This window comes from Nocardia vinacea NBRC 16497 (genome assembly GCF_000308835.1).
In the GTDB taxonomy this organism is placed as follows: domain Bacteria; phylum Actinomycetota; class Actinomycetes; order Mycobacteriales; family Mycobacteriaceae; genus Nocardia; species Nocardia vinacea.
The window spans coordinates 1-57671 of the sequence record NZ_BAGN01000064.1; the positions used below are offsets into that span (position 1 = coordinate 1).

General features: G+C 67.1%; 29 protein-coding genes and 1 tRNA gene (1 of these 30 running past the window's edge). 18 read left to right on the forward strand and 12 right to left on the reverse strand.

Annotated elements, in window-relative coordinates:
• Positions 1-193 precede the first annotated feature (193 nt).
• The 3 genes from ON44_RS07155 (at position 194) to ON44_RS07165 (ending at position 2993) form a co-directional block, all read left to right on the forward strand.
• Positions 194-1276, forward strand: coding sequence for a calcium:cation antiporter (locus ON44_RS07155; RefSeq protein WP_040687256.1), 1083 nt, complete (start codon positions 194-196; stop codon positions 1274-1276).
• Positions 1277-1432: 156 nt separating this feature from the next.
• Positions 1433-2065 carry a hypothetical protein gene (locus ON44_RS46565; RefSeq protein WP_051181669.1) on the forward strand — a complete coding sequence of 211 codons (633 nt, stop codon included), beginning with the start codon at positions 1433-1435 and terminating at the stop codon, positions 2063-2065.
• Positions 2066-2111: 46 nt separating this feature from the next.
• A complete protein-coding gene (locus tag ON44_RS07165; RefSeq protein WP_218007533.1) occupies positions 2112-2993 on the forward strand; it encodes an aminoglycoside phosphotransferase family protein in 882 nt (293 codons plus the stop codon).
• 133 nt (positions 2994-3126) lie between these two features.
• Here the strand turns inward: ON44_RS07165 and ON44_RS07170 are convergent, their stop codons facing one another.
• Positions 3127-3684, reverse strand: coding sequence for a TetR/AcrR family transcriptional regulator (locus tag ON44_RS07170; protein ID WP_040687259.1), 558 nt, complete (start codon positions 3682-3684; stop codon positions 3127-3129).
• A gap of 216 nt (positions 3685-3900) precedes the next feature.
• Between ON44_RS07170 and ON44_RS07175 the strand changes: the two genes are divergently transcribed.
• A complete protein-coding gene (locus ON44_RS07175) occupies positions 3901-5118 on the forward strand; it encodes a cytochrome P450 (protein ID WP_040687261.1) in 1218 nt (405 codons plus the stop codon).
• A 72-nt stretch (positions 5119-5190) separates the two neighbouring features.
• Here the strand turns inward: ON44_RS07175 and ON44_RS07180 are convergent, their stop codons facing one another.
• Entirely contained in the window at positions 5191-5559 is a 369-nt protein-coding gene (locus ON44_RS07180) for a DUF5313 family protein (RefSeq protein WP_083897696.1), read from the reverse strand.
• Between the two features lie 11 nt (positions 5560-5570).
• Positions 5571-6026: a MarR family winged helix-turn-helix transcriptional regulator gene (locus ON44_RS07185; RefSeq protein WP_040687265.1), complete on the reverse strand. Its 456-nt coding sequence runs from the start codon at positions 6024-6026 to the stop codon at positions 5571-5573.
• A gap of 213 nt (positions 6027-6239) precedes the next feature.
• On the opposite strand from ON44_RS07185, the gene ON44_RS07190 reads away from it, so the two are divergent.
• Together ON44_RS07190 and ON44_RS07195 are read left to right on the forward strand one after the other, a co-directional pair.
• Positions 6240-7265 (forward strand): DUF418 domain-containing protein, encoded by a 1026-nt coding sequence (locus ON44_RS07190; protein WP_040687267.1) that lies wholly within the window; start codon positions 6240-6242, stop codon positions 7263-7265.
• Positions 7266-7300: 35 nt separating this feature from the next.
• Positions 7301-8878 (forward strand): Na+/H+ antiporter, encoded by a 1578-nt coding sequence (locus tag ON44_RS07195; protein ID WP_040687269.1) that lies wholly within the window; start codon positions 7301-7303, stop codon positions 8876-8878.
• Positions 8879-8883: 5 nt separating this feature from the next.
• Here the strand turns inward: ON44_RS07195 and ON44_RS07200 are convergent, their stop codons facing one another.
• A complete protein-coding gene (locus ON44_RS07200; RefSeq protein ID WP_040687296.1) occupies positions 8884-9690 on the reverse strand; it encodes an NAD(P)H-binding protein in 807 nt (268 codons plus the stop codon).
• A gap of 89 nt (positions 9691-9779) precedes the next feature.
• Between ON44_RS07200 and ON44_RS07205 the strand changes: the two genes are divergently transcribed.
• From ON44_RS07205 to ON44_RS51260, 3 genes are all read left to right on the forward strand, one after another.
• A complete protein-coding gene (locus ON44_RS07205) occupies positions 9780-10688 on the forward strand; it encodes an AraC family transcriptional regulator (RefSeq protein WP_040687300.1) in 909 nt (302 codons plus the stop codon).
• A gap of 102 nt (positions 10689-10790) precedes the next feature.
• A complete protein-coding gene (locus tag ON44_RS46570; RefSeq protein WP_051181671.1) occupies positions 10791-11270 on the forward strand; it encodes a hypothetical protein in 480 nt (159 codons plus the stop codon).
• Positions 11271-11281: 11 nt separating this feature from the next.
• Positions 11282-11440, forward strand: a complete 159-nt coding sequence (locus ON44_RS51260; RefSeq protein WP_085998492.1) for a hypothetical protein — start codon at positions 11282-11284, stop codon at positions 11438-11440.
• A gap of 51 nt (positions 11441-11491) precedes the next feature.
• Here ON44_RS51260 and ON44_RS07215 read toward each other — a convergent pair whose 3' ends face one another.
• The 5 genes from ON44_RS07215 to ON44_RS07235 form a co-directional block, all read right to left on the reverse strand.
• Positions 11492-12214 (reverse strand): VIT1/CCC1 transporter family protein, encoded by a 723-nt coding sequence (locus ON44_RS07215; RefSeq protein WP_040687271.1) that lies wholly within the window; start codon positions 12212-12214, stop codon positions 11492-11494.
• Between the two features lie 10 nt (positions 12215-12224).
• Complete coding sequence (locus tag ON44_RS07220) at positions 12225-13817, reverse strand: GMC oxidoreductase (protein WP_051181677.1); 1593 nt, start codon at positions 13815-13817, stop codon at positions 12225-12227.
• 62 nt (positions 13818-13879) lie between these two features.
• Positions 13880-14452, reverse strand: a complete 573-nt coding sequence (locus ON44_RS07225; protein WP_083897699.1) for a YdcF family protein — start codon at positions 14450-14452, stop codon at positions 13880-13882.
• Positions 14453-14552: 100 nt separating this feature from the next.
• On the reverse strand, positions 14553-15257 hold the full coding sequence (locus tag ON44_RS07230) for a flavodoxin family protein (RefSeq protein WP_040687273.1): 705 nt from the start codon (positions 15255-15257) through the stop codon (positions 14553-14555).
• A 390-nt stretch (positions 15258-15647) separates the two neighbouring features.
• Positions 15648-18533, reverse strand: coding sequence for an AfsR/SARP family transcriptional regulator (locus ON44_RS07235; protein WP_063721518.1), 2886 nt, complete (start codon positions 18531-18533; stop codon positions 15648-15650).
• 156 nt (positions 18534-18689) lie between these two features.
• Between ON44_RS07235 and ON44_RS07240 the strand changes: the two genes are divergently transcribed.
• Together ON44_RS07240 and bla are read left to right on the forward strand one after the other, a co-directional pair.
• Positions 18690-19625 carry a zinc-binding dehydrogenase gene (locus tag ON44_RS07240; RefSeq protein WP_040687275.1) on the forward strand — a complete coding sequence of 312 codons (936 nt, stop codon included), beginning with the start codon at positions 18690-18692 and terminating at the stop codon, positions 19623-19625.
• An 83-nt stretch (positions 19626-19708) separates the two neighbouring features.
• Positions 19709-20617: a class A beta-lactamase gene (gene bla, locus ON44_RS07245; RefSeq protein ID WP_040687277.1), complete on the forward strand. Its 909-nt coding sequence runs from the start codon at positions 19709-19711 to the stop codon at positions 20615-20617.
• Here bla and ON44_RS07250 read toward each other — a convergent pair.
• Positions 20606-21628, reverse strand: coding sequence for an AraC family transcriptional regulator (locus ON44_RS07250; RefSeq protein ID WP_040687307.1), 1023 nt, complete (start codon positions 21626-21628; stop codon positions 20606-20608). The two genes, bla and ON44_RS07250, sit on opposite strands and share 12 nt — an antisense overlap.
• A 96-nt stretch (positions 21629-21724) precedes the next feature.
• On the opposite strand from ON44_RS07250, the gene ON44_RS07255 reads away from it, so the two are divergent.
• Positions 21725-23263: a flavin-containing monooxygenase gene (locus ON44_RS07255; protein ID WP_051181680.1), complete on the forward strand. Its 1539-nt coding sequence runs from the start codon at positions 21725-21727 to the stop codon at positions 23261-23263.
• 54 nt (positions 23264-23317) lie between these two features.
• On the opposite strand, the gene ON44_RS07260 is transcribed toward ON44_RS07255, so the two are convergent.
• Complete coding sequence (locus tag ON44_RS07260) at positions 23318-24526, reverse strand: FAD-dependent oxidoreductase (protein ID WP_040687280.1); 1209 nt, start codon at positions 24524-24526, stop codon at positions 23318-23320.
• Between the two features lie 80 nt (positions 24527-24606).
• Here ON44_RS07260 and ON44_RS07265 point away from each other — a divergent pair, with 80 nt between their 5' ends.
• Together ON44_RS07265 and ON44_RS07270 are read left to right on the forward strand one after the other, a co-directional pair.
• Positions 24607-25074 carry a MarR family winged helix-turn-helix transcriptional regulator gene (locus ON44_RS07265; RefSeq protein ID WP_040687285.1) on the forward strand — a complete coding sequence of 156 codons (468 nt, stop codon included), beginning with the start codon at positions 24607-24609 and terminating at the stop codon, positions 25072-25074.
• 24 nt (positions 25075-25098) lie between these two features.
• Entirely contained in the window at positions 25099-25842 is a 744-nt protein-coding gene (locus ON44_RS07270; protein ID WP_157187069.1) for a hypothetical protein, read from the forward strand.
• A gap of 1 nt (position 25843) precedes the next feature.
• Here ON44_RS07270 and ON44_RS07275 read toward each other — a convergent pair whose 3' ends face one another.
• Entirely contained in the window at positions 25844-26257 is a 414-nt protein-coding gene (locus ON44_RS07275; RefSeq protein WP_040687290.1) for a VOC family protein, read from the reverse strand.
• Positions 26258-26357: 100 nt separating this feature from the next.
• Here ON44_RS07275 and ON44_RS07280 point away from each other — a divergent pair.
• From ON44_RS07280 to ON44_RS07295, 4 genes are all read left to right on the forward strand, one after another.
• A tRNA-Met gene (locus ON44_RS07280) sits at positions 26358-26431 on the forward strand.
• Between the two features lie 884 nt (positions 26432-27315).
• Complete coding sequence (locus ON44_RS07285) at positions 27316-41157, forward strand: type I polyketide synthase (protein ID WP_040687292.1); 13842 nt, start codon at positions 27316-27318, stop codon at positions 41155-41157.
• Entirely contained in the window at positions 41154-46688 is a 5535-nt protein-coding gene (locus ON44_RS07290) for a type I polyketide synthase (RefSeq protein ID WP_051181674.1), read from the forward strand. The genes ON44_RS07285 and ON44_RS07290 overlap by 4 nt, the downstream gene beginning before the upstream one ends.
• Before the next feature lie 52 nt (positions 46689-46740).
• Positions 46741-57671: part of a type I polyketide synthase coding region (locus tag ON44_RS07295; RefSeq protein WP_040687293.1), annotated on the forward strand (this coding region is incomplete at its 3' end). 6232 nt of the annotated region lie beyond the right edge of the window; the window shows 10931 of its 17163 annotated nt.

Genomic DNA, 57671 nt, shown 5'->3' on the forward strand with positions numbered 1-57671 from the left:
GCGCGGCCGTTCGCCTGGTCGGCACCGACTTGCTTACCGTCCGCATCGATCTCGACGACTGAAATAGCAGATCGCCTGTCACGGCCTCGCCTCGTTCGCATGGCTCCGGCGATAAAGCCCTGACGTGCGCCAATCCGCATGCCCCTGATCACACGCGATCGGATGCGGACAATTCGCTGACACGATGGAAGTTATGCTCCGTGCGTCGACTTCCCGCTGGACCGTATTCATCCCACTCCTAGCCGCGATCACCCTGGCCGCCACCTGGGGACGATCGCTACCTGGAATCGGCGTAGTCGTGGTGGTCGCCGCGCTGGTCGGTGCGGTGCTGGCGGCGGTGCAGCACGCCGAGGTCATCGCGCATCGGGTCGGTGAGCCGTTCGGGTCCCTGGTGCTCGCGGTCGCGGTGACGGTCATCGAGGTCGGGCTCATCGTCACGATGATGGTGACCAGTGGGGAGAAGTCCGCGGCACTGGCCCGCGACACCGTTTTCGCGGCGGTCATGATCACCTGCAACGGTATTTTCGGTCTGGCACTGCTGGTCGGTGCGGTGCGCAGGCGGGTTGCGGTATTCAATGCCGAGGGCACCGGCGCGGCGCTCGGCACGGTTGCGACCCTGTCCACCCTCAGTCTGGTCCTGCCGACCTTCACCACCAGTAAGCCCGGGCCGGAATTTTCCCCAGCGCAGTTGGCCTTCGCCGCGGCGGCCTCGCTGCTGCTGTACGCCCTGTTCGTAATGGTGCAGACGGTGCGGCATCGCGATGACTTTCTGCCCGTCGAGGAGTCCGATAGTGCCCATGAGCGTGGCGAGCGGCCCACGGTGCGCGCGACGCTGCTCAGCCTGGCCATGTTGATGGTCGCCTTGGTCGCGGTCGTCGGTCTGGCCAAGGTGGTATCGCCGTCGATCGAATCGACCGTCGCGTCGGCGGGTCTGCCGCAGTCCGCGGTCGGCGTGGTCATCGCACTGCTCGTCCTACTGCCGGAAACTCTCGCGGCTGTGCGTGCCGCTCGCCGCGATCAGGTGCAGATCAGCCTCAATCTCGCGCTCGGCTCCGCGATGGCGAGCATCGGCCTGACTATTCCGGCGATCGCCGTAGCAACCATCTGGCTAGACGGTCCGCTGATCCTCGGGCTCGGTGCGACGCAGATGGTGCTGCTCGCGTTGACGGTTGTCGTCGGCGTGCTGACGGTGGTGCCGGGTCGCGCGACGCTGCTGCATGGCGGTGTACATATGGCTGTGTTCTCGGCTTTTGTATTCCTTGCCGCTAGTCCGTAGCCGGTGTGACCGGATCCATGAATAGTTGATCTTTCCCGCCGCGTCTTCGGTAGCCTGCCTGGAGAGCTTTTCGTGAAGGTAGTCCCTACTCGGCACGAAGGCGGTGGCATGGTGGAACCCGGCGGCGCTAGGACACCAACCGACAATGGGCGCGTCATGACCATAGCGGCCGTTATCACCGCCGCGCTCGCACTGGTCGTCGCGATCGCGCTGCTGCTGCGCGCGAATCAGGATTCGAAGCACGACGCACCGACATCGATCTCGTCGCCCGCTAAATCAAGGCCCGCCTCCGCGCCCCCGCTCGCGCCGCCGTCGAATCGCTCACCGGCGCAACCGGCACGCAAGCGTGGCGACGACTGCTCGCACGAAGGGATCGTCGCCCAATGGGATATGCGCAACGGCCTGTGGGTCTGTGCGCCGCGGGAACAGGCGCGCAATCAGCACCAGGTCGGCGACGATTGCTCGCACGACGGGACCCTCGCGCAATGGGGCCTGTCGTCGGATGGCGGCTGGATCTGCATACCGCAAGGTCAGGGTGTTGCGGAACCGCAGCCGGTGCCGCAGAACCCGGTGCCGCAAAATCCGGTGCCGCAGAACCCGGTGCCGCAGCCGGTGCCGCAGAATCCGGTGCCGCAGAACCCGGTGCCGGTCCCGGAGAACCCGAACCCCAACCCGGCCCCGGAGAACCCGAACCCGGCCCCGCAGAACCCGAACCCCAACCCGGTTCCGCCGAATCCGATCATCATCCCGGGCCTGCCTCCGCTGCCCCCGCTGCCCGGATTCCCGTAGCCGACCGCCGCTGAAATTCGTTCGACACGGCTGAGATGCTCGATTGGTGATCGTTGTCCCCGAATTCTTCGCCGATCGTCTCGTCAAGATGGAGCCCGCTGCTCGGGCTTGGCTGGATGGTCTGCCTGAACTCGCGGCTCGGTTCGCCGAGCGCTGGGAGCTTCGGTTCGAGGGCGCGCCCATGTATGGCTACGGCGGCTTGGTGCTGCCCGCCGTGTGCGCGGATGGCAGTCGGGTGGTGCTCAAACTCGGCCATCTCACTCCCGAGACTCGCGACGAACCGGTCGCATTGACCGCGTGGGCGGGCGCTGGCGCGGTGCGGTTGCTCGACAGCGACGCCGAGCACGGCGCGCTCCTGCTGGAACGACTCGATCCCACTCGGTCATTGGACTTCGAGCCAATCGACGACGCGGTCCGGATCATCTCCGTCCTGCTGCGCAGGCTCGCCATCCCCGCTCCGCTCGGAATCTCTCGCGACCTGCGCACCGAGGCCGAGCGCCTGGTCGAGGAACTGCCGAAGGAGTGGCAGCGCCTCGGCGGACCCTTCCCACGGAAGATGCTCGACGCGGCCGTCGACGTCTGCGCTCAGCTCGGTCCGAGCGCGGACCGACTCCTGGTGAATGAGGATCTGCACTACGAGAATGTCCTCGGCGGCACCCGCGAACCATGGCTCGTCATCGATCCGCAGCCCCTGGCCGGCGATCTCGAATTCACCACACTGTCGCTGCTGTGGAACCGGCGCACCGAATCCACGCTCGACGATCGATTCGCCGCCGTCGTCGATATCGCCGGACTCGATCCGGATCGTGCCCGCGCCTGGACGCTGGTCCGCGCCGTGCAGAACTGGCTGTGGTTCGTCGAAGACGAGGACACCGAAGACTTCGGCTGGCCAGCCGTCCAGGCCATTGCCCCGTGGGCCATGGGCTGACGCTCCCGGCTATGCGAAAGAAACGACTCCACGCCACCCGCCCAGCAGACGCCCCTTGGCGAAACCGTCGGCGTGCCAGGCCGACCGAGACCAAACCGCCCAATTTCACCGCTCGCCGGTCCGCGCGTCGTCGCTACTGGTGAATCGTGAAGGCCGGCAGGACGTAGCGTTCCACGAGAGCTCGCTCGGCGCTGGGATCGCTTGCGGGCCAGAACAATAGCGAGAGGACCACGCGGACGATCCACTGTCCCGCAAGCGGATCTTCGCCGGTTCCGGTGAGTTCCGTTGCGGCATCGGCCAATCGGGGATTGCTCGCGAGATAGGTGTCGACCTCGTTCGGGGTGGTCGTTGTCAGGAAGGCCGTGGCGACCGGGTCGGCGCGGACCGCTGCGAGTGCGGCGAGGATCGCGTGAGTGATGCGGTCGGGGCCGGTGTGGGCGGCGACGGCCTGCCCGATGGTCTCGGCGATGCGGGCGGTGGCCCCGGTCAACACGGCATCGCGCAATGCCGACTTTCCACCGACGTAGCGGTAGACCGTGGCGCGCGAGCATCCGGCCGCGGCGGCGACGTGGTCGATATTCAGTCCGACCATGCCCTTGCCGGCGATGAGGTCAGCCGCGGCGGCGTGGATGCGTTCGATCGCGAGGTCACGGCGGTGGCCGCCGGCGAGCCAGTCGGGGTGTCCGGTCATCGCGACCTCCAGATACGGTTTCAGAAATTTGTCTCAGATTGAGACATTCTAGGCACAGATTCGCAGTGCATCGGCAGGTGGGCGGCAGGCTCCGAGACATGGTCCGACCTGCGGATTCGGTACCGAAATCTCAGTTTTCCGTGGCTATTGACGAGGACGGTCGGCACCGCGAAATCTGGTGTGCGGAAAACGAAACCGTGCCGGAGAGGCGAGCGAATGACCCAAGTTGATATCGACCTTTTCGACCCCGGGGTACTCGACGATCCGTATCCGATCTACGACCGGCTGCGTACCGAATCGCCGGTGCACCGCATTGCCGACACCGATTTCTACCTGGTCAGCCGCTGGGATCTGGTCATGGCGGCGACCACCCGCCCCGCCGATTTCTCCTCCAACCTCACCGCCGCCCTGGTGCGCCAACCCGATGGTTCGGCGGCGGTCTTCGATTTGGATGGCGGGGGACAGGCCATCCACGTCCTGGCCACCGGTGACGACCCGATCCACCATGCGCACCGCAAACTGGTGCTGCCCGCGCTTGTCGCGAAACGCATTCGCGCTCTGGAACCCACCATTACCGCTGCGGCGCATCGACTATGGGAGGAGGGTCTTCGTGACGGACACATCGAGTGGATGTCGGCCATGGGCGACCGATTACCGATGACCTTGGTGGCCGAGCTGATCGGCTTGCCCGATGCGGACATTTCCCAGTTGCTGGCCTGGGGCTATACGAGTAATGAACTGCTCGACGGCGTGGTCACCACCGACCGGCTGGTTGTCGTCGTCACCGCCGCAACCGAACTCGCCGGCTATCTGCGTCACCAACTCGTCCGAGCCTGCGACCATCCGGGCGACAACCTTCTCGGTGATCTGACAAAAGCCTGTGCCGCAGGTGAACTCACCCTGGACGTCGCCGTCCTGATCCTCATCCAACTCGTCGGCGCGGGCGGCGAATCCACGGCGGGACTCATCGGTAATGCGACCCGCATCCTCGCCACCGATCCCGCGCTCCAGACCCGGCTCCGCGCCGACCCCGATCTGCTCGGCACATTCCTCGAAGAAGCCCTGCGACTGGAGTCCCCGTTCCGCGCCCACCACCGCCACGTCGTCCGCGATACGGCCCTCGGCGACACCGATCTCCCCGCGGGTAGCCACCTGCTCCTACTGTGGTCTGCCGCCAATCGCGATCCCGCAATCTTCCCCGCCCCCAACGAAATCCGCCTCGATCGCCCGGCTCAACGTAATCACATGGCGTTCGGCAAGGGCATCCACTTCTGCGTCGGCGCGGCCTTGGCCCGGCTGGAGGCCCGCGTTGCTCTGCAAACCCTCCTGAGCCACAGCACGTCATTCGACATTTCGTCGAACCCCGATGCAGCCCAATGGGTTCCGAGCATTTTCGTGCGCCGCCACCGTCGTCTGGACCTCACCATCCACTGACACCGCGTCGACGACCAGTGCCACCAACCGTGTTCGGCTCGCGGGTGCTCGGCGCGAGCCGTCACCGAGTTCTCAATGCGGATGCTGCGCCGCGTAGGTCGCCCGCTCCAGCGCCCGCCGCCGCGCCCGCTCCGGATTCTCCAAATCCGCCGGCAGTCCGTGTTCGGCCAGGCGGTGCGCGCGATTCATCGGCATGAAGGCCGTTGTGTAGAACAGCGCGAGTAGTAACGCCAACAACACCATCGACCCGCGCAACCACAATTCGCCTGGGAACAAAAGGAATACGGCGAACAGCGGCATGAACGGCACCAGCCCGCGCACGATATGACGTGGCGTCGCGTACTTGCCGGTGAGGTCATTGCGCACCCACTCGCGCAACGAATCCGGCAGGGGCCGCCCGAAGGCGTAGCCGATCCACTGGATGGGATTGGGTCTGGTCATACGTGCACTCCTCATGCGGTGGCAGGGTCACCAACGCGGCGCGCGGCCTCGTTGACCCGGGTCAGTACTTCGCGCAGTTCCTCGAGATCCGCCAATGTCACGCCGAGTCGTTCCACCACGGCGGGCGGGATCTGCTCGGCCTGCTTGCGCAGCGCCCGCCCGGCCGGGGTCAGATCCACCACGAGATTGCGCTCGTCACGACTATCGCGACCTCGCGTAAGCAACCCGGCCGACTCCAGCCGCTTGAGCAGCGGCGACAGTGTCGGCGAATCCAACTGGATCGCCTCGGCGATCGCCTTCACCGACATCGGCGCCTCACCCCACAGCGCCAACATCACCAAATACTGCGGATGCGTGAGCCCGAGCGGTTCCAGCAGCGGCCGATACACCCCGAGCACCGCCCGATTGGCCACGGCCAGCGCAAAGCACACCTGCCGATCCAGCCGCAACGGATCGTCGATCTCCATGGAACCTCCTAGGTCGCCACCAACCTTAGTGCATTAATAGTTAATGCACGAAGCATTAGTGCTCGAGCTCACCGGCATGCATAAGAACCGGATGTGGCAGGCGAGAGAGATTCTCGATGTGCTGGACGCGTTCGCCGCAACCTGGGTTGAGCTGCGAACGCGACATGCATGTCCCAGGCCGGGATTCGAGGTCGGTCTCGATAGCGTACGAGTATGAATCCCGCCGGTGCGCGCCCGCGCATCCACGAGCTCGACGCCGTGCGTGGTTTCGCGCTGTGCGGGATTCTGGTGGTGAATATCTGGCAGATCACCGATATGCGCGCGATGGTCGGGCCCGGAACCGTGGATCCGATCCGGCATGTGTTGTCCGTGCTGTTCGAGGGACGGTTCTTTCCGATCTTCTCGTTCCTGTTCGGGCTCAGCTTTTCGCTGTTCCTGGATCGCGCGGCCGAGCACAGCGACCGTCCGCGGCTGGTACTTGCGCGGCGGCTCGTCGCGCTCGGTGTGTTCGGTCTGATCCACCATGGGTTCCAGCCGGGTGAGGCGTTGCTGCCGTATGCGATCGTCGGGTTGGTGGTTTTGCTGCCCGCCGCAGGGCTACCGCGCTGGGGGATATTGCTCGGCGGGTTGGTCGCGACGATCGGGGTTCCGGTCACGCTCGGCGGTGGGCTCGGCCTGGTGCCCGGCCTGTTCCTGCTAGGTCTGGCCGCCGACCGCTTCGGCCTCGCGGATAGCCTGCGCGATCGCGGTTGGCGGATCGCGGTGGTCTTCGCGCTGGCAGTGCCCGCGGCGGTGGCCGCGGGGGTGTGGGAGTACCGCACGCCGTATATCGCGCTGTGGACCGGCAGTGCGGCTCCGGTCGCTGGACTGCTCGGCGCGCTCGCCTATCTCACCGGATTCCTGCTACTCCTGCGCACCGAGAGCGGTGAGGTTTTCGCGGAGGTGCTCGAGCCGATGGGACGGATGGCGCTGACCAATTACGTCTCTGCAACCGGACTTGTTCTGGCCGCTGATCCGTGGCTCGGCCTATCCGATTCCAATCGCTACGGCGCACTGCTCGCCTTGGCCGCGGCCATTATTGCGGTGCAGGCGCTGTGGAGTTACTACTGGTTGCGCTGGTTCCACTACGGCCCGCTGGAATGGGTGTGGCGGTGTGTGACCTGGTGGCATTTGATGCCCAACCGTCTGACACGACAGGAACGCCGGAAACTCACAGTGCCGTATGGGCGAGGTCGCTAGGGAAATCTCAGCAACCCACCGCAGACTGGGGCGTCATGGACCAGTTGGTGCTGATGTTCGTCTTGCTATTCGCCACGATCCTGGCCGAACCGCTCGCTCGGCGGCTCGGAATCGCGTCAGCGGTCCTGATGACCGTATTCGGATGTGTACTCGCGCTGATACCCGCGGTTCCTCGGGTCGATGTGCCGCCCGACCTGATATTGCCGCTGGTACTGCCGCCGCTGTTGTATGCCGCGGCGCGGCGGACCTCGTGGCGGCAGTTCGCGGAGAATTGGGGGCCGATCGCGTTGCGCGCGGTCGGGTTGGTGTTCGCGACGGCCGCTGCGGTGACGGCGGTCTTCCACGCCTGGTATCCGGCGCTGCCGTTGGCGGCTTGCCTGGCGCTCGGCGCTGTTGTCGCCCCGCCCGATCCGGTGGCCGCGACGGCCATGGCGGGCAAGCTGGGCCTGCCGCGCCGCTTGGTGGTGACGCTCGGTGGCGAGGGTCTGTTCAACGATGTGACCGCGATCGTCATCTACTCCGTCGCGGTGCAGGCCGTGCTCACCGGCAAGTTCTCGGCATGGCATGCGGTCGGTGAGTTCGTGATCTCGGCGGTGGTCGCGATCGTTGTCGGGATGGCGCTCGGCTATGCGGGCAGCAAGTTGACCAGCAAACTGGAGGAGGCGTCCTGGCAGGTGGCGCTGAGCCTGCTGCTGCCGTTCGCCGCTTACGGTGTGGCCGAGGCATTTTCGGGTTCCGCCGTGCTGGCCGTGCTGGTGTGCGCGCTGTATCTGACCGATGCGGGCACCAATTTCGGCGATCGCGATTACCGCCTGGTCGGCGATGCCTTCTGGGAGATCACCGAAATGCTGATCAGCGGTTTCGCTTTCGGGTTGATCGGCCTGGAACTCGGTGTCGTACTCGACGATACGGGCGACGGCTGGCCGCGACTGCTCGGCGTAGCCGGCGTCGTTATCGCCGTGGTGGTCGGACTGCGGCTGGTGTGGCTGTTGACCACCCTTTCCCTGCGTAGGTGGTGGTGGCGCGACGAGGACGCCGACGAGCCCTACACCTGGAAGGAAACGGTCGTCACCTGGTGGGCGGGCATGCGGGGTGTCGCGACCATCGCACTGGCACTGGCCATTCCGCTGCTCACCGATGCCCGCGAACCGTTTCCGGGCCGCACCCAGATCCTTTTCACGGCCTTCGCTGTCGTCCTGTTCACCCTGCTGATACAAGGCCCGACATTGCCACTTATCGTGCGGCTCACCGGTGTTCAAGCCGACTTCCAGAAGGAACGGCTGCTCGAACAGACCCTTTGGGAGCGTGTCGTCCGCGCGGAACTCGACCGCCTCAAGCAGATCGCCGAAACCGAAGGCCTCCCCGACGACGTCTACGAACGCCTGCGCAACCAACTCCGCCAACGCCTGGCCCGAGCGGATCCGGAGGCCGCCGACGAGGACGCCAAGGCGCACGCGGCCCGAGATCTGAAGCTGATGATGAAGATTCGCGATATCCAGGGCGATGTCCTGGAAGCGGGCCGCCGCGAAGCCATGGCCGCCCGCCGCGACCCCGGCATGCCTCCGGACCTGGTCGACCGGGTGACACGACGCCTGGACCTCGGACGGCGTTAGACCGGTCAGGCGGACCAGACGCGCTCGACGTACTCGGCGAAATCGGTGGCCGGTCGGCCCAGTACCGTGTGCACGCCGTCCGTCGGTTCGGCGATGTGCCCAGTGCGCATCAGCTCGAACATCGCGTTCAGCGCTGTCGCGACCTCCTCGGGAAGGCCCTGGGCGAGCAATTCCGTGTGGTAGGCGACCGGCGTCAATTCCTCGTACTCGATCGGATGCCCTGCCGCCGTGGCGATCTCCGATACGGCCTGCGTGAATGTCAGCGCACGCGGGCCCGACAACTCGTAGACCCGCCCCGCGTGGCCGTCCCGTGTGAGCACCGCCGCGGCCACCTCGGCCACATCCTCGACATCCACGAACGGCTCACCGACCTCGCCGATCGGCAGGCCGAGCCGACCGGCGCGCAGCGGAGCGAACCACAGGTCTTCGTCGAAATTCTGATCGAAGTTATTGGCGCGCAATATGGTCCACTCGGCACCGCTCGCCCGGACCGCCGCCTCCGCGGCGCGAATGCCCTCCCCGAACTCCTTGGCGACGTGCTCGATTCCGCGCCCCGACAAAACGACGAAGCGGCGCACGCCGCTCGATACCGCCTCGGCGACAAAGGCGGCAACCGGATCCGGATCATCGGGTGCGATCAGATAGACCGCATCCGCGGTGTCCAGCGCATTCGTCCAGGTGGTGGGTTCGGACCAGTCGAAACGCACCTCGCCGGAACGCGATGCCGCGCGGACCTTTTCGCCTGCCGCGCGTAAGCGGGCGACCACCCTGCGTCCGGTCTTACCGGTACTGCCGAGAACCAGAATCGTCATGATTCGAGTCAACCCGGCGCCGCCGCGGACGACCATGGGTGAGCGTCCGCCGTCCATGTCCGATCATCCGCGGTGGATATCGTTGGGATGTGGACCCGTTCGACGATCTGCTGCGCGGTGTGCGCGCGTCCGGCGCGATATTCGGTACATCGGTGCTGACCGCGCCGTTCGCGCTGCGTTTCACCGACGCCGCCGCCCTGACCCTGCTCGTTCCGTTGCGTGGCGAGGGCTGGTTGGTGGTCGACGGCGCGGCGCACCGTATCGGGGTGGGGGAGACCGCCATCGTGCGCGGTCCGGAGCCGTTCGTGTTCACCGATGATCCGGTGGATACCGGCATCCCGGTCGACGTATGCTGCACCGCGGTCGAGGAACCGGTCGGCGACACCGTCCTGCTCGCGGGCACCTATCAGCTCAGCGGCGCGGTGCCCGATCGGCTGCTGCGTGTGCTGTCGCGGGTGGCCGTCGTGAGCGATGACCACGATTGCGGCCCGATGCGCGACTATCTGGAGATGCAGCTGTCCGGGCCGCGGCCAGGACGTCAAGTCGTACTGGACCGGCTACTGGACTGGCTACTGGTGTGCACCCTGCGCGACTGGTTCGACCGGGAATCCCCGCCCTGGTACCGGGCCGCGAGCGATGATGTGGTCGGTCCGGTATTGCGGGCGATGCACGAAACACCCGGCGCGCCATGGACACTCACCACTTTGGCCGCCGTCGCCGGGGTCTCGCGCACCACGCTCGCCAAGCGGTTCGCCGAACTGGTCGGTGAACCGCCGCTGGCCTATTTGACGGATTGGCGGATGACAATCGCCGCGGACCTGCTGACCGAACCCGGCGCCACCGTGAGTGCGGTGGCCCGCCGGGTCGGCTACGCGGATGCCTTCGGATTCAGCACGGCATTCAAACGCGTGCGCGGGACAAGCCCGAGCGAATACACCAGGTCCGCCTACTTCGCGCCGACGCCCGCGGAGCGGATCGCGTCGAGTACTTCACCGTAGGAAAGGGTGGAATTTACGGTGATGGTTTCCGAGGTAGGTGTTTGATGTCGGAATTACCGGGCATAGCCAGAAGGTAATATCAACCAGCGCAACGGGATTGTCATGATCATTATCATCGGGCTCGTCGTTCTCATCGGCGCGGTAATTATCGGCGTTGCCGGAGTGGCGGCCAATACGGGCGAAGTTCGTACGTCACCCAGCGATTTCGGGGTATTCGACTATCACTTCACCGCTTCCGCGGGGGAACTCTTCCTCTACGGGATCGCGATCGGAGCGATCGGGATGCTCGGCCTGAGCCTGCTACTCGCGGGCGTCTGGCGTAGTTCCCGCCGTAGCAGCGCCGCACGGCGCGATCTGCGGAAGTCGCGCCGGGAGTTGGCGGCCCAGGAAAAGGCCAAGGCAAAGCCACCGGCAGCGGCACCACCGTCCGCCGCGACACCACCCGCGACCAAACCCGCCGCGCGGGTCACCCCGCCACAGGAGGGTAAGCCGGTGTGGAGCTGGAATCGGTTCATGCGCCAGTCCGGCGGGTCGGCACCGGTCGAAACATCCGGCCGCACAACGGTCAAGACGACCAAGTAAAGGAAAGAACGATGATCATCCTCGGCTTGATACTTCTCATTGTCGGATATCTACTCGGCATCGGTCTGCTCACCACGGCCGGAATCATATTGCTGATCATCGGTGCGGTACTGGCCCTCGTCGGGTCGGTGGGGCGGCGCCCGGTCGGCGGTCGGCGGCACTACTACTGACGCCGACGCGCTGAACACACGACGGGCCGAGGGGTTTTCTTCGGCCCGTCCTCATATGCCGGCGACATCCGCCAACTGTCCGATCCCATAGGTGACCGCCATAGCCAGCGCACCACCGATCACCACCCGCAATACCGCGCGTGCGCGATTACTACCGCCGAGCCGCGCGCTGACCGACCCGGTGATCGCCAGCGCGATCAGCACCGCCGCGAATGTCACCGGAATGCGCGCCGTGGTCGGCGGCAGGATGATCGCCAACAACGGCAGCAGCGCACCCAGGGTGAACGCGACCGCAGAGGAAACGGCCGCGGCCCACGGATTGGTCAACTCCTGTGGATCCAGACCCAGTTCGGCCTCGGCGTGGGCGAGGAAGGCGTCGTGCGCGGTCAGCTCCTCGGCCACTTTGCGCGCCGTCTCCGGTGTCAGACCCTTCGACTGATAGATATCGGCCAGTTCGGCCAGTTCGAAGTCCGGTTCTTCCTTGAGTTCCGTGCGTTCCTTGGCCAGTAGCGCCCGCTCGGAATCCCGCTGTGTGCTCACCGAAACGTATTCGCCGACGGCCATGGAAATCGCACCAGCGGTGAGTCCGGCGATGCCCGCTGTGAAAATGGCCGCGGCGCTGGTCGTCGCCGCGGCGACGCCGACAACCAGGCCCGCGGTCGAAACAATGCCGTCGTTCGCCCCGAGTACGCCCGCGCGCAACCAGTTCAGCCTCGATGCCAGACCCTCACGATGCGGTTCGTGCGGGTGCGGTGAACCGGGCGTCTTGTCCATAAGCCGCAGACTATGCGAAAGTCCGCAAAGTATCAGCTAGCCGAACCGCCAGCGCCACGATCGTCAGGGTCGGATTCGCATGGCCGGTGGTCGGGAAAACCGAACTGCCCGCGATGAATAGATTCGTCACTCCGTGCACCCGGCAATCGGTGTCGACCACGCCGTCGCACGGGTCCGTCGACATGCGGGTGGTGCCGGTCGGATGTGCCCAATCGGTGAGCACCAGCGGCGACTTGCTGTCCATCCGCGCCCAGTCGTACAGCGTCGGTGCCGGCAATCCGAGTCGCGCGAACTCCTCGACCAGCAAGGCCGCCGCCCGGCGCACGGTTGTGTCTTCCTGCGGATTCACCCGCCAATCGATCCGGGACAGCGGTACACCGAGCCGATCGGTGCGGTCGGTCAGTGTCACGCGGCTGTCCGGGGTCGGCAGCTGTTCGACCATGCAGCGCAATTCGATTCGATCGAGTTTGTGCGGCAGTCCGGCGTGTTTGATGAGCCTGGCCCGCACGCCCGCTAGCAGTAATCCAGCGTGGCTCACCGCGATTCGCGCATCGTGCCGATCGCCGCGTCCGCGCAGCAACTGCTTGACCGACTCCCATGGATCGTCCTCGGCGGGCACCTCCTGCAGCCACAGTGCGCAATTGAGCAGGCCCTCGGCCTCCTGGATCTTCGGCGAGAGCGCGACACCGTGCAGGAAAGTGTGCTTACCGTGCGGCGTCTTCACCACGTACTTGCCGAAACGTTCCAGCGCGCTGCCCGCCAGGGCCGGATCCAGCGCGCCGACCGCACCGCAGCGGTGATCCATCAGATAACGCCCGACCATGTCGTGCCGGTTGCCGACGCCACCGGGCACGGTTCGCCGAGATGCCAACAGCAGCCGCGCATTTCCGATGCCGCCGGTGGCTAAGACGAAGGCATGTGCGTGCACAGACCGCGGCTGCGGATCCGCACCGGCGACCTGGACTGAAACCACCCGGGTGCCTTCGGGATCGGTGTCGATGTGGGTAACCGTCGCATCGACGAGCACCCGGACATTCGGCGCGACAAGATCTTTCACGTGCGCACCGAAGCGCTTGCAGTCGAATGGATCCACTGGATCCCGGCTGATCTGCCAGAAGTACGGACGTAAGCGCGTCGGATCGAGGGCGTCGGCGGGTCGGGGCCGTCCGGCCAACTGCCAGAACGCGTCATCGGTGAAGCCGATGCCGTAGCCGATGCCGATATGTTCGGCCGCGCGCACCAGATACGATTCGAGGTCGGTCCCGCCGATCGGCCAGCCCGAGCCGGAAACCCAAGGGCGGCAACTGAAATCGAGGTCGTCGAGCAGACCGCAGCGACCGCTCCAGGTATGGGAGGCGCCACCGAGGATTCGATCGCCCGCGACCCGATCCGACTGCGCCCGGCGCGCGCCCACATTCTCGATATCGGCTAGTGCGTCGACCTCTTCGGTCGCGGTCAGCCCGCCGCTTTCCAGCACCAGGACGCGTAGTGGTGTTCCAGCCAGTTCGGTCGCGATGGTCAGCCCGGCGGGCCCGGATCCGATAATGACGATATCGGCGGTCAGCTCGTCGTCACCGACCGTTCGCAGCTCATCGATTCGCAACGGCGGTCCTCTCCCCACAACCGTATCCAGCGTATGGGACCCGACATCGGTACGTTCGCGGTTCAACAACCTCGGCTGAAGAATGCCCGTACATAGCCCGCGGACTGCCGGATGTACATCCAGGTCCAGAACTTCAGGCCGTCGTCGCTGGGACTGGCCACCATGGTCAACTCGCCGTGGAAGCATTTGCCGACGATGTACCTGGCCCGCGACACATGCGGGGTATAGGTCACCACGATGATGTGGCGCCAGCCGTAAAGGCTTGCCCGTCGGGCGATCTCGCGCGCCTCGCCGTCGGTCGTCCACGGATCGGGTACGAAACAGCTGACGGTGAACTCGAATCGGGGCGCGCAATACCGATCCATCACCGAATCGTCTTCGCCGGTCGATCGGGAGATCAGCAGTTGCGGCGCGTATCCGCGTTCGGCGAGAGCGAGGCCGACGTCGAAACGTTCATAGGCGGTGCCACCCAACACCACGATCGCATCGGCGTGGCGCAACGGGTCGGTTTGCGGATGCACATACACCGGCAGACCCGCCACACCGAGGACGGCGACCAGGGCGAGCAGTGCACCGAAAAACAAACCAGCTCGTCGTAGGCCGGGCACCGTTCCGACGATACCCGTGTCTGACATCGGCGCAGTTCACACCCGAATCCCGGTGTGGCACAGAATGTCCGACGATCCGGATGGCGGAAAGGCGTAGACCAGCGACCATGCCCGAACCCGCTGCGCCCTAACGATAGTCGGGGTTTTCGAAATCGAACCGGCAGCCCGCATCCCATTCGGAGCGCTGATTTCCGTGGGCGGGGATGCCGTTGTTGTTCTTCAGCATCCGGGCCAGATGCAGCAGGTTCCACGTCATGAAGGTCGTATTGCGGTTGGTGAAGTCGTTTTCCGGCCCGCCGGAACCCGGATCCAGGTACGACGGTCCGGGTCCGGCCTCGCCGATCCAGCCGGCGTCGGCCTGCGGCGGAATCGTGTAGCCGAGGTGCTGGAGGCTGTAGAGGATATTCATTGCGCAGTGTTTGACGCCATCCTCGTTGCCGGTGATCAGACAGCCGCCGACTCGGCCGTAGTAGGCGTACTGGCCGCGCTCATTGAGGATCGACGAATTGCCGTACAGTCGCTCGATCACCCGTTTGGTGACCGAACTGTTGTCGCCGAGCCAGATCGGTCCGGCCAACACCAGGATGTCGGCGTCCATCACCTGGCGCTGCAGCACAGGCCATTCATCGGTGGCCCAGCCGTGTTCGGTCATATCCGGCCAGACGCCGGTCGCGATGTCGTGATCGACGGCGCGGATATGCGAAACCTGAACGCCGTTCTTCTCCATGATGTGGGCACTGACATCGATCAGCCCCTGCGTATTACTCGGCTCGGGGGAGCGCTTGAGCGTGCAGTTGATGAACAGCGCCCGAAGGTCGTCGAAGGTTGCCATCTCCGTAGTGTGTGCTGGTCCGGGGGCCGCGACAAGGAGTTCGTCCGGCATGTCACGGACTCGTCAGACCTCGCGATTGCGACTCGGAGTTCTTTCAGATAGTCGATGGACCGGGCGCACCGGCAACCGGTGCTGCCGGGGCGACCACGGCGTGCGCGGACTGCGTGGACCGGACCCGGCGGGCCCGCAGCCGCTGTCGATGCGACGTCCGCGCTCGGGTGAACCTGTCGATCAGAAACCGCGGTTGGACATGTCGATACGCCTTGCGTACCCCTCGCACACAAGTCGGTATATAGCGCGTCCGCACGGTGACACTCAGAACGGCGATCGCATCGACCCAGAGAATTCCAGGCAACCATCAGTGCCCGATAAACGTTGAATAAACGCCGCCTAATCCGCCACGTCAGCGGTCGGCGCGGCACTGAACAGCCGGTCGATGGTGGGCGGCGCCAGCCCCGCGCGCCGGAAGATCTCGGCGGCCTCGCCGAACTCCGCCGCGGCCGGACCGGTGCGTCCCTGTGCGGCCAACGCGCTCGCGTGCAGAGCCAGGGCACGCGCTCGATCGATCGGATCGGCGGCCTTGGTGAGCAGCCGAACTGCTTCTGCGGCTTGGTTTTCCGCATCCGCCACACTGCCGGCGCGCAGCTGGATCTGCGCCAATCTGGTTCGCGCCCAACCCTCCCAGAGTCGCACACCATTGCGCTGCGCGATCCGTACGGCATCGCGGCCGAGTTCGAGTGCGCGCTCGTGCTCGTCGCGCATCGATAGCGTGGCCGCCAATTCGTGGGTTGCCCAACCGAGTGCGACCGGATTCGAGGACGCCTGCGCCAGCGCGATGGCGCGGTCCGCGATATCGACCGCCTCGTCGTATCGCCCTGCCTCGCAATAGGTTCGGGTGACCAGGGCCAGACACCAGGCCTGCATCGACCGGTCACCGAGTTCACGGGCGAAGCGCATCGCATTCTCGAAATGCCGACGCGATGTTTCGATATCGCCGAGTCGTCGATCGGCAATGCCGAGCAGGACCTCCGAGAGCACCGAGATCCGGCGATCGGCGTCGTCCGTGGGTGGCCCGGCCGCCGCATCGAGATATTTCAGACTCGCCTCGACCTCGCCGAGTCCGACCTGCAGCAGCGCGCCGAGCGCGACCCTGATGCGGCGCTCGCTCGGGTGCGATTCTCGAATTGCGATGTCCAGCAAGGCCGTCAGCGCCTCGGACAGTTCCCTGGCACGGGTGCCCGCGTCCATCAGTTCGGCCATCACCCAGGCCAGATCCGCCGCCACCTGCAGTGCGCGGCCACCGACCCTGGCGGCCTGCCGGTGCAGCGCGATCACCACCGGTCGTTCGACGTCGTTCCAGACCTGTCCCTCGGCGCCGCTGGCGAACTGTCGCCCGGGCACCGTGGTCGGGATCAACAGGCGCGTGGTGTTGCTGTAGTCGATGGCGCTCAACAGGTTCTTCGCACCCGCGAGGTAGTAATCGAGCAGCCGGACCAGCACCGCCGACTCCTCCTCGTCGGCGACGCTCTGGGCGAAAAGACGCAGCAGATCGTGGAATCGGTAGCGGCCGGGCACCGTCGTCTCGAGCAGGCTCAGATCGACCAGCGATTCGCATATTCGCTCAGCCTCGGACTCCGCGATGCCGAGCACCGCGGCCACGCCGTCGACCGGGAGATCCGGGAAATCGACGAGCGCGAGCGTGCGAAAAGCTTTGGCCTGCTGCTCGTTCAGCTGCCTGTAGCCGAGCCGGAATGCGGCCTCGACCCCGAGCTCACCGGTCTCCAGCACCGCGAGCCGACCCTTCTCGTCGGCCAGTCGCGCAGCGAACGATCCGATCGTCCATTGCGGTCGCACCGCAAGTCGGGCACCCACGATGCGGACCGCCAACGGCAGGCAGCCGCACAGCGCGACGACCTGCCGTGCCGCGCTTTCCTCGGCCGCAACGCGTTCCGGGCCGAGGATGCGGATCAGCAATGCCATGGCCTCGTCGCGCTCCAGTACATCGAGGCGGGTCCGGCGCACGGCGGCCATCTCGGTCAGCGCCGAACGACTGGTGATCAGCACCGCGGTGCCGGGTGTGCCCGCGAGCAGCGGTGTCAATTGCGCACTGCCACGGGCATTGTCGAGCACGATCAGCATGCGCTTACCCGACAGGCGGGTGCGCAGTTCGGCCGCGCGATCGTCGACGGTGCCCGGAATCCGGCCCTCCGCGATGCCGAGCGCACGCAGGAATCCGCCGAGTGCGTCACCGGGTGAGGTCGGCACCGGATCGACGCCGCGCAGGTTCACATACAGCTGTCCGTCCGGGAAGCGATCGCGCACGTGATGGGCCACATGCAGGGCCAATGTGGTCTTGCCGACGCCGCCCATGCCGCCGACCGCGGAGATGGCGACCGCGCTGCCGCCGCCGGTCAACTGCTCGGCAATGTGCTCGACCAGTTGCTCGCGGCCGGTGAAATCGGCGATATCCGGCGGCAGTTGCGCGGGCACGACCGGCTCCGGACCGTAGCCGTTCGGTCGTGGTGTCGGCATTTCGGCGCGCAGGATGCGTTCGTGCATCGCGGTCAGCTCCGGACCGGGTTCGACGCCGATCCCGTCCACCAGATCGCGGCGCGCCCGGGCGAACACCTCGAGCGCCTCGGCTTGGCGGCCGCAGTGATACAGCGCGGCCATGAGCAGTGCGCGGAACCGTTCGCGCAACGGATGCTCATCGATAAGTGGACCCAATTCGGCGACCGCGTCGGCGGCGCGGCCGACCTCGATATCGAGGGCGAGCCGATCTTCGAGAATCGCCAAGTGCCACTGCTCGAGCCGGGTGCGGTGTCGCTCGGCGAAAGGCCCGGCCAATCCGCTCAGTGCCGGCCCACGCCAGCGGGCGAGTGCGTCGATCAACGCCTCGCGCGCCGCGTCCGGCGTTTCGCCGCGCACCCGTTCGGCCGTGGCCACCAGGGCCTCGACCTCCTCGATATCGGTCGAGCCCGGCGGGATGCGCAAGGCGTAACCGTCACCGACCGAGACCAACACCGTCGACGGCGCTCGCGAAATCCGATCCGGTTCCAGCACCCGGCGCAATTGCGCGACATGGGTGCGCAGCGCGGCAATGGCGCGTGGCACCGGATCCTCGCCCCAGATCCCCTCCACCAATTCCGCTGCGGTGACCGACTTTCCGGCACGCAGCAATAGCGCGGCCAGTACCGCGCGACGTTGCGGCGGTCCCAATTCGAGCGGCGTCTCCCCACGCCACCCGCAGACCTCACCCAATACTGAAAACTGCACTGACCCGACCTCCCGGACCCGGGAGCTTACGCGCGCATCCGGCGAACGGCTCGTTCATTCCTTGACTATTCGACGTTCATCGATCCTTGCTAATGCGTCGATCGGTCGATACGGCCGCGGTTACACCTCGACCGCCGGCCGATAGGGTGGCCGAACATGCGAGGTTTCATCACAGATCCGGTGGCACGTGGCGGCTTGCGGCTGACCGATGATCTGCCGGAGCCGGATCCGGCGGCCGATGAGGCTGTCGTCGCGGTGCGCGCCTATGCCGTCAATCACGACGAGGCCAATCTGATCGCCCGCCGCTCCGATGGTTGGCGACCTGGTCAGGATGTCGCGGGCGTGGTCGTGCGGGCGGCTGCGAACGGCAAAGGTCCAGCCGTCGGTGACCGGGTGGTCTGCTATCTGGACTGGGAAGGCTGGGCCGAGCGCGTTGCGGTGCCGGTGCATTGCACGGCGGTGCTCGACGATCGCGTGTCCTTCGAAACGGCGGCGGCCCTACCCATTGCGGGGCTGACCGCATTGCGCGCGCTCCGGGTCGGCGGCGCCGTGCTCGGCAGGCAGGTGTTGATCACCGGTGCGACCGGCGGTGTCGGCCAGTACGCGGTGCAACTCGCCGTCGCGGCGGGCGCTCGGGTGACGGCGCTGGTCAGCGGTCCGGGGCGCGAGGGCGAGGCGCGTGCCCTCGGTGCGCAGCACGTCGTAACTTCCCTTGCCGACGAAGGATTGGGCCCGTTCCATCTGGTCCTGGACGGCATCGGCGGCCCCATCACGGCTCAGGCCGTTCGCCGCATCGCGCCCGGCGGACATCTCGCCTGGTACGGAAATATCGGCGGCGCAGCCGAATTGAACCTCGCCGACTTCTACGCCCAAGGCTGGAACGCACATATCGTCGGCTTCATCAGTCCGGTTCCGGAGGACACCAAGGGCGAAGATCTCGGCATCCTCGTGGATCTGGTCGCCGATGGTCGGCTCACACCACTGATCGGCCTGACCCTCGACTGGGAGCAGACCGCCGATGCCTTCCAGGCGCTGGCCGAACGGACACTGCGCGGTAAGGCGGTACTGCGGGTGCCCGGTTCGGACGGCTGAGCTGCGGCGATATCGATTTCGATATCGGCTTTCGGCCATGTCGGTCTTGGACAGACCGATCGGCACTGTGTTGTCGTGTGGCCATGACAAAGATCGGCAGACGCGGGCGGGGCTCGGCTCGCATGGGGTTCGTCCTGGTGACGACGGTGCTACTCGGCGCATGTGGAACCGACTCGAAGGACCCGGACCCAGCGCCGGCCTCGGTGGGCCAGTTGGCCGGTATCGAACAGCAGCATCAGGCCAGGCTCGGGGTCTTCGCCGTCGATACCGGTTCGGGGAGGACCGTCGGCTTCCGTCAGGACGAGCGGTTCGCGATGATGTCGACATTCAAGACCCTCGCATGTGCCGCGCTATTGCACGAACATCCGCTTGCCACAGGGTATTTCGATCAAATCATCCATTTCACCGCGGCGGATGCGGCAGCCGCGGGCGGTTCGGCGGTCACCGGCACCCGGATCGACAGCGGTATGTCGGTGTCGCAACTGTGCGATGCGGCGATTACCCGCAGCGATAATGCCGCGGGCAATGAGCTGCTGAAACTGCTCGGCGGCCCGCAGGCGCTGACGCGGTTCCTGCGGTCCATCGGCGATCAGGTCTCCCGACTGGACCGCACGGAGCCCACGCTCAATACCGCCATCCCCGGCGACGAGCGCGACACCACCACGCCCGCTGCAATCGCGGCCGACTATCGGGCACTGACAGTCGGCGACGCACTCGCCGCACCTGAGCGCGAGCAGTTGACGGCCTGGCTGATCGCCACCACCACCGGCGCCGCTCGCATTCGCGCCGGCCTGCCCAATGAGTGGAAGACCGGCGACAAGACCGGAACCGGCGACTACGGCTCGGCCAACGATGTCGCCGTCACATGGCCCGCCGGAAGTGCCGCGCCGATCGTGATTGCGGTACTGACCACCCACTCCAGCCCAGATGCTCAGGTGGACAACGCATTGGTCGCTGAGGCGACCAAAGAGACGGTCGGTCTACTGCGGTAGCCGGTGCTGCGCGCCCTCGCGCCGAACAGCGGTAGGCGTTGTGCCCCACCATCTTCGGGAACATCGGGTGAAGGTGGCCTGTTCGGACAGTCCGATCAGCGAGGCGACCTGGCTCATCGGCATATCGGTGGTGGTCAGGTAGCGGCGGGCTGCGTCGCGGCGGACCGTATCGAGGATGGTGGCGAAGGAGGTGTCCTCGGCGGCGAGGCGACGCTGCAGGGTGCGTGGATGGATCGTCAAAAGTCTTGACACGGCGGTGATTTCCGGCGGCGTAGTACCCAGTAGTTGTTGTACGGCGGCACGGACCTTCGGTGCGATGGCGGCATCCGCGCCGCCGGACTGTTCGGCAAGGAATGCCATGGCCAAGCGATGCAGATTCTCATCGCCGCCGCTCAGCGGCCGGGTCGCCAGGCTGATCGGCACTCGCAATGCCGCCGCGGGACGCTCGACGCGCACGGGTGCGCCGAAGAAATCCTCATAGACACCGATCGGCGCGGCGGGCCGGTACGGCAGTTCGACCGAGCGCAGCCCGTAGCGTTCGTCCACCAGCCGTTGAAATGTGCGGTGCACGAAGGCGAGTCCGAGATCGGTGCCCTGGATGGGTGTGGGCCCGCCGGGTTGGACGCCATAGCGCAGGGCGGTCACGCTGCGGTCGCCATAGGGGTCGGGCTCGAGCGTCAGGCTGAGCGACCGCGCGTGCAGGAACAGATAGCGCGAACAGCATTCGAGGGCATCGGCGAGCGTCGGCGAATTCCGGATGGCCAAGGCCAGCGGGCCGAGCATATCCAGATCCTGTCGACGCGAAATGCGCAGTCCGAGGTCGGGACAGTCGAGCCGCTGCGCGGCCAGCTCCAGCGCCGCAGCGACCGCCTGATCCGGTACCAGCAGATCATCGGCATCGAGAGCGGCGAAAGGCAGCCCGACGGCGGTGGCGAACTCCTCGGCGTTTCCGCCCAGCTCCGCTACCGTCGCGCGAAATCCGCGCAACCCCGCGGACCGAATCACCGACATGTCGCCCAGAATCAAATACTTGTCGCGCAAAGTCAAGAAATCGGTCGACTGTCCTTCCAGACTGGAACAATGAGACCAGCATCGCGCAGCGATTCGATGAGGGGCGGTGGTCGGGTGGCGGGTGGGCCGGAAACCGCCGTAGTTCCGGACCACCTCGATGTCGTGATCGTCGGCGCCGGGCTATCCGGCATCGGCGCGGCGTATCGGCTGCAGACCGAATGCCCGGGCAAAACCTATGCAGTGCTGGAGGCGCGCGAATCGCTGGGTGGGACGTGGGATCTGTTCCGCTATCCCGGAATTCGCTCGGATTCGGATATGTTCACTCTCGGCTATCCGTTCAAGCCGTGGCGGAATGCGAAGTCGATCGCCGACGGTCGGTCCATCCTGCGCTACGTCGAGGAGACGGCCGCGGAATTCGGCATCGACCGGCACATCCGCTACGGCACCAAGGTGGTCGGGGCCGACTGGTCCACCGCATCGGCGTGCTGGACCCTCACCCTCGAGCAGCGCGATGCTGCAGGCGACACCACGCAGCGGACGCTGACCTGCAATTTCCTCTACGCCTGCGCCGGGTACTACAACTACGACCAGGGCCACTCCCCGGATTTCCCTGGCATCGACTCCTTCGCCGGGCAGGTCGTGCATCCGCAGTTCTGGCCCGAGGATCTCGACTACGCCGGCAAGCGCGTCGTGGTCATCGGCAGTGGTGCGACGGCGGTCACGCTGGTGCCCGCGATGGCCGATCAGGCCGAATCCGTGACGATGCTGCAGCGCTCGCCGACCTGGATCAGCGCCGTTCCCGGCCGGGACAAACAGGCCGACAAGATCCGCGAGCTGTTGCCGCCACAGTTGGCGCACCGCGTGATACGCACCAAGAACATCCTGTTCAGCATCGGTTTCTATCAGTACTGCCGTCGCCGTCCGGAGGCCGCGCGCAAACTGCTCACCGGTCTGACGGCACGAATCCTCAAGGATGAGAAGGCCGTCGCCGAACACTTCACGCCGAAGTACGACCCCTGGGATCAGCGGCTGTGTGCTGTACCGGATGCCGATTTCTTCAAGGCGATGAAGAAGGGGAAGGCGCAGGTCGTCACCGACCATATCGAATCCTTTGTGCCCGAGGGAATTCGGCTGAAGTCAGGTCGAATCCTGGAGGCGGACATCGTGGTCACCGCGACCGGGCTGCAATTGCTGGCCTTCGGTGGCATCGCGCCGCAGGTCGACGGAGCGGCGGTGAACCTGTCGGAACAATTCGTCTGGCAGGGTGCGATGCTCACCGGTGTACCGAATTTCGCGGTCTGCATCGGGTACACGAATGCCTCATGGACTTTGCGCGCCGACCTGACCTCGCGGTTGGTCTGCAAGGTCATCAATCACCTGGATCGCAACGACTATGCGGCCGTGGTGCCGAAGCCGGAAGGCAAGCTCGACGAGCGCCCGCTGCTCGATCTGGCGTCGGGCTATATTCAGCGCTCGATCGGCGACTTCCCACGTCAGGGTGACCGGCATCCGTGGAAGGTGCGGCAGAACTATCTGCTCGACTCGGCCACGACCATGCGCACCAGTTTGCACAAGACGCTTTCGCCCACGCCCCGCTCGGCTGTCCGCCAGACCGATCTCTCGGTTACCTACTGAGCTGTCACATATCCAAATGATGACTTCACGCGGGTTGTGTCATCGAGGAAGCCGTCAGCGGTGCGCCGCCGGTGCTGTCCAATCGATCCGGTAGTCGAACATCCAGTTCAGCGGGGCGACACCGGCTTTGGCGGCCTTCTTCAGGAAGTATGGCGTGAGCAGCCGGACCAGCATCCTGGCGAATCCGTTGGATGCCTTGTCGCTACTGGTTTCCGCGCCGTAGGCGACCACCTTCTCGACGCGTTCTCGGCGGCGGTTCTCGAAGGCGGCCAAGGCCGCGGCGGTATCCGGGATGTCGCGCAGGCAGATCGCCAGTGTCAGGGCATCTTCCACCGCCATGGATACGCCCTGGCCGGAGGACGAGGCCACGGCATGGGCGGCATCGCCGACAATGACCATATTGTCGTTGTGCCACCTGGTGACCGTCGGCATGTCGTACTGGTTGAAAGCGGGTACGAAGGTGTCATCCGTTGTGGCGGCGACGATCCGGGCGGCCGGGCCGCGATCCACCGACAGCAATCCGACGAGTTGCGCTCGCCAGTCCGCCGACTGCGCCGATGAAAGCTCACGTGTCCGAGGCATATTGGCGAACCACCAGATCTCGCCGTCCGGTGCGACGAAATAGCCGAAGAACGCCTTCTTCCCGAAGATCATGCTGTACACACCGGGCCGCAGCCCGAGTTCGCGATGCAGCACCCGATCGGTGACGAATCCGCCGAGCCCGTAGATGCCGAGGAAGTGCGCCTCCGGGGCGGACGGATCGATGATTTCCCTTGTGCGAGACCGTATTCCATCGGCACCGATCAGGACATCGGCGTCCATCGTGGTGCCGTCGGCGAAAATCGCACGCACACCGTTCTCGGTCGACGCCGCATCCACCAGCCGCTTGTTGTACTCGAACCGCACGCCGCGCCGCGCCGCTTCGGTATTCAGCGCTCGATACATATCGCGCCGCTTGATGCTGTGCGTGACGGTGCCGTCGGGCAGTGTGCCGCCGATCGGCATATCGGTGATGTGCTTGCCGCCGCTGGTCGCGAACGACAGTGTGGCGGTCGGGTGCCCGATCTCGGTGACCACGTGATGCGCGTCCAACAGCGCCAGCGCCGACAGTCCGTTCACCGCCACCGTCAGATATGCGCCGATCTGCTCGGCCGCGGCCTCCGCGTATGCCTCGCACACAATCGGCTCCAGTCCGGCCTGCTGCAATGCCATCGCGGTGACCGGCCCGGCGATCCCGCCCCCGATGATCAGCGCCTTCTTCATGGTGTGCCTCCGAAATCTCTCTTGGCTCTGCTGTATCTTGATTATCAAGACATCAGTAGTTTGACGATCAAGAGGCTTGAATGTCAAGAGAAAAGTTGGAGCTGACAGAACTGCGCGCCGAGCTCGGCCGCGAAGCGCAGGCGCTGCAGGCCGCGGTCGACGCCGTCGACCAGGCTGCCGCGACGAATCTCGGCGTCAACCGCACCGACCTACGCTGTCTGGAAATCTTGTGGCACGGCGAATCCACCCCCGGTGCTCTCGCCGCCGAACTCGGTCTGACCAGCGGTAGCGTGACCACCATGCTGGACCGTCTCGCCAAACTCGACTACGTGGTCCGGCATCCGGAACCGGGGGACCGCCGCAAGGTCGTCATCCGCATTACCGACGCCGCGATGGCCGAGGTCATGCGGATCTACGGGCCGATTGCCGAGGAGGGTGCGGGCGAGGTCTCGCGCTACAGCGCAGCGGAACTGCGCCTCATCCTCGACTATCTACGTCGCTCGCGTGAGCTGCAGGAGCGCCACCGCACTCGGATCACGGAGCTCTGAAATACCTTCCGCAAGTGGGTGCTCATGGCAACAGCTGACATGATCACCACCATGATCGAATTGCGTAACGCACGGTGGGCAGTGGCAATGGCGGCGGGTGTGGTACTCGTCGCGGGCTGTAGCGGCAAGGACGACTCGGCGAATCACTCGAATTCCGCTACGCCGACCACGCCTCGCGAACAGTTGGTGCTGACCCCGGAGGAATTCCCCGCGGGCACAAAGAAGCTCGATCTGCCGCCGGAGCAGCTGCAGTCGACGGTCGGCGATCTCACCGCAACCCAGCAGAACGCCACCTTCACACCGGCGGAATGCGGTTCCACGCAGCAGGATCTCGCAGCGGCGACCAAGGAACTGCTCACGCAGTCGGCCATCTCCGCGGCAACCGGCAAGTCGGGCCAGATCTTTGTCGAATTCGTCTCCGGGCGGACCGGAGATCTGCAACGGATCGCCGACGGCAATAAGCGCTGCGGTTCGGTCGAGGTGGTCGCGACCTACGATGGCCATCAGGTCACCGCATCGCAGCGCGTCACGAGTCAGCCTGCGCCCCAGGAACTGAATGGCGCGAACGCTATCGCCTACCACGCGACCAGCACCGCGACGACGGATGTCAGCGGTACTCCACTGACACAGAACGCGTACCTGGGTTACGCCGAGGTCCGGGGCATCACGGTCGCGGTTCGCGTTGCCGCGCTGGACGATTCGCTCGACCAGGCGGCCTTCGATCAGTTCTTCGTCGCGGCGGTGCAGAAGGTGGTGAAGGCGGCCTAGCCTACTTGCGAACGATCAGTTCCAACGCGATATTGTCCGGATCCCGGAATTCGAGGATATAGCTGAACCCGATGTCCTTGATGTCTTCGCGCGCGACCCCGCAGGCATCGAGATGCGCTGCGGCAGCCTCCAATTCGGCCAGTGAATTCAGCGGGAACGCGAGATGATCGAGCCCGACCCGGTCTTCGTCGAAGGTATCGGTGCCGACCGGCCGCAACCCGAGCATCCCGTGCTCCATCCGATAGATCACCCCGCCGAACAAGAACCCGAGCTGCTGCCGCGTCGCCTCATCCGCATCGGCGGGCACCTCCAGCGCGACCGGCCATCCGAACACCGTCTCGTAGAACGCCCGCGACCGATCGATATCGCAAACCGTCAGTCGCACATGGGCAATGGCACTAGTGGCAATCGGCATACCCCCATGCTCGCACCCGCCACCGATTACCCGCTGGTTAACCCCTCCCACCTGCCGTTTAGGTAAGCGCCGACCCATGCTGTAGCGTTATCTCCACCGACGCGGGGTGGAGCAGCTCGGTAGCTCGCTGGGCTCATAACCCAGAGGTCGCAGGTTCAAATCCTGTCCCCGCTACAAAGGGAATGGCCCGGAACGCATTGTTCCGGGCCATTTTCCATTCTTGCTTCGGAGTGGGTTCGGGTCGGCATCGCGCAGTGGATAATCCGCGCGCTGATCGTTTGCGTCGTGGCACATGTCCATGTGGGCGGTGGTGCCTGCAAACCCTGGGCGTCTTCAATCTTGTATATGTTTTCGACTGAGCGACCAGCATCGTTGGTGGAGGTCCGGTCGTAGCAAACGGTCAGGAAGCGACCGGTTCGCCTTCCCATATTTGGAAACATCACTCGGGCGAGGTCTGCTATCCCTGATGCAGCGATGCGATGAGGAGACCAATGCTTTACCTGCACAACCACGCCGGGAGTCGACTGGTGATCCCGCCCCGATCGAGCCCGTGGTACGTCTGCGGCCGGGGTAACCGTCGGGAAGCTACTGGCCGGTTGACAAGGTCAAGATCGTCAAATTACTGTTCGGTACGATGAATCGTGTTCTACTGTTCGAAGAACTGAGGGATCATTGTGCCGATTCCACATCGCTGTAGCGTGGGCGCTTTATGCATTTCGCGTCGTGCGTTTCGGGCACAACCCCTCCGGCGCGCGCCTCAATCCGCTGGCATACACCACGTAGCGTTCCAGTCTTCAGCGTCGTTTGCTGATCATTTGCACTACTGAGCCAGCGGCACACCGAGGTCCAGTCCGGGCCTAGTCTGCGCCATCTCCTCGGGGCCCCAGATCGCTTGCGGAAGACGCTCCGCATCATGGGCTCTTCGCTGAGTCTCGACTGCGTCGAAATCCGTTATGTCCGATTCAGGAATCGTCTGATTCCTTTGCTGCGGACAGCAAACACACTCGTCAGAGACTTTTACGGCGGGTCCCAACCTGCCTTGGGAAGGATGTTCAGAGGTGACCGGATCGGCGTTCGAGGTCGCTATCGTCGGCATGTCCTGCAGACTGCCGGGCGCGGCCGATCTCGACAGTTACTGGCAGCTGCTCAGCGAGGGGCGCGCCGCGATCGGCACAGCTCCTCCGCGGCGGGAGGGCATCACCGAGCGCGCCGGATTCGTTGACACCGTAGGGGAGTTCGACGCGGACTTCTTCGGGGTCTCGCCCAACGAGGCGCGGGCGATCGATCCGCAGCAGCTGCTGGCGTTGGAGTTGAGCTGGGAGGCGCTCGAGGACGCGGGCCTGGCCGCCACGGCGCGCGATGCCCGGCGGTGCGGTGTGTTCGTCGGCAGCACCGGAAGCGATTTCGCCGAAATCCTGGCCTCCCAAGGTGGTCCGGGTGTCAGCCGCCACTCACTATGGGGTGTCGGACGCGGCATCATCGCCAACCGCATCTCGAACTACTTCGGTTTCAGCGGCCCGAGCATGCTGGTCGACAGCGCCCAGGCATCCTCGCTGGTCGCGGTGCATCTGGCCTGTGAGAGCCTGCGCAGCGGTGAGAGCGAGGTGGCTCTGGCCGGCGGCCTGAACCTGATTCTGTCGCCGACCAGCGGTGAGCGTATCGAGCAGTTCGGCGCGCAGTCGGCGCTCGGCGCCTGCTACACCTTCGACGCGCGGGCCGATGGGTTCGTCCGCGGCGAGGGTGGCGGCATGGTGGTGCTGAAACCCTTGGCGCAGGCGGTCGCCGACGGCGACCGGATCCATGCCGTCATCCGGGGCAGTGCGGTCAACACCGGCAACGAACGCCGAGTGCTGACCGCCCCGAGCCGAGATGCCCAGGCGGCGGTGATCCACTCCGCTCTCACCGCGGCAGGTGTCGAGGCACCGTCGGTGCAGTACGTCGAATTGCACGGCACCGGAACACCCGCCGGTGATCCGGTGGAGGCCGCCGCGCTCGGCGAAACCTACGGCGTGCGCCGGGCGCAGGACGCACCGCTGGCCGTCGGATCGGTCAAGACGAATATCGGCCATCTGGAAGGTGCTTCCGGTATCGCGGGCCTCATCAAGACCGTGCTCTCGCTGACTCACCGGGAACTGGTGGCCAGCCTGAACTTCGAGACACCGAATCCGCGAATTCCGCTCGAGGACTTGGGTTTGCGGGTGGTGACAGGCACCGAGGACTGGCCTGCGGCCGACGTGCGCAGGGCAGGTGTGTCCTCATTCGGTATGGGTGGCTCGAATGCCCATGTGATCGTGGAGGAGGCGCCCGCCGTCTTGTCCGCCGCGCCCACGGTGGACGGCGCGGCCGGTGCGGTGTCGTGGGTGGTGTCGGCTCGCAGCGAGGACGGCGTGCGTGCGCAAGCGGCCCGGCTGCGGGAGTGGCTGCTGCGCTATCCGGAGCCGGCTATGGCCGATGTGGCGTACTCGCTGCTGGCCACGCGAGCCCAGATGGAGTGGCGCGGCAACGTCGTCGGGCGGGATCGAGAGGAGCTGCTGGCCGGCCTGGCAGCTCTGGCCGACCCGACCGCGCCCGCTGTGGCCATCGAGCCGACAACCTGGCGGGCCGAGCCGCGGCGGGTCGCGTTCGTCTTCCCGGGGCAGGGCAGCCAGTGGGAGGGCATGGCGCTGGCGCTGCTGGATTCGGGTGGGGCGTTCGCGGAGTCGATCGCGGAATGTCAAGCGGCGCTTGCGCCGTACGTGCAATGGTCGCTGACGTCGGTGCTGCGTCGCGAAGCTGACGCGCCCCCGCTGGATCGCGTGGATGTGGTGCAGCCGGTGCTGTTCGCGGTGATGGTCTCACTGGCCCGGATGTGGCGAGCGGCCGGCGTGGAGCCGGACGTGGTGATCGGCCATTCCCAGGGCGAGATCGCCGCCGCCTATATCGCTGGTGGACTGTCGCTGTCCGATGCGGCGCGTGTGGTTGCGCTCCGGTCGCGCGCGGTCGCCGATGAGCTGGCTGGACAGGGCGGTATGGCCTCGATCGGACTCGGCGCCGATGCGGTCCGGGAACGTTTGTCGGCGTATGGGGATCGGCTGTCGCTGGCGGCGGTGAACGGACCGGCGCAAAGCGTGATAGCCGGTGATGTGCCGGCGATGGAGGAGTTTCTCGCCGCCTGCGCCGACGACGGTGTGTGGGCCCGCCGGATTCCGGTGGATTACGCGTCGCATTCGAAGGCGGTCGAGCGGCTACGCGATCGGTTGGTCGAGGAACTGGAGCCGATCCGCCCGCAATCCGGGTCGGTACCGTTCTTTTCCACGGTATTCGCCGACCGGTTGGATACGGCGGAACTGGACGCCGAATACTGGTATCGGTCGCTGCGGGAACCGGTTCGATTCGCCGATGCTGTGACGGCGCTGATCGCGGGCGGTATCAACGCATTCGTCGAGGCGAGTCCGCATCCGGTTCTCACGATGGGTATCGGCGTAACCGCCGAGGCGGCCGGTGCGGCCGAGGGCGTATCCGTTGTCGGGTCGTTGCGGCGCGGTGCGGGCGGCCCGGAACGGTTCATGGCGTCGCTGGCACAAGCCCATTGCGCCGGTGTGCGGGTGGATCCGGGCGCGCTGGTCTCCGGCGGGGCGCGGGTCGACCTGCCGCCCTACGCGTTCCAGCGTCGCAACTTCTGGGCCGGTGTGCCGGTCGCTTCCGGTGTCACCGACGTCGTTGCGGCGAGCGAGGAGCAAATCTCCGAAGGTAATGAGCCGACCTCAGGATGGGAGAACGGCCCGCTGGCACGCAAACTGCTGGCGGCTCCGGAATATCAGCGCGACACAGTAGTTCTCGATATCGTTCGGGAGCATGCCGCTGCCGTACTAGGCCACGAGTCGGCTCGATCGATTCATCCCGATCTGCCGTTCACCGAGTTCGGCTTCGACTCCGTCAGTGGGGTGGAGCTGCAGAACCGACTGCTACGGGCCACCGGTGTGCCGCTGCCGAAGACACTCATCTTCGACCATCCGACCGCGAGTGCGGTTGCGGCGCTGCTACGGTCGCGGGTCACCGGGACCGGCACCGGGCAGCGGCAGGTATCACGACGCGCTGACCTCACCCGCTCCGCCGGCTCCGCAAGCTCCGCAGGCCGACCATCCCCGATGTCGGACGAACCGATCGCGATCGTGGGCATGAGCGCCCGATTCCCGGGCGGTGTGCGGTCCGCCGAGGATCTGTGGGACCTGGTGGCGGCGGGCCGGGACGCGATCGGCGAATTCCCTGCCGACCGCGGCTGGGACCTGGACCGGCTGTTCGACCCGGACCCCGATAAACCGGGCACGGTCTACACGCGACACGGTGGGTTCCTCAGCGATGCAGGCGATTTCGATCCTGGCTTCTTCGGTATCAGCCCACGCGAGGCGTTGGCGATGGATCCGCAGCAGCGGCTGCTGCTCGAAACAGCCTGGGAGGCCCTGGAGGACGCGGGTATCGACCCGATGTCGTTGCGGGGCAGCGATACCGGCGTCTTCGCCGGCGCCTGCACGTCCGGATACTCCGGGCGGGTGACCGGTGACCTCGAGGGATTCCGGCTGACCGGCACTTCGCACAGTGTCATTTCGGGCCGCGTCGCGTACGCGTTCGGCCTGGAGGGTCCGGCGGTGACGGTGGATACGGCGTGCTCGTCGTCGTTGGTGGCATTGCACCTTGCGTGCCAGGCGCTGCGCCAGGGCGACAGCTCGCTGGTGCTCGCAGGCGGTGTGACCGTCGCGGCCAGCCCGTATCTGTACGTGGACTTCTCCCGCCAGCGCGGCCTGTCACCGGACGGTCGCTGCAAGGCGTTCTCGGCGGCCGCCGACGGTGTGGCGTGGTCGGAGGGCTCGGGCGTTCTTGTACTGGAACGACTTTCGGATGCGCAGCGGCTCGGCCACAACATCCTGGCCGTCGTTCGCGGTAGTGCGGTGAACCAAGACGGCGCGAGCAACGGTTTGACCGCACCGAATGGTCCGTCGCAGGAGCGGGTGATCGTGCAGGCCCTCGCCAATGCGGGGATCTCGGCGGTCGACGTGGACGCGGTGGAGGCGCACGGGACCGGCACGACTCTGGGTGATCCGATCGAAGCACAGGCGTTGATCGCCGCCTACGGACAGGATCGCGGCGAGCGGGAACCGTTGCGGATCGGTTCATTGAAATCGAATATCGGCCATGCCGTGGCCGCCGCCGGGGTAGCCGGTGTGATCAAGATGGTGCAGGCGATGCGGCACGAGCGGCTGCCGCGGACGCTGCACGCCGAAACGCCGACGCCGCACGTGGATTGGGCCGGGGGCGCGGTGCGTCTGCTGACCGACGCCGAACCGTGGACCGCAGGCGATCGAGTGCGCCGGGCCGGTGTGTCGTCGTTCGGGATCAGCGGCACCAACGCGCATGTGATCCTCGAAGAAGCACCAGCCGTACCGGTGGCGGCCGCCCAGGGCGACGACGCGGAGCGGCCGTCGAATATCACGCCGTTCCTGGTGTCGGGCAAGGGCGAGGCCGGTCTGCGCGCCCAGGCCGCCCGGCTGCGTGCCTGGTTGTCCGAGCGGCCGGAGATCGACGTCGCGGATGCGGCCTATTCGCTGGCGACGTCGCGCGCGCAGCTGGATTCACGCAGTGTGGTCCTCGGCCGCGATCGGGACGAGCTGCTGGAACGGCTGGCGAATCTTGCCGAATCGGGGACCGGCACCGGTGTCATCGCAGGAGCCATCGGTTCGGGGACGACGGCTTTCTTGTTCACCGGTCAGGGTGCACAGCGGATCGGCATGGGCGCCGGCTTGTACGAGGCCTTCCCGGTATTCGCGGACGCGTTGGATTCGGTGTGCGCCCAGTTCGATCCCGTGCTGGAGTGCTCGCTCGAAGACATCATGTTCGGCGGTACAGGTGCCACGGTTCTGGATCGGACCGAGTTCACCCAGCCCGCGTTGTTCGCCTTCGAGGTGGCGCTGTATCGCCTGCTGGAATCCTTCGGCGTCACCCCGGACGTGTTGATCGGCCATTCGATCGGAGAAGTCGCGGCCGCATACCTCGCTGGCCTGTGGTCGCTCGCGGATGCCTGCCGGTTGGTGGCGGCGCGCGGCCGTCTCATGGGCGCGTTGCCCGAGGGCGGCGCGATGCTGGCCATCGCAGCGTCCGAGACCGAAGTGAACGATGTCGTCGCCCGGTATACCGGCCGAGTGTCGGTCGCCGCGGTGAACGCGCCTGAGGCCCTGGTGATCTCGGGTGACGAGGACGCGGTCGCCGAGATCGGGGCGCAATTTGTCGAGCGTGGCCGGAAGACGTCGCGGCTGCGGGTCAGCCATGCCTTCCACTCGCATCGGATGGATCCGATGCTGGCCGAATTCGAGTCTGTCGCAAAGGACTTGACCTACAACCGACTACGCCTACCGGTGGTGTCGAACGTGTCCGGTCAGCTGGCTGGGGACGAGGTGCTGGAACCCTCCTATTGGGTTCGGCAAGTGCGGGCCGCGGTGCGATTCGCGCCGGGCATCGAGAAATTGATCTCCTCGGGGGTACGCCGATTCCTGGAAGTCGGGCCCGACGCGGTACTGGCGGCGATGACCCGGCAGACCCTTCCGGAGGGCGTGGAGTCGGTGGTGGCCGCGGCCGTGCGCCGGGATCACGATGAGCCCCAACAATTCCTGACGATGCTGGGGCACGCGCACACGTCCGGTGTGCGCGTGGATTGGACGCCACTGTTCCGTCGCCCGTCGGTACGACGAGTTCCCCTGCCCACGTACGCCTTCCAACACCAGCGGTTCTGGTTGCCGCCGCGTCCCGAAGCCACCGGCGGCACCCTCGGCCACCCGTTGCTCACCGGTGTGGTGCCGGTGGCCGGTAAAGACGAGTTCGTTTTCACCGGCCGGTTCTCGCTGCCGATCGACCCATGGGTCGCCGACCATATGACCTACGGCACCGTGGTGCTGCCGAGCGCGACCCTCGTCGAGTTCCTGCTGGTCGCGGGCAGCAGAATCGACTGCGGTGTCGTCGAAGAGCTGACCCTGGAGGCTCCGATCCTGCCGTCGGAAGACGACGAGGTCGAACTGCAGGTGTCGGTGCAGGAGCCGGACGGGAACGGGCGACGGCCGTTCAGCTTCTACTTCCGTAAGGCGGGTCGCCGAGCGGGCGAATGGGTGCGCAACGCCAGTGGAGTGCTGGCACCTTCCTGGGACGGCGACGACGCTCTGCTGGACCGGCTGCGGGACGAGGCATGGCCGCCGGCCGACGCCGAAACTCTCGATCCCTCATGGATTCCCGAGCGGATAGCCAAGGGATCCGGACTCGAATACGGTCCCGCGTTCATCGGTGTCGACGGCGCATGGCAGCGGGGTGACACCGTCTTCTCCGAGATCACCCTGGATACCGCGGCCGCGCCCGAACCGGAGCGGTTCGATCTGCATCCCGCTCTACTCGACCTGGTCATGCACGCCGGGCTGGCCGGGCTCATCTGGCACGATCAGGACAGCGATCCCGATACCGGCCGGTTGCTGTTCCGCTGGGGCGGGGCGCGACTGCACCAGCCGCTGGTCAAGGCGACGACGCTGCGGGTCATCGCCGTGGCGAGCGGCCCGGAGACGATCTCCGTTGCGACCGTTGACGATTCGGGACGGCCCGTGGTCTCTGTCGACGCGGTCGTCATGCGGCCCTATGACGTGAAGCAGATGCGCGGCACCCTGGCCGGGGATGACGCCGGCCTCTACGAGGTCCAGTGGACACCGGCGCCGGCGGCGACACCGAGTCTGTCCGTGGACCGGATAGCCGTCCTCGGTAAGGCGCCGGTCGCCGGAATCGACACCTTCTCGCCGAATCCGTCGGAACTTGCTGCGGCACAAGTGATTCCAGATGTCGTGATCTGGCACCCGGAGATCAGTGCCGACGATCCGGAGGTCGTTCGCGGCCACCTGGAAACGGTCTTGGCGACGGTGCAGGCTTGGCTGGCGCAAGCACGACTGGCCGACACCCGGCTGGTCGTGGTGACCGCGAACGGTGCCGCGCTGCCGGGCGAGGCACCGGATCTCGCCGCGGCAGCCGTCTGGGGACTGATGCGCAGCGCCCAATCCGAATATCCGGGCCGGTTCATTCTCCTCGACGTCGATCCGTCGGCGCCCATGACCGACCCGACGCTGGTCGGCGCGGTGATCGCGGCAGGCGAACCACAGGCCGCGGTGCGCGACGGAGCATTGCTCGTGCCGAGACTGGCGAGAGCACGAGCCGAGCACGGTGCCGAGCCGGGACAGGCGTTCGGCGCCGGCACCGTACTGATCACCGGCGGCACCGGCGGCCTCGGCGCACTCGTGGCCCGGCATCTGGTCGCCGCACACGGCGTCCGCCGTTTGCTGCTGGTTTCCAGGAGTGGCGAAACCGCCGACGGTGCAACGGAATTGATGTCCGAACTGTCGGCAGCCGGCGCTGCTGTCATGGTGGCGGCCTGCGATGTGAGCGATCGAGAAGCCCTCCGTGCTCTGCTGGATTCGCTCGATGCGGATCATCCTCTGACCGGCGTGGTCCATGCGGCGGGTGTCCTCGACGACGGCACCCTCTCCGGGCTTACTACCGAGCAACTCCGGCGAGTGTTCGGCCCGAAGGCCGCGGCGGCCTGGCACCTGCACGATCTCACTCGCGACCGTGACCTGTCGGCCTTCGTGTTGTTCTCGTCCGTCGCGGCAACGATCGGAACGGCGGGACAGGGCAACTACGCGGCAGCCAACGCATTCCTCGACGCGCTGGCGCATCGTCGCCGAGCCGCAGGGCTGTCCGCGACTTCGCTGGCCTGGGGGCCCTGGAATTCCGGCGCCGGCATGACCGGCGGCTTGGACCGCAGCGCCGTCGCCCGCTGGGAAAGGCTCGGTCTCCACCCGCTCGCGAACGACGAAGGGCTCCGGCTGTTCGACGCGGCCACCGCCCGCGCCACCGCGCACGTGGCAGCGATCGGGTTCGATCCGGCGGAGCTGCGGCGCGAAGCGCGCGACGGTGCGGTGCCGGCGGTACTCCGCGGTTTCCTGCCCCGTACCACGGACCGGCCCGCGGCCGCGTCGAGTTCGCTGGGCACACGACTGAGCCGGGTACCGGAAGCCGGACGCGCCGCGGTGGTGCTCGACCTGGTCCGAGAGCACGCGGCAGCCGTGCTGGGGCACGGTTCCGCCGACGACATCAGCCCCGACGAGCGCTTCGACACACTGGGATTCGACTCGCTCGGCGGCGTCGAATTCCGCAACCGATTGTCGAAGGCCACCGGTGTCCAGCTGCCATCCACCCTGGTCTTCGACCACCCCACCGCCGCGGCGGTCGCCACCCTCTTGTACTCCAAGATCGAGGGAACGGAATCCGGTCCCAGGACTACCCGGGTGTCGCGCCGCGTCCGCGCGGACGAGCCCATCGCGATCGTCGGCATGAGCTGCCGATTCCCCGGCGGCGTCCGAAACCCGGAACAGTTGTGGGATCTGGTGCGGTCGGGGACCGATGCCACCACCGAATTCCCGAACGATCGTGGCTGGGATCTCGAGCAGCTGATCGACCAGGACCCGGACAAGCCCGGCACGGTCTACAGCCGCGGCGGCGGATTCCTGGACGACGCAGGCGATTTCGACGCCGGATTCTTCGGAATCAGCCCCCGCGAGGCGCTGGCGATGGATCCGCAGCAGCGGTTGCTGCTGGAAGCATCATGGGAGGCACTGGAGGAATCCGGAATCGACCCGACCACGTTGCGCGGCAGCGACACCGGTGTGTTCGCGGGCGCGTGCGCCTCGGGGTACGTCGACAATGTCACCGGCGACCTGGAGGGCTTCCGGCTGACGGGCACCACCCACAGTGTCGTCTCCGGCCGCGTGGCATACGTTTTCGGCCTCGAAGGACCAGCGGTCACGATCGATACCGCATGCTCGTCCTCACTGGTGGCCATGCATCTGGCGTGTCAGGCCCTGCGTCAGGGCGAAACCTCGCTGGCCGTAGCCGGTGGCGTCACCGTGGCCGCAACCCCTTATCTCTCCGTGGATTTCGCGCGGCAACGTGGCCTGTCGCCGGATGGCCGATGCAAGGCGTTCTCCGCCGCGGCCGACGGTGTGGCCTTCGCCGAGGGCGTGGGCGTGCTGATCCTGGAGCGGCTGTCGGACGCGCGGCGGCTGGGTCATAACGTCCTGGCCGTCATCCGGGGTAGTGCGGTGAATCAGGACGGTGCGAGCAATGGCCTGACGGCGCCGAACGGTCCGTCGCAGGAGCGAGTGATCGCGCAGGCCCTCGCGAATGCCGGGCTCACACCCGCCGACGTGGATGCGGTGGAAGCGCACGGAACCGGCACCCCCCTGGGGGATCCCATCGAAGCCAACGCGTTGATCGCCGCATACGGGCAGGATCGCGGGGATCGGGAGCCGCTGCGCATCGGATCGATCAAATCGAATATCGGTCACACCGTCGCGGCCGCCGGTGTCGGTGGCGTGATCAAGATGGTGCAGGCGCTGCGATACGAGGCCCTTCCCCCGACCTTGCACGCGGAAGCGCCTTCCCCGCACGTGGATTGGTCCGCCGGCGCGGTGCGCCTGCTGACCCAGCCGGAATCGTGGCGTGCGGGGGGAACGGTTCGCCGGGCAGGTGTGTCCTCGTTCGGAGTCAGCGGCACCAACGCCCACCTGATCCTCGAGGAAGCGCCCGCCCCGCAGCCTGTCGTCTCGCCACCGGCGACCGACCACCCACACCCGGCGGTGCCGTGGCTGGTGTCGGCCAAGAGTGAGACCGCCCTCCGGGCACAGGCGGCGAAACTGCAGCAGTGGCTGATCGATCACCCCGACGCAGATCCGGCGGATGTGGCGTATTCGCTCGCGACGACACGTGCGCAGCACGAGTGGCGGGCAGCGGTCCTCGGCTCTGATCGCGACGAACTGCTGGCGCGGCTGGCGAAGCTGGCCGCCGGTTCCGCCTCGGCCGGAGTGGTTTCCGGCACCGTGGCCTTGGGGAAGACCGCCTTCCTGTTCACCGGTCAGGGCGCGCAGCGGGTCGGCATGGGCGCCGGGCTGTCCGAGGCCTTCCCGGTATTCGCCGCAGCGCTGGACGAGGTGTGCGCCCGGTTCGATCCACTGCTCGGATGTTCCTTGAAGCAAGCGATGTTCACCGGACACCTGATCGACGATCAGGGAGTCACCGCTAGCGACTGCTTGTCAGGTCGCTCGAAAGGGTCAGCTAGCGACTGCTTGTCAGGTCGCTCGAAAGGGTCGGCGGAGACCGGGCTGCTGGATCGAACACGACTGACCCAGCCCGCGCTGTTCGCGTTCGAAGTGGCGCTGTATCGGCTGCTGGAGTCGTTCGGACTCGTCCCGGACATGGTGATCGGGCACTCGATCGGTGAACTTGCCGCGGCGTATGTGGCCGGGGTGTGGTCACTGGAAGATGCCTGCGAGCTGGTCGCGGCACGAGGGCGGCTGATGGATGCGCTGCCGGCGGGCGGCGCGATGCTCGCGGTCGCCGCGTCCGAGACCGAAATCAGCGCGGCGATCGCCGGATTCACTGATCGGGTGTCGGTGGCAGCGGTGAATGCGCCTGCGGCCGTGGTGGTCTCGGGTGACGAGGACGCCATCGACGAGATCGATCGGCAGTTCACCGAGCAGGGGCGCAAGACGAGCCGACTGCGGGTGTCGCATGCGTTCCATTCCCCTCGGATGGAGCCCATGCTGGCCGAGTTCGCGACCGTGGCGGCGGGAGTGACCTGCAACGCCCCGCGGATTCCATTGGTGTCGAACGTCTCCGGCCGGATCGCGGGCGACGAGATCCTGGATCCGGGGTACTGGGTGTCGCAGGTGCGCGCCGCAGTGCATTTCGCGCCCGGAGTCGAGACGCTGGTGGCGTCGGGCGTGCGCCGGTTCCTCGAAGTCGGACCCGACGCGGTGCTGGCGGCGATGACGCGGCACACGCTTCCCGCGGATGTCGAGGCTCGATCGGTGGTCGCCGCGGCGGCCCGCCGGGATCACGACGAAGTCGAGCAATTCCTGACGATGCTCGGCCAGGCTCACATCGCCGGGCTGGCTGTGGACTGGAATCGACTGTTCGCCGACCGCAGGATGACACGAGTCGCCTTGCCCACCTATGCCTTCGACCATCGGCGGTACTGGCTCGAACCAACCCTCGGCGAGTCCCGGACCGCCACCTCGGAACACCCGCTGCTCACCGACGTGGTTCGAGTGGCCGACCGCGACGAGTGGCTGTTCACGGGGCGGCTTTCGCTGCGCACTCATCCATGGATCGCCGACCACACCACCTACGGCGTGGTGCTCGTCCCGAGTGCCGCGCTCATGGAGATGCTGCTGGTCGCAGGTCCGCGGATCGGATGCGGCGCCGTGGAGGAGCTCATCCTCGAGGCGCCGATCCTCCCGCCGGCGGACGGCGATGTCGAACTCCAGGTACTGGTGCGCGAATCCGATCCCGCGGGACGTCGATCGTTCACGTTCCACTACCGCCGCACCGGCGACGCGGCCGACAGTGAGTGGACGCGCAACGCCAGTGGAGTGCTGAGCAGCCGAAAGCTGATCGACATCGGACTGATGGATATGTTGCGGAACGCGCCGTGGCCGCCCATCGACGCCGAACCGGTCGATACCGACTGGATTCCGGCCCAGGTGGCGCGTGCCGCCGGACTGGAATACGGTGCTTCGTTCATCGGCGTCGACGCCGCATGGCGCAACGGTGACACGGTTTTCTCCGAGGTCACCCTGAACCAGGAATTCCCGGCCGAACGGTTCCAGCTGCATCCGGCGCTGTTCGACATGGTGATGCATGCGGGAATCGCCTGTTTGATCTGGCCCGACCACAAGGGCAATCCCGCCGAGGGCAAACTCTTGTTCCGTTGGGGCGGAACGCAAATCCACACTACGTCCACGGTCAGGACGTTGCGGGTGATGGCCATCCGGCGCAGCGGTGAGGCGATCACCGTCGTGGCCGTCGACCAGGACGGAAGTCCGGTGGTCACCATCGACGAAGCGGTCATGCGTTCCTACGACGTCCAGCAGTTCCGTGCCACGTTGCCGGGGGGACGCGCGGCACGGTACGGGTTGCGCTGGGCGACGGTGGAGATGCCCGAAGGACACACCCCGACCGGGAGCGCAGCCGTGCTCGGAGCCGCGAACGTGGACGGAATCGACGAGCGGTATCCGGATCTGACCACGCTCGCCGCGGCTTCGACCGTTCCGGACGTCGTGGTGTGGTCAGAAACCGCTGCGCTGCACGGTGATTCGAAGCAATTCGCGCGCGATCGGGTCAATGCCGCCTTGCGCACGGTACGAGACTGGTTGGCCGACGAGCGATTCGCGCGGTCGCAGCTGGTTGTGCTGACCAGCCGTGCGGCAGCCCTGCCCGATGAGACGCCGGATACCGCATCGGCTGCGGTATGGGGGCTGATCCGTAGCGCTCAGACCGAATACCCGGACCGGATCGTGCTGCTCGACGCGGAAGAATCCGTTGGTGCACAGCACATTTCGGCCGATTCGATCCGAGCCGTGCTCGAGACCGGTGAGCCGCAGGTGGCAGTGCGGGGCGACCACGTCCTGATACCGCGGCTGGAGGCACTGACCTCAGGAGATGTCAAAGAGCAAGTATCGTTCGGGTCCGGAACCGTTCTGATCACCGGCGGGACCGGGGGATTGGGCGCGCTGCTGGCCCGGCACCTGGTCGCCACGCACGGTGTGCGGCGACTACTGCTGGTTTCCCGCCGTGGCGAGCGCGCGGACGGCGCAACGGAACTCGTGGCGGAACTGTCCCGATCCGGCGCCGAAGTGCGGATCGCCGCCTGCGATGTCACCGACCGCGACGCGCTTCGAGATCTGCTGTCGGGCCTGCCTGCCGAGCACCCGCTCACCGGTGTCGTCCACACGGCGGGTGTGCTCGACGACGGCACGTTCCACACGCTCACCGATGACCAGGTCGATCGGGTGTTCGCTCCCAAAGCCGATGCGGCGTGGCATCTGCACGAGCTCACCCGGAACATGAATCTGTCGGCGTTCGTGATGTTCTCCTCGATTGCGGGAATGATCGGTTCGGCCGGACAAGCGAATTACGCTGCCGCGAACAGCTTCCTGGACGCCCTCGCGATGCAGCGCCGCGCCGCGGGACTACCGGCACTCGCACTCGCCTGGGGGCCGTGGCAACAGGACATCGGCATGACCGGCGCGCTGGATCGCACCGCCATGAGCCGGTTGGAGCGACTGGGCCTGGCTCCGCTGGACCGCACCGACGGCCTGCGGTTGTTCGATGAATCGCTGACCACGGCCGAACCGGTGTCAGCGCAGTTGCATCTGGATACCGACAAACTGCGCCTGGAAGCGCATACCGGTCCGATTCCGGTGGTGCTGCGCGGATTCGTTAGCGCACGCGGCCGGTCGGCCCCGACATCGAGTGGTGAACTGTCGCTCGGGGAGCGTCTGCACGGTGTGGCGGAGGCGAAGCGACGCGGGGTGGTCCTGGACCTGGTGCGGGAACACGTGGCGGCGGTGCTGGGTTACGGGTCGGCCGACGACATCGGACCCGATCGCGGCTTCAGCGAACTCGGCTTCGATTCCCTCGGCGGAGTCGAGTTCCGGAACCGGCTCTCGAAGGCGACTGGGCTGTCGCTGCCCTCGACCTTGGTCTTCGACTACCCGACCGCGGGCGATGTCGCCGACTACCTGCTGGCGCAGACCGCGGTGACAGCGCCTGCGCAACCGACATCGGTGGTGCCCGACGACATCGCGCGGCTCGAGGCCCTGCTCGAGCGGATCATCGCCGGCGGCACCGATAACGACGAGACCGTTGCCGGATTGCGGGGCGTCAACGAGCGCATCCGCACCCACCTGGCAGGCACGTGGTCGGACGGCGCGTTCGATGATCTCGAATTCCGTTCCGACAGTGAGCTTTTGGATCTGATTGACGAGGAGTTCGGCCCAGCATGACCAACCCCGCCACCAGCAACGAGGAACGGCTCAGCCGGTATCTGCGCAAGCTCACCGGAGACCTGCGCGCCGCCAAGAAGCACATCCAGCACCTGGAGGACCGTGCCGGCGAACCGATCGCGATCGTCGGCATGAGCTGTCGGTATCCGGGCGGTGTCGAAACTCCGGCGCAACTGTGGGATCTGGTCGCTTCCGGCGCCGACGCCGTCGGCCCCTTTCCGGTCGACCGGGGCTGGGACCTGGAGCGGCTGTTCGACACCGATCCGGACGCGCCCGGGACCGTCTACACCCGCGAAGGCGGATTCCTGGACGCGGCGGGCGATTTCGACGCCGGTTTCTTTGGGATCGGCCCGAGTGCGGCCCTGGCGATGGATCCGCAGCAGCGGCTGTTCCTGGAAACAGCCTGGGAGGCACTGGAGGACGCCGGCATCGATCCGGTGACGCTGCGCGGCAGCGACACCGGGGTGTTCGCCGGCGTGATCCACCAGGACTACGGCCCGCGCGTGGGTTCGCCCGGCCTCACCGCCGAGGCGGAAGGCCATGCTTACCTGGGTGTTTCGAACAGCGTCCTGTCCGGCCGCGTGGCCTTCACCTTCGGCTTCAAGGGCCCGGCGCTGTCGGTGGACACCGCGTGCTCGTCGTCGCTGGTCGCCCTGCACCTGGCCTGCCACGCGCTGCGACAGGGAGACACCTCGCTGGCACTGGTCGGCGGCGTCACCGTGATGTCGGATCCGGCTCTGCTGATCGCGTTCGGCCGGCAGCATGCGCTGTCCCCGGACGCGCGGTGCAAGGCCTTCGCGGCGGCGGCGAACGGCACGGGATTCTCCGAGGGCCTCGGCATGCTCGCGATCGAGCGGCTGTCCGATGCGCGTCGGCACGGCCACCGGGTGCTCGCGGTCATCCGCGGCAGCGCGGTCAACCAGGACGGCGCCAGCAACCGGCTGACCGCGCCGAACGGTCCGTCGCAGGAGAAGGTAATCGCGCAGGCGCTCGCCAATGCCGGTCTCGCGCCTGCCGATGTCGATGTGGTCGAAGCGCACGGCACCGGTACCACCCTCGGCGACCCGATCGAGGCGCAGGCGCTGATCGCCGCCTACGGACGCGATCGCGCCGGAGAGCCGCTGCGGATCGGCTCGCTCAAGTCGAACATCGGCCACACCTCCGCCGCGGCCGGGGTCGGCGGCGTGATCAAGATGGTGCAGGCGATGCGGCACGACATGCTGCCCGCGACACTGCATGTCGATACGCCGACCCCGCATGTGGATTGGTCCGCGGGCTCGGTGCGGCTGCTCACCACGGCGGAACCCTGGCCCGCGGGGGAGCGAGTCCGGCGCGCCGGTGTGTCCTCCTTCGGCGCCAGTGGCACGAACGCACACGTGATTCTGGAGGAAGCCCCTGCTCTCGAAGCGGCTTCCACCGAGACGGCGGACGAGGCACCTGATCAGGGTGCGAAAGCCTTGGCGGCGGGCGTCTCCACCTGGCTGCTCTCGGCGAAGACCGAGGACGGCCTGCGCGCGCAAGCGGCCAAGCTGCGGCAGTTCGCGATCGAGCACCCCGACGTGGCGGTCGACGATATCGGGTATTCACTCCTGACCACTCGCGCCCGCTTGGATTGGAGGGGCGCGGTGGTCGCCGGCGATCGCGACACACTGCTGGCCGGACTGGCGGCGCTCGCCGAGCACGGCTCGGCGTGCACGGCCGCCGGCGTGACGGCAGCACAGGCGATGTCGCGCAGGACCGCCTTCCTGTGCACCGGGCAGGGCGCCCAGCGGGCCGGCATGGGACGTGAACTGTACGAAGCGTTTCCGGTGTTCGCCGCGGCGCTGGACGAGATGTGTGAACAGTTCGATCCACTGCTGGGCGTTTCGCTGCGGCAGGTGATGTTCACCGGCGGCGGGCCGGACAATGCCGGCCTGCTGGATCGAACGGATATCACCCAGCCCGCCCTGTTCGCCTACGAGGTCGCGCTGTGCCGGCTCCTGGATTCGTTCGGTGTCACACCGGATTACCTGATCGGGCATTCGATCGGTGAGCTGGCCGCCGCGTACCTCGCCGGTGTCTGGACGCTTCCGGACGCGTGTCGGCTGGTCGCGGCGCGGGGCCGCCTGATGGGCCGGCTGCCCGAAGGGGGGGTGATGCTGGCCGTCGCGGCGAGCGAACACGAAGTCTCCGAGGCACTCGCCGGCCAGGCCGACCGGGTGTCCCTCGCTGCGGTGAATGCGCCGCAGGCCGTGGTGGTCTCCGGTGACGAGGACGCGGTGGCGGCGATCGAGCAGCAGTTCGCCGACCGCGGGCGCAAGACCTCGCGGCTGCGGGTGTCGCACGCGTTCCATTCCCACCGGATGGACCCGATGCTGGCCGAGTTCACCACTGTCGCAAGGGATGTCAGCTACCGCCGCCCGCAGCTGCCGCTGGTGTCGAACCTGTCCGGGCGGATCGCCGGCGACGAAGTGCTCGACCCGGACTACTGGGTCCGGCAGGTGCGGTCGGCCGTGCGCTTCGCCCCCGGGATCGAGTCGCTGGCCGCCGCCGGAGTGCGCCGATTCCTCGAAGTCGGTCCGGACGCCGTCCTGGCGGCCATGACCCGGCAGAGCCTGCCGGAGGACATCGAATCGCAGTCATCGGTGATCGCCGGAGCCCGCCGCGGGCACGGCGAGGTCGAGCAGTTCGTGACCGGTCTGGCGCGGGCGCACGCGGCCGGTGCCGACGTCGACTGGCGGGCGTTCTTCGCCGCCCGTCCGGTCTCGCGAGTGTCGTTGCCCTCCTACGCCTTCCAGCGTCGCCGCTACTGGCTCGAGACCACACCGGGTATCGCCGGCGCCGATTCCCTCGGGCTGCGGGTGGTGGCTCACCCCATGCTGGACGCGGCTGTGCCGATGGCAACCGGTGGTGTCGTCCTGACCGGGCAGCTGTCTGCGCTGTCGCAGCCGTGGCTGGCCGACCACGTCATCGGCGGGGTCATGTTGCTGCCCGGGACCGGGTTCGTGGAGTTGGCGTTGCGTGCCGGTCGTGAAGCCGGGTGCCCGGTAATCGAGGAGTTGATGCTGCAGGCGCCGCTGGTGTTCCCCCCGTCGGGCGGGGTGCGGATTCAGGTCGTCGTCGGCGGACCCGAGCCGGAATCGGCGCAGCGGTCGCTATCGATCTATTCCCGCGGCGCACACGACCACGACGGCCAGTGGGAACTGCACGCACATGGCCTGCTGACCAGCCGAGACGACACGGCGATGCCCGAGCCGGAGGCCTGGCCGCCTGCTGCGGCGACCGCTGTCGAGATCGACTACACGAAGTTCCTGACGCGCGGTTACGACCTGGGACCGGCCTTCCGAGGTGTGCGGGCACTGTGGCGCCGCGGCGAAGAGGTGTTCGCCGAGATCGCCGTCGACGCGGACACCGGCGTGCACGGTGCGGGATTCGGAATTCATCCGGCACTGCTGGATGCGACCCTGCAGTCGGGACTGCTGGCCGGCGTCCAGGAGATCCCGCCGGGTCAGGTCGTCTTGCCGTTCGCGTGGCAGTCGGTGGCACTGTATTCGGCCGAGGCATCGGTGCTGCGGGTGCGGCTGACCGCGACCGGTTCGTCGGTGTCGGTGTCGATGACCGATGGGCACGGACAACCGGTGCTGTCGGGCGAGATGACGACCCGTCCGATACCGGTGGCGCAGCTGGCCGCGACCGCCGCGGGTGCGTCCGCTGCGGTTCTGGAACTGGTGTGGTCGCCGACCGAATCCGAGTCCCCCGTGGTGGATTCGGAAGTGGGCCGGTGGGATCGGCTGGGTCCGGAGTCGCCGGTGCCCCCGCTGGTCGTGGTCGAGGCCGGGTCCGGCTGGACCGATCACACCGGCGCCGATGTGGTGACCACGACCCACGCCGAGGTCGCCCGGATGCTCGAGGTGGTGCAGGCGTGGCTGGGGCAGGACCGGTTCGCATCGAGCCGGCTGGTGGTCGCGACGCGTGGCGCGGTCGCCCTGCCCGGTGAGGATGTCACCGACTTCGCCGGTGCCGCGGTGTGGGGTTTGGTGCGGAGTGCGCAGTCGGAGGATCCGGGCCGAATCCACCTGGTCGACACCGACACTCGTATTGACGAGCGGCTCGGGGCGCTGGCCGCGGCCGAACCACAGGTGGTGGTTCGCGCCGGTGTCGCCCACACCGCTCGACTCGGCCGGCCCACCGTGGTGTCACCTACGACCGGCGGCGAAGCGTCCGCCTTCGGCACGGGAACGGTGCTGATCACCGGCGGCACAGGTGGTTTGGGTGCGGTGGTCGCCCGGCACGTGGTCGCCGAGCACGGGGTGCGGTCGTTGCTGCTGGTCAGCCGCCGTGGCCCGCAAGCCGACGGTGTCGCAGCTCTGTCCGGCGAGTTGGAGCAACTGGGCGCGCAGGTTCGGGTGGTGGCGTGTGATGTCACCGATCCCGGCGCGGTGAGCCGCTTGGTGGCCGACGTGTCCGAGCCGTGGCCGTTGACCGGGGTGATCCATGCCGCGGGCGTCCTCGACGACGGGGTCATCGCGGCGTTGACCGCGTCCCGGGTGGATGCGGTGCTGGCGCCGAAGGCCGACGCCGCCTGGTATCTGCACGAGGCGACCGCGGATCTGAATCTGGCTGCGTTCGTGGTGTTCTCGTCGTTGTCTGGCACGATCGGCGGTCCCGGGCAGGCCAACTACGCGGCGGCGAACACCTTCGTCGACGGTCTGGTGGCCCACCGGCGAGCACGAGGGCTGGCCGGTCGTTCACTGGCCTGGGGTCCGTGGGCACGCTCCAGCGGCATGACCGGACACCTGACCGATGCCGATGCGGCCCGGACGATGCGCGCCGGATTCACCGCGTTGTCGGATGAGCAGGCCTTGGCCGCATGGGATTCGGTGCTCGAAACGGGTCTGGGCCACGCGGTGATCACCGGAGTGGACACCACCGCGATCCGTGCCCAGGCCGATGCCGGACTGCTGCCACCCCTGCTGCGGGAACTGGTACCACGGGCGGCCACCCGTCCGGCGGCGACCTCGATGGTGATATCCGGTCTGCGGCAACGGCTTGCCGGCCTGGATGCCGATCGGCAGCGGCAGGTCGTGCTCGATGCCGTCCGTGCGCACGTGACGGCCGTACTCGGCCGGGACGCCGTGTCCGCGCTCGATGCCGACCGCAGCACCTTCCAGGACCTGGGATTCGATTCATTGGGTGCGGTCGAGCTGCGCAACCGGGTCAAAGCCGATACCGGCTTGGCGCTGGCGGCCACCGTGGTTTTCGACTACCCCACACCCGCCGCGCTGGCCGAGTATCTCCGCGAACAACTCTCGGACGGGCCAGGGGAAAAGCCCGTTCGTTCGATCGACGCGGTATTCGAGGATTTGGAATCCGCCCTCGCGACCGGAGATCGGGGCGAGGAGGAAAAGGCCCGGATCGTGGCTCGGCTGCAGTCCATTGCGACCAGTTGGGCAGCTCGAATCGACACCGCTGGCATCCATCGCGACGACGATGTGGCAGACGCCGACGAAGCAGAGCTTTTCGCGATTCTCGACAGCGAACTGGAAGCCTGAGCACTGAATTCCTCGAGCTTGGCTCGAGTTCGGAAGGATTGCGGGAACTTAGATGGTCGACGACAACAAGCACCTTGACTACCTGAAGCGCCTGACGGTCGATCTGCGCCAAACACGCAGGCGGCTGCGGGAAGTCGAGGATCAGAAATTCGAGCCCATTGCGGTTGTGGGTGTGGCGTGTCGTTACCCGGGTGGGGTGGCCTCTCCGGAGGATCTGTGGAATCTGGTGTCGGAGGGTGTCGACGCGATCGGTGAGTTCCCTGCCGACCGCGGTTGGGATGTGGACGGGCTCTACGACCCGGACCCGCAGGCGCGCGGGAAGTCGTACACGCGCTCGGGCGGGTTCCTCTATGACGCAGCGGAATTCGACGCGGAGTTCTTCGGGATCAGCCCGCGCGAGGCACTGGCGATGGACCCGCAGCAGCGGATCCTGTTGGAAACCGCTTGGGAAGCCCTGGAACGAGCCGGTATCGACCCGTCGACGGTGCGGGGGTCCGATACCGGTGTCTTCGCCGGTGCGTCGAACGGGGAGTACGCCGATATGCTGCACGCGGGTCCGGTGGACCTGCGGGGCTATCTGCTGACCGGTACCACCGGCAGCGTGGTGTCGGGCCGGGTGGCGTACGCGCTCGGCCTGGAGGGCCCGGCGGTGTCGGTGGACACCGCGTGCTCGTCGTCGCTGGTGGCGGTGCATCTGGCGGCGCAGTCGCTGCGCTCGGGGGAGTGCGCGATGGCGTTGGCCGGCGGCGTGACGGTCATGGGCTCGCCGGGGATGTTCGTGGAGTTCTCCCGGCAGCGGGGGCTGGCGGCCGATGGCCGGTGCAAGTCGTTCGCGGCGTCGGCGGACGGCACGGGCTGGTCCGAAGGCGCGGGCATGCTGGTGCTGGAGCGGCTGTCCGACGCGCAGCGACACGGGCATCGAGTGTGGGCGGTGATCCGCGGAACGGCGATCAATCAGGACGGCGCGTCCAACGGCTTGACCGTGCCGAACGGTCCCTCGCAGCAGCGGGTGATCCGCGCCGCGCTGGCCAACGGGCGGCTCTCGACCGACGACGTGGATGTGGTGGAGGCGCACGGCACCGGCACGGTGCTGGGGGATCCGATCGAAGCACACGCTCTGCTCGCCACCTACGGACAGGACCGTGATCCGGAGCGGCCACTGTGGCTCGGGTCGCTGAAATCCAATATCGGTCACTCGGTGGCCGCGGCGGGCGTCGGCGGCATGATCAAGATGATCATGGCGATGCGGCACGGGGTGATGCCGCCGACCCTGCATGTCGACGAGCCCACCCCGCGTGTGGACTGGTCCACCGGCGCGATCGAACTGCTGACCCAGAAGCGGGATTGGCCCGAGGAAGCGGACCGGCCCCGCCGGGCCGCGGTGTCCTCCTTCGGCATCAGCGGCACCAACGCGCACGTCATCCTCGAACATGTATCCGCAGGCGAACCGGCCGAATCCGAGCCGGGCAGCAACCCCGGCAGCTCGGGAAGCCCTGTCGCGGTTGCGGTTCCGTGGGTGGTGTCGGCGAAGTCGGAGGCCTCGCTGCGAGCGCAGGCCGCGCGGTTGCACGAGTTCGTGGCCGCCGATCCCGCGGTGTCGGTGTCCGCGGTGGCGCATTCGCTGATCTCGACTCGCACGCTGTTCGCGCATCGGGCCGTGGTCGTGGGGGACGACCGGACTGAGCTGCTGCGCCGACTGGCCACGGTGGCGGCCGGCGAACCGGGTCCCGATGTCGCCATCGGTTCCGGCGCGGCGTCGCGGGTCGGTGTGATGTTCGCCGGGCAGGGCTCCCAGCGGGCGGGCATGGGTCAGCAGCTGTATGGCCGGTTCCCGGTGTTCACCGAGGCCTTCGACCAGGTATGCGCCCAGCTGGATCCGCTGCTCGGGCTCTCTTTGCGCGACGCGATCAGCTCCGGAACCGAATTGGAGCAGACCCGGTTGACCCAGCCGGCGCTGTTCGCGGTCGAGGTGGCGCTGTATCGCCTGCTCGAATCATGGGGTGTGACCGCGGATGTGGTGTTCGGGCATTCGATCGGTGAGATCGCCGCCGCGCATGTCGCCGGTGTGCTGAGCCTGGCCGATGCGTGCACCTTGGTCGCGGCGCGCGGCCGGTTGATGCAGGAATTGCCCACCGGCGGAGCGATGCTCGCGGTGCAGGCCGGTGAGCAGGAGATCACCGCACTGCTGGACAGCGTCGACGGGGTGGACGTGGCCGCGGTCAACGGCCCTGCGGCAGTGGTGATCTCCGGTCGTGCGGAGGTCGTGGACGTTCTCGCCGAGCAACTGCGCGAGCGCGGGCGACGCGTCAAACGGTTGCGGGTCAGCCATGCCTTCCACTCCTCGTTGATGGAACCGATGCTGGCGCGGTTCGCCGAGGTGGTCGCGACACTGCGCTTCGATCCGCCCCGGATTCCGGTGATCTCGACCGTCACCGGCGCGGTGGCGGATCCCGGCCTGTGGTGCTCGCCGCAGTACTGGGTCGACCAGGTGCGGCGGCCGGTGCGGTTCGCCGACGCCGCGGCCGCGGCCTGGGCCGACGGTGTGGACACCTTCGTGGAAGTGGGGCCCGACTCGGTACTGTCGGCGATGACAGCCGAATGCCTGCCCGAGGCGGCGACCTCGGTGGCGGTGCTGCATCCCGAGCGTGACGAACCCGCCGAGATCCTCGCCGCGGTCGCGCGGTTGTTCGTGCGGGCGGTGCCGGTGCGCTGGAACGCGTTGCTCGCGGACCCGAACCCGGCACCGGTGGAACTGCCCACCTATGCCTTCGACCGCCGTCGCTTCTGGCTCGAACCCGCGCTCGGTGCCGCCGGTGTCGAATCGGTGGGTCTCGGCGCGATGGGGCATCCGCTGCTGGGTGCGGTCGTGTCGGAAGCGAAGTCCGGCGACGTGCTGCTGACCGGCCGGTTGTCGGTGGCGACGCAGCCGTGGCTGGCCGACCACGCGGTCGCCGGGTCGGTCCTGCTGCCGGGAACCGGCTTCGTCGAGCTGGCCTTGCGCGCCGGTGTCGAAGCCGGATACCCCGTGATCGACGACCTGACGCTGCAGGCGCCGTTGCTGCTACCCGCCTCGGGCGGTGTGCGGATCCAGGTCGTCGTCGGCGGGGACGGACCGGAGTTCGCGCAGCGGCCGATCTCGATCTACTCGCGCAGTGAGCACGACCCGGACGGTCAGTGGGTCCTGAACGCGCGGGGGCAGCTGACCACCCTGGATGACACGGCCGCGCTCGCATCGGAGACCTGGCCGCCGGCCGCGGCGACCGATCTCGATGTCGCGTCCGCGTACACGGCCCTGTCGGCACTCGGCTACGAGTATGGTCCGGCCTTCCAGAGTGTGCGGGCGCTGTGGCGACGTGGTGCCGAGGTATTCGCCGAGATCGCCATCGACGCCGATAGTGGTGCGCGCGCCGAAGGATTCGGGATTCATCCGGCACTGCTGGACGGGGCACTGCAGGCCGGACTACTGGCCGGCGCCGTCGATAATGCTGCGGGACAGCCGGATTCACCGTTCACGGTGGCGGCCGGGCAAGTCGTGCTGCCCTTCTCGTGGGAGTCGATCGCGCTGCACGCGGCCGAGGCATCGGTGCTGCGCGTTCGGTTGACCACCACCGGATCGTCGGTGTCGCTGTGGGCGGCGGACGAGCAGGGTCAGCCGGTGTTGTCCGGATCGGTGACGCCCCGGCCCATGCGACTGGAGCAGCTCGCCGCGGGAGCGAGCGGCGCGGCCGATCCGTTGCTGGAAGTGGTGTGGTCGCCGGTCGAATCGGATTCGCCCGCGGTGGATTCGGGTTCGGTCCGTTGGGACCTGCTGGATCCGGAAGCGGCGGTGCCGCCGGTCGTGGTGGTCGAGGCCGGGTCCGGGTGCAGCGAAGCCTCCGGTACCGAAGTGGTTGCCGCTACCCATGCCGAGGTCGCACGCGTCCTAGAGGTGGTACAGGCGTGGTTGTCCGAGGACCGGTTCGCCGCGAGCACACTGCTGGTCGCCACCCGCGGCGCGGTCGCGGTGGCCGACGAGGACGTCACCGATCTCGCCGGTGCCGCGGTGTGGGGCTTGGTGCGGACCGCGCAGACCGAGGATCCGGGACGAATCGTCCTGGTGGACACCGACACCGACGTCGACCAGTCCGTCGCGGCCACTGTCGTGGCCGTGGGCGAACCCCAGGTGGTTCTTCGTGACGGCATCACCCACACCGCGCGGCTCACCCGGCCTGCGCCCGTCGCGTCTGCATCGGCCGCCGACGACGCATTCGGTGCGGGAACGGTGCTGATCACCGGTGGCACAGGTGGTTTGGGTGCGGTGGTGGCCCGGCACGTGGTGGCCGAGCACGGCGTACGGTCGTTGCTGCTGGTGAGTCGCCGCGGTCCTCGGGTCGAGGGCATCGCGGCGTTGTGCGCCGAGCTGGAGCAATTGGGTGCGCAGGTGCGGGTGGTGGCGTGTGATGTCACCGATGCCGACGCGGTGGCCGAGCTGCTGGCCGACATCCCCGCGCAGTGGCCGTTGACCGGTGTGATCCATGCCGCGGGTGTGCTCGACGACGGGGTGATCGCCTCTTTGACCACCCAGCGGGTCGATGCGGTGCTGGCGCCGAAGGTGGATGCCGCATGGCATCTGCACCAGGCCACCGCGGACCTGGATCTTGCCGCGTTCGTGGTGTTTTCGTCGATATCGGGCACCGTGGGCGGTCCCGGGCAGGGCAACTACGCGGCCGCGAACGCCTTCCTGGACGGGCTGGTGGCCCACCGGCGAGCCCGCGGACTGGCCGGTCAGTCGCTGGCGTGGGGTCCGTGGGCGCGCTCGGGCGGTATGGCCGGGCAGTTGGGTGAGGTCGACCTGGCTCGGATGAGCCGGGCCGGATTCACCGCGATCCCGGACGAGCAGGCGTTGGCCGGTTGGGACGCGGTGCTCGAACGCGGCATGGCGCACGCGGTGATCGCCACGGTCGATACCGCCACGATCCGCGCCCAGGCCGAGGCCGGGCTGCTGCCCCCGCTGCTGCGCGCACTGGCGCCGGCGGCGCGGCGGTCCGCGGCGCTCTCGACGGTGGGGTCGAGTCTGCGGCAACGGCTTTCGGGTCTGGACGCCGGTCGGCAGCGGCAGGCGGTGCTCGATACCGTCCGCACCCATATCGCGGCCGTTCTCGGCCACGACGGTGCGTCCGCGATCGATCCCGATCGTGCCTTCCAGGACCTGGGTTTCGATTCCCTGGGTGCGGTCGAGCTGCGTAACCGGCTCAAGACCGCCACCGGCCTCTCGCTGGCGGCCGCGGTCGTCTTCGACTACCCCACACCGCATGCGCTGGCCGCACACCTGACCGACGAGCTCACCGGCACCGGGCGCAACGTGGCGGTCACCGCCGCGAAAGCCTTCGACGGCGAACCGATCGCGATCGTCGGCATGGCGTGCCGGTACCCGGGCGGGGTCCGATCACCCGAGGAGCTGTGGCAGCTGGTCGTGACCGGGACCGACGCGACGTCGGAGTTCCCGGTGAACCGCGGATGGGATACCGAGCGGCTGTACGACCCGACCGGGGAAACACCGCACACCACGTACACGCGTTCGGGCGGATTCCTGCATGCCGCAGGTGAGTTCGATCCGGCGTTCTTCAATATCAGCCCGAATGAGGCCGCGCTGATGGATCCGCAGCAGTTTCTGCTGTTGGAGACCTCGTGGGAGGCGTTCGAGCGGGCCGGCGTCGACCCCGCGCTGCTGCGCGGCAGTGCGACAGGTGTCTTCGCCGGCATGATGTACCACGACTATCCGGTCAACGCGAACGCGGGATCCATTGCGTCCGGCCGGATCTCATATGTGTTCGGTCTGGAGGGGCCGTCGGTCACGGTGGACACGGCGTGTTCGTCGTCGCTGGTGACGATGCATTTGGCGGCACAGTCGCTGCGGTCGGGTGAATGCGATCTGGCCTTGGCCGGTGGTGTGACCGTGATGGCGACTCCGGAGACCTTTGTGGAGTTCAGCAGGCAGCGGGGCTTGTCGCCGGACGGCCGGTGTAAGTCGTTCTCCGACACGGCCGATGGCGTCGCCTGGTCCGAGGGCGCCGGTGTGCTGGTGCTGGAGCGGTTGTCGGACGCGCGTCGCAATGGACATGACGTGCTTGCGGTGATCGCCGGTTCGGCGGTGAATCAGGATGGTGCGTCGAATGGTTTGACCGCGCCGAATGGTCCGTCGCAGCGGCGAGTCATTCGTCAGGCCTTGGCCAATGCCGGGGTGTCGCCGGTCGATGTCGACGTGGTGGAGGCGCACGGCACCGGTACCACGCTGGGTGATCCGATCGAGGCGCAGGCGCTGCTCGCCACGTATGGCCAGGAGCGTGCTGCGGATCGGCCGTTATGGCTGGGGTCGTTGAAGTCCAACATCGGTCACGCTCAGGCGGCGGCGGGTGTGGGTGGTGTGATCAAGATGGTCATGGCGATGCGGCACGGACTGCTACCGCAGACCCTGCATGTGGATCAGCCGTCCACGAAGATTGATTGGTCCGAGGGCCATGTCCGGTTGCTGACCGAACCGATGGCATGGCCGGAGGTGGATCGGCCGCGTCGCGCGGGTGTCTCCTCGTTCGGAATCAGCGGCACCAACGCACATCTCATTATCGAGCAGGCCCCGGTATCGGCGGTCGAGTCGGTCCCGGAGGTCCGGACCGTCACGGCGGTGCCGTGGATGCTGTCGGCACGCAGCGGCGAGGCTCTGGCCGCTCAGGCTGCGCGGCTGGCATCGCACGTGGTCGACCATGATCCGATCGACGTCGGTTTCTCGCTGGCGTCGACGCGCAGTGTCTTCGAGCATCGGGCCGTGGTGGTGGCCGATGACCGTGCGGGGCTGCTCGCGGGCGTGCGGGCGCTGGCCGCGGGTGCGCCTGCATCCGGTGTGGTGTCCGGCCGCGTGGTGCTGGGTTCGACGGGTGTGGTGTTCTCGGGTCAGGGTGCGCAGTGGGCCGGTATGGCGGCTGAGTTGCGGACTGCGTATCCGGTGTTCGCCGAGTCTTTCGGCGGGATTGTCGCGGAGTTGGATCCGCTGTTGGGGCAGTCGGTTTCGCTGAGTGTGGCGTTGGCGGACGGTGATTTGGTCGATCGGACGGTGTTCGCGCAGACCGGTCTGTTCGCGTTCGAGGTGGCGTTGTTCCGTCTGCTCGAATCGTGGGGTGTGCGCACGGATGTGGTGGCTGGTCATTCGATTGGTGAGGTTGCTGCCGCGCATGTGGCCGGTGTGTTGTCGCTGGCGGATGCGTGTGTGTTGGTGGCTGCGCGTGGTCGTTTGATGCAGGCGTTGCCTTCTGGTGGGGCGATGGTCGCTATTGGCGCCGCTGAAGCTGATGTGCGGCCATTGCTGGTCGACGGAGTGTCGATTGCGGCGGTCAATGGTCCGTCGTCGGTGGTGCTCTCCGGCATCGAAGACGATGTGCTCGCGGTAGTCGCGAAGTGCGCCGAGCGTGGTTGGCGCACACACAGATTGCGGGTTTCGCATGCTTTCCATTCGGCGCTGATGGAGCCGATGTTGGTCGAGTTCGCTTCGGCGATTGCGGGTTTGACTTTCGGCCGGCCAGGTATCCCGTTGGTGTCGACGGTGACCGGTGCCCAGGTCGTCGACGAGATGGGTGATCCGTCGTATTGGGTCGGTCAGGTTCGGGACACGGTCCGGTTCGCCGATGCCCTTGCCACGATGGCCGGTTCGGGTGTCTCCAGGTTCGCTGAGGTCGGGCCGGACGCCGTGTTGACCCCGATGGTCGCCCAGACTCTCAGCGACGCCACGGCGATTGCGGTGACCAGACGCGACCACGCGGACTCGGTGACCGTGACCAGTGCGGTTGCCGGGTTGTTCGTGGCCGGTGCCGAGGTGGACTTGGCCGGCATTTACGACGGTTCCGGAGCGCGGCGAATCGACCTGCCCACCTACGCTTTCCAGCACGAACGGTTCTGGCTGGACGCCAAGCAGATGCTGGCCCAGTCGTGGCTCGGTGCCGAACTGGGCGGCGTCACCGCGGTCGGGCTGGATGCGGCGACGCATCCGCTGCTGGGTGCCGTTGTGCCGCACCCGGATTCGGGAGCGGTGAGCTTCACCGGCCGGTGGTCGCTGGATTCGGTGGAATGGCTGGCGGACCACAGCGTGCTGGGCACCGTGTTGCTGCCGGGCACCGGATTCGTCGAACTGGCCGGTCACGTCGGTGGCCTGCTGGGCTGCGAGGTGGTCGACGAGCTCGTTCTGCACACTCCGTTGACCCTGACGGCCGAGGGCGATGTCGCCGTGCAGGTCGTGGTGGCAGCTCCGGACGAGGCGGGTCGCCGGCGACTGAGCGTGCACTCGCGGCAGACCGCCGCGGGTCCGTGGGTGCTCCATGCCGAAGGCGTGCTCGCCCCCGGCGACGGGGTGGCCGACTTCGACCTCGTCGCGTGGCCACCGGCCGGCGCGCAACCGCTGGACGTCGATGGCGCGTACGACGAGCTGCTCGATATCGGATATGGCTACGGCCCCTTCTTCCAGGGGCTGCAGGCCGCGTGGCAGCGCGGTGACGAGGTGTTCGCCGAGGTCGCGCTGCCGGATCCGAAGGACGCCAAGGGTTTCGGGATCCATCCCGCGCTGTTCGACGCGGCGCTGCACGCCGCGATCGTCCATGGTCTGCGTGGCGGTGTCGAGGGTTTCCCGGCGCTCCCGTTCAGCTGGAACCGCGTGGTGCTGCATGCGGCCGGCGCTGCCGCGGTGCGGGTGCGGATCGTGCTGCAGGGCGACCGGTTCGCGGTGCAGATGGCCGATGAGCAGGGGCAACCCGTACTGTCGGTGGGCGCGTTGATCTCGCGGCCGGTGTCGGCCGATCGCCTGAGCGCAAATGGGGTATCGGATGCCCTCTTCGGCGTCGAGTGGGTCGCTGCTGCGCCGTCTACGGCGAGCGTCGAGCCGAACCTGGTGACGCTACTCGGTGGGCGCGACGGTGATCTCGCGACATTGATCGCCGATCTGGACGCGAACCCCGACTCGGTCGTGCCCGACCTCGTGCTGCTCGAGTGCCCCACTCACGAGGGTGCACCGCCGGAAGCCGCCCGCCGGGTCGCGATGGACGTGCTCGAGACCGTTCAGCGTTGGCTGGCCGAGAGTCGTTTCGCTGGTTCGCGTTTGGTGGTGGTGACCAGGCATGCGGCGGCCGTTGCCGATGCGGAGCAGGTGGATCTGGGTCAGGCGCCGGTGTGGGGTCTGCTGCGTGCCGCGCAGGCGGAACACCCGGGCCGATTCCAGCTGCTCGATCTGGATGCCGACGGTGATTCACTCGCCGCGGCGGCCGCCGTCGCGACCGAGCCGGAGGCCGCGCTGCGTGGTATGAGCGCGTACGTGCCGCGCTTGCGCCGGCATGCGCCCGGCGCGATCGTTCGGTTGTCCGAGCCGGGCACGGTGCTGGTGACCGGTGGTACGGGTGGTCTGGGCGCGGTGATTGCCCGTCATCTGGTGACCGAACACGGTGTGCGCCATCTGCTTCTGACATCGCGGCGTGGCTCGGACGCTCCGGGTGCGGCGGAACTGCGTGCGGAGCTGACCGAGCTCGGCGCCGAGGTGACCATCGCCGCGTGTGATGTGTCGGATCGGTCGGCGCTGGCGGCGTTGCTGGACGGCATTTCGGATCAGTATCCGCTGGTGGGTGTGGTGCACGCGGCCGGAACCTCGGACAACGGTCTGGTCGAATCAATTACGGCCGAGCGGGTCGACTATGTGTTCGGGCCCAAGGTCGATGCGGCGTGGCATCTGCACGAGCTGACTCGTGATGCCTCGTTGTCGTTGTTCGTCTTGGTGTCCTCGGCAGGCGGATTGGTGCTGGCCGCCGGTCAAGCGAACTACGCCGCGGCGAACGTCTTCCTCGATGCGCTCGCGGCACACCGTCGGAGTCTGGGATTGCCTGCGACGGCTGTGGATTACGGATTGTGGGCGCGATCATCGGGGCTCGGTGTCGAGCTGTCCGAAGATGACTTCGATCGGATGCGCCGGCAGGGCTTCCCCCCGCTGACCGAGGCCGACGGCCTGGCGCTGTTCGATGCGGCGATCGCAACCGATACCGCGCAGCTGGTGGCGTTGCGGGTCGATCCGGCGGTGCTCCGGACGCGGGACGAGCAGATCCCGGCTCTGGTCCGCTCGTTGGCCCCGGCCCCGGTCCGCCGACAGACCAGGACCGCCGCGGGCCAAGCCTTTGCGCTCGAGCTGGCCGGCTTGTCGGATGTGGATCGTGCGCGTGCTCTGCTCGATCTTGTTCGTTCGGTGGCTGCTGCGACTCTTGGGCATGTGTCGGTGGATGCTGTTGAGCCGCAGCAGGCTTTTCAGCAGCTCGGTTTCGATTCGTTGAGTGCGGTCGAGTTCCGTAACAAGTTGAATGCTGCGACGGGTCTGCAACTGCCGGCGACGTTGGTTTTCGATTATCCGAACGCGCAGGTTGTCGCCGAGTTCATCGATTCCCAGCTCACCGGCACCACGGCGGTCGAAAAGCCTGTGATCAGCCGGGTCCGCACCGGCGACGACCCGATCGCGGTGGTCGCGATGAGCTGCCGCTACCCCGGTGGCGTCGCCTCGCCGGAAGACCTGTGGGACCTGGTCACTTCCGGCACCGACACCACCGGCGAGATGCCGTCGGATCGTGGCTGGGATATCGAGGGCATCTACGATCCGGAACCCGGTAAGGCGGGCAAGACTTATACCCGTCAGGGTGGATTCCTGTACTCCGCAGCCGATTTCGACGCGGATTTCTTCGGGATCAGTCCCAACGAAGCCACGATGATGGATCCGCAGCAGCGGTTGCTACTGGAGATCTCGTGGGAGGCGCTGGAGCGCGCGGGTGTGGATCCGGCGGTGCTGCGCGGTAGTTCGACGGGTGTCTTCACCGGCCTGATGTACCACGACTACGCCCAGCGCACCGGTACCGGCAGCGGCGCCGCGGGCAGCTTGGTTTCGGGCCGGGTGTCATATGTGTTCGGTCTGGAAGGACCGTCGGTCACCGTGGACAC

Coding starts and splice junctions, on each gene's coding strand:
- ON44_RS07155 (WP_040687256.1), top strand. CDS start 194: ATGCTCCGTGCGTCGACTTCCCGCTGGACCGTATTCATCCCACTCCTA.
- ON44_RS46565 (WP_051181669.1), top strand. CDS start 1,433: ATGACCATAGCGGCCGTTATCACCGCCGCGCTCGCACTGGTCGTCGCG.
- ON44_RS07170 (WP_040687259.1), bottom strand. CDS start 3,684: ATGACCGGACACCCCGACTGGCTCGCCGGCGGCCACCGCCGTGACCTC.
- ON44_RS07175 (WP_040687261.1), top strand. CDS start 3,901: ATGACCCAAGTTGATATCGACCTTTTCGACCCCGGGGTACTCGACGAT.
- ON44_RS07180 (WP_083897696.1), bottom strand. CDS start 5,559: ATGACCAGACCCAATCCCATCCAGTGGATCGGCTACGCCTTCGGGCGG.
- ON44_RS07185 (WP_040687265.1), bottom strand. CDS start 6,026: ATGGAGATCGACGATCCGTTGCGGCTGGATCGGCAGGTGTGCTTTGCG.
- ON44_RS07190 (WP_040687267.1), top strand. CDS start 6,240: ATGAATCCCGCCGGTGCGCGCCCGCGCATCCACGAGCTCGACGCCGTG.
- ON44_RS07195 (WP_040687269.1), top strand. CDS start 7,301: ATGGACCAGTTGGTGCTGATGTTCGTCTTGCTATTCGCCACGATCCTG.
- ON44_RS07200 (WP_040687296.1), bottom strand. CDS start 9,690: ATGACGATTCTGGTTCTCGGCAGTACCGGTAAGACCGGACGCAGGGTG.
- ON44_RS46570 (WP_051181671.1), top strand. CDS start 10,791: ATGATCATTATCATCGGGCTCGTCGTTCTCATCGGCGCGGTAATTATC.
- ON44_RS51260 (WP_085998492.1), top strand. CDS start 11,282: ATGATCATCCTCGGCTTGATACTTCTCATTGTCGGATATCTACTCGGC.
- ON44_RS07215 (WP_040687271.1), bottom strand. CDS start 12,214: ATGGACAAGACGCCCGGTTCACCGCACCCGCACGAACCGCATCGTGAG.
- ON44_RS07225 (WP_083897699.1), bottom strand. CDS start 14,452: ATGTCAGACACGGGTATCGTCGGAACGGTGCCCGGCCTACGACGAGCT.
- ON44_RS07230 (WP_040687273.1), bottom strand. CDS start 15,257: ATGGCAACCTTCGACGACCTTCGGGCGCTGTTCATCAACTGCACGCTC.
- ON44_RS07240 (WP_040687275.1), top strand. CDS start 18,690: ATGCGAGGTTTCATCACAGATCCGGTGGCACGTGGCGGCTTGCGGCTG.
- bla (WP_040687277.1), top strand. CDS start 19,709: ATGACAAAGATCGGCAGACGCGGGCGGGGCTCGGCTCGCATGGGGTTC.
- ON44_RS07250 (WP_040687307.1), bottom strand. CDS start 21,628: ATGTCGGTGATTCGGTCCGCGGGGTTGCGCGGATTTCGCGCGACGGTA.
- ON44_RS07255 (WP_051181680.1), top strand. CDS start 21,725: ATGAGGGGCGGTGGTCGGGTGGCGGGTGGGCCGGAAACCGCCGTAGTT.
- ON44_RS07260 (WP_040687280.1), bottom strand. CDS start 24,526: ATGAAGAAGGCGCTGATCATCGGGGGCGGGATCGCCGGGCCGGTCACC.
- ON44_RS07265 (WP_040687285.1), top strand. CDS start 24,607: ATGTCAAGAGAAAAGTTGGAGCTGACAGAACTGCGCGCCGAGCTCGGC.
- ON44_RS07270 (WP_157187069.1), top strand. CDS start 25,099: ATGGCAACAGCTGACATGATCACCACCATGATCGAATTGCGTAACGCA.
- ON44_RS07275 (WP_040687290.1), bottom strand. CDS start 26,257: ATGCCGATTGCCACTAGTGCCATTGCCCATGTGCGACTGACGGTTTGC.
- ON44_RS07290 (WP_051181674.1), top strand. CDS start 41,154: ATGACCAACCCCGCCACCAGCAACGAGGAACGGCTCAGCCGGTATCTG.